Annotated in this window: 45 protein-coding genes and 1 pseudogene; 24 read left to right on the top strand and 22 right to left on the bottom strand. The window is 36.8% G+C overall.

Annotated elements, in window-relative coordinates; all coding sequences use genetic code 11:
- Positions 1–385: 385 nt before the first annotated feature.
- The 6 genes from H6G25_RS12680 to H6G25_RS12655 all read left to right on the top strand — a co-directional run bounded on the left by H6G25_RS12680 (position 386) and on the right by H6G25_RS12655 (position 4,739).
- Positions 386–760, top strand: a complete 375-nt coding sequence (locus tag H6G25_RS12680) for a VOC family protein (RefSeq protein ID WP_190392786.1) — start codon at positions 386–388, stop codon at positions 758–760.
- 57 nt (positions 761–817) lie between these two features.
- Positions 818–1,282, top strand: coding sequence for an NUDIX domain-containing protein (locus H6G25_RS12675; RefSeq protein ID WP_190392785.1), 465 nt, complete (start codon positions 818–820; stop codon positions 1,280–1,282).
- Positions 1,283–1,293: 11 nt separating this feature from the next.
- Positions 1,294–2,013 (top strand): bifunctional dihydropteridine reductase/dihydrofolate reductase TmpR, encoded by a 720-nt coding sequence (gene tmpR / locus H6G25_RS12670; RefSeq protein WP_190392784.1) that lies wholly within the window; start codon positions 1,294–1,296, stop codon positions 2,011–2,013.
- 89 nt (positions 2,014–2,102) lie between these two features.
- The gene (locus H6G25_RS12665) at positions 2,103–2,990 is read left to right on the top strand and encodes a dihydropteroate synthase (protein ID WP_190392783.1); all 888 of its coding nucleotides are present in this window, start codon (positions 2,103–2,105) and stop codon (positions 2,988–2,990) included.
- A 330-nt stretch (positions 2,991–3,320) separates the two neighbouring features.
- Positions 3,321–3,746: a 6-carboxytetrahydropterin synthase QueD gene (gene queD, locus H6G25_RS12660; RefSeq protein WP_190392782.1), complete on the top strand. Its 426-nt coding sequence runs from the start codon at positions 3,321–3,323 to the stop codon at positions 3,744–3,746.
- A gap of 6 nt (positions 3,747–3,752) precedes the next feature.
- Positions 3,753–4,739, top strand: a complete 987-nt coding sequence (locus H6G25_RS12655) for an NAD(P)/FAD-dependent oxidoreductase (protein ID WP_190392781.1) — start codon at positions 3,753–3,755, stop codon at positions 4,737–4,739.
- Here H6G25_RS12655 and folK read toward each other — a convergent pair.
- Entirely contained in the window at positions 4,734–5,258 is a 525-nt protein-coding gene (folK, locus tag H6G25_RS12650) for a 2-amino-4-hydroxy-6-hydroxymethyldihydropteridine diphosphokinase (protein WP_190392780.1), read from the bottom strand. The two genes, H6G25_RS12655 and folK, sit on opposite strands and share 6 nt — an antisense overlap.
- Positions 5,259–5,415: 157 nt before the next feature.
- Between folK and H6G25_RS12645 the strand changes: the two genes are divergently transcribed.
- Positions 5,416–6,414, top strand: a complete 999-nt coding sequence (locus tag H6G25_RS12645; protein ID WP_190392779.1) for an L-histidine N(alpha)-methyltransferase — start codon at positions 5,416–5,418, stop codon at positions 6,412–6,414.
- Positions 6,415–6,623: 209 nt separating this feature from the next.
- On the opposite strand, the gene folB is transcribed toward H6G25_RS12645, so the two are convergent.
- Together folB and larE are read right to left on the bottom strand one after the other, a co-directional pair.
- On the bottom strand, positions 6,624–6,992 hold the full coding sequence (gene folB, locus H6G25_RS12640; RefSeq protein ID WP_190392792.1) for a dihydroneopterin aldolase: 369 nt from the start codon (positions 6,990–6,992) through the stop codon (positions 6,624–6,626).
- Positions 6,993–7,159: 167 nt separating this feature from the next.
- Positions 7,160–7,984, bottom strand: a complete 825-nt coding sequence (gene larE / locus H6G25_RS12635; protein ID WP_190392778.1) for an ATP-dependent sacrificial sulfur transferase LarE — start codon at positions 7,982–7,984, stop codon at positions 7,160–7,162.
- A gap of 325 nt (positions 7,985–8,309) precedes the next feature.
- Here larE and H6G25_RS12630 point away from each other — a divergent pair, with 325 nt between their 5' ends.
- Positions 8,310–9,929: an RluA family pseudouridine synthase gene (locus H6G25_RS12630; RefSeq protein ID WP_190392777.1), complete on the top strand. Its 1,620-nt coding sequence runs from the start codon at positions 8,310–8,312 to the stop codon at positions 9,927–9,929.
- Between the two features lie 320 nt (positions 9,930–10,249).
- Here H6G25_RS12630 and H6G25_RS12625 read toward each other — a convergent pair whose 3' ends face one another.
- A complete protein-coding gene (locus H6G25_RS12625; protein ID WP_190392776.1) occupies positions 10,250–12,361 on the bottom strand; it encodes a TIGR00300 family protein in 2,112 nt (703 codons plus the stop codon).
- Positions 12,362–12,633: 272 nt separating this feature from the next.
- On the opposite strand from H6G25_RS12625, the gene H6G25_RS12620 reads away from it, so the two are divergent.
- From H6G25_RS12620 to H6G25_RS12605, 4 genes are all read left to right on the top strand, one after another.
- Entirely contained in the window at positions 12,634–12,876 is a 243-nt protein-coding gene (locus H6G25_RS12620) for an antitoxin family protein (protein WP_190392775.1), read from the top strand.
- Complete coding sequence (locus H6G25_RS12615; protein ID WP_190392774.1) at positions 12,863–13,270, top strand: PIN domain-containing protein; 408 nt, start codon at positions 12,863–12,865, stop codon at positions 13,268–13,270. The genes H6G25_RS12620 and H6G25_RS12615 overlap by 14 nt, the downstream gene beginning before the upstream one ends.
- Before the next feature lie 29 nt (positions 13,271–13,299).
- Positions 13,300–14,613, top strand: a complete 1,314-nt coding sequence (locus tag H6G25_RS12610) for a hypothetical protein (protein ID WP_190392773.1) — start codon at positions 13,300–13,302, stop codon at positions 14,611–14,613.
- Between the two features lie 108 nt (positions 14,614–14,721).
- The gene (locus H6G25_RS12605) at positions 14,722–15,051 is read left to right on the top strand and encodes a toxin-antitoxin system HicB family antitoxin (RefSeq protein WP_190392772.1); all 330 of its coding nucleotides are present in this window, start codon (positions 14,722–14,724) and stop codon (positions 15,049–15,051) included.
- A 74-nt stretch (positions 15,052–15,125) separates the two neighbouring features.
- Here the strand turns inward: H6G25_RS12605 and H6G25_RS12600 are convergent, their stop codons facing one another.
- Together H6G25_RS12600 and glmM are read right to left on the bottom strand one after the other, a co-directional pair.
- The gene (locus H6G25_RS12600; RefSeq protein ID WP_028084927.1) at positions 15,126–15,764 is read right to left on the bottom strand and encodes a peroxiredoxin; all 639 of its coding nucleotides are present in this window, start codon (positions 15,762–15,764) and stop codon (positions 15,126–15,128) included.
- Between the two features lie 125 nt (positions 15,765–15,889).
- Positions 15,890–17,338, bottom strand: coding sequence for a phosphoglucosamine mutase (glmM, locus tag H6G25_RS12595; RefSeq protein WP_190392771.1), 1,449 nt, complete (start codon positions 17,336–17,338; stop codon positions 15,890–15,892).
- 210 nt (positions 17,339–17,548) lie between these two features.
- On the opposite strand from glmM, the gene H6G25_RS12590 reads away from it, so the two are divergent.
- A complete protein-coding gene (locus H6G25_RS12590; protein WP_028084925.1) occupies positions 17,549–18,265 on the top strand; it encodes a heme oxygenase (biliverdin-producing) in 717 nt (238 codons plus the stop codon).
- A gap of 114 nt (positions 18,266–18,379) precedes the next feature.
- Here the strand turns inward: H6G25_RS12590 and H6G25_RS12585 are convergent.
- The 5 genes and pseudogenes from H6G25_RS12585 to H6G25_RS12565 all read right to left on the bottom strand — a co-directional run.
- Positions 18,380–18,538: pseudogene (locus H6G25_RS12585) on the bottom strand (type II toxin-antitoxin system YhaV family toxin); the annotation flags it as partial.
- A 75-nt stretch (positions 18,539–18,613) separates the two neighbouring features.
- The gene (locus H6G25_RS12580) at positions 18,614–18,934 is read right to left on the bottom strand and encodes a hypothetical protein (protein WP_168359807.1); all 321 of its coding nucleotides are present in this window, start codon (positions 18,932–18,934) and stop codon (positions 18,614–18,616) included.
- Between the two features lie 156 nt (positions 18,935–19,090).
- Positions 19,091–19,405 carry a type II toxin-antitoxin system HicB family antitoxin gene (locus tag H6G25_RS12575; protein ID WP_190392770.1) on the bottom strand — a complete coding sequence of 105 codons (315 nt, stop codon included), beginning with the start codon at positions 19,403–19,405 and terminating at the stop codon, positions 19,091–19,093.
- A gap of 23 nt (positions 19,406–19,428) precedes the next feature.
- Positions 19,429–20,190, bottom strand: a complete 762-nt coding sequence (locus H6G25_RS12570; protein ID WP_190392769.1) for a DUF1828 domain-containing protein — start codon at positions 20,188–20,190, stop codon at positions 19,429–19,431.
- On the bottom strand, positions 20,190–20,645 hold the full coding sequence (locus H6G25_RS12565) for a hypothetical protein (RefSeq protein ID WP_190392768.1): 456 nt from the start codon (positions 20,643–20,645) through the stop codon (positions 20,190–20,192). The genes H6G25_RS12570 and H6G25_RS12565 overlap by 1 nt, the downstream gene beginning before the upstream one ends.
- Positions 20,646–20,772: 127 nt before the next feature.
- Between H6G25_RS12565 and H6G25_RS21195 the strand changes: the two genes are divergently transcribed.
- The 4 genes from H6G25_RS21195 to H6G25_RS12540 all read left to right on the top strand — a co-directional run bounded on the left by H6G25_RS21195 (position 20,773) and on the right by H6G25_RS12540 (position 24,198).
- Positions 20,773–22,038 carry a pentapeptide repeat-containing protein gene (locus H6G25_RS21195; protein ID WP_242034947.1) on the top strand — a complete coding sequence of 422 codons (1,266 nt, stop codon included), beginning with the start codon at positions 20,773–20,775 and terminating at the stop codon, positions 22,036–22,038.
- A 254-nt stretch (positions 22,039–22,292) separates the two neighbouring features.
- Positions 22,293–22,544, top strand: coding sequence for a hypothetical protein (locus tag H6G25_RS12550; protein ID WP_190392767.1), 252 nt, complete (start codon positions 22,293–22,295; stop codon positions 22,542–22,544).
- Between the two features lie 130 nt (positions 22,545–22,674).
- Positions 22,675–23,727: a cobalamin biosynthesis protein CobW gene (cobW, locus tag H6G25_RS12545; protein ID WP_190371153.1), complete on the top strand. Its 1,053-nt coding sequence runs from the start codon at positions 22,675–22,677 to the stop codon at positions 23,725–23,727.
- A 9-nt stretch (positions 23,728–23,736) separates the two neighbouring features.
- Positions 23,737–24,198: an ABA4-like family protein gene (locus H6G25_RS12540; RefSeq protein ID WP_137906713.1), complete on the top strand. Its 462-nt coding sequence runs from the start codon at positions 23,737–23,739 to the stop codon at positions 24,196–24,198.
- Between the two features lie 269 nt (positions 24,199–24,467).
- Here the strand turns inward: H6G25_RS12540 and H6G25_RS12535 are convergent, their stop codons facing one another.
- The 4 genes from H6G25_RS12535 to H6G25_RS12520 all read right to left on the bottom strand — a co-directional run bounded on the left by H6G25_RS12535 (position 24,468) and on the right by H6G25_RS12520 (position 25,837).
- Positions 24,468–24,686 (bottom strand): acetyltransferase, encoded by a 219-nt coding sequence (locus H6G25_RS12535; RefSeq protein ID WP_190392766.1) that lies wholly within the window; start codon positions 24,684–24,686, stop codon positions 24,468–24,470.
- Between the two features lie 63 nt (positions 24,687–24,749).
- Complete coding sequence (locus H6G25_RS12530; RefSeq protein WP_028088851.1) at positions 24,750–25,058, bottom strand: DUF3181 family protein; 309 nt, start codon at positions 25,056–25,058, stop codon at positions 24,750–24,752.
- Positions 25,059–25,176: 118 nt separating this feature from the next.
- The gene (locus tag H6G25_RS12525) at positions 25,177–25,434 is read right to left on the bottom strand and encodes a hypothetical protein (protein WP_028083324.1); all 258 of its coding nucleotides are present in this window, start codon (positions 25,432–25,434) and stop codon (positions 25,177–25,179) included.
- Positions 25,435–25,573: 139 nt separating this feature from the next.
- The gene (locus H6G25_RS12520; protein WP_190392765.1) at positions 25,574–25,837 is read right to left on the bottom strand and encodes a hypothetical protein; all 264 of its coding nucleotides are present in this window, start codon (positions 25,835–25,837) and stop codon (positions 25,574–25,576) included.
- Between the two features lie 678 nt (positions 25,838–26,515).
- Here H6G25_RS12520 and H6G25_RS12515 point away from each other — a divergent pair.
- A complete protein-coding gene (locus H6G25_RS12515) occupies positions 26,516–26,932 on the top strand; it encodes a DNA polymerase (protein ID WP_028088849.1) in 417 nt (138 codons plus the stop codon).
- Between the two features lie 169 nt (positions 26,933–27,101).
- A complete protein-coding gene (locus tag H6G25_RS12510) occupies positions 27,102–28,496 on the top strand; it encodes a TldD/PmbA family protein (RefSeq protein ID WP_190392764.1) in 1,395 nt (464 codons plus the stop codon).
- Between the two features lie 220 nt (positions 28,497–28,716).
- Here H6G25_RS12510 and coaE read toward each other — a convergent pair whose 3' ends face one another.
- The 3 genes from coaE to cobA all read right to left on the bottom strand — a co-directional run bounded on the left by coaE (position 28,717) and on the right by cobA (position 30,959).
- Positions 28,717–29,307: a dephospho-CoA kinase gene (gene coaE, locus H6G25_RS12505; protein ID WP_190392763.1), complete on the bottom strand. Its 591-nt coding sequence runs from the start codon at positions 29,305–29,307 to the stop codon at positions 28,717–28,719.
- A gap of 47 nt (positions 29,308–29,354) precedes the next feature.
- Positions 29,355–30,152 (bottom strand): uroporphyrinogen-III synthase, encoded by a 798-nt coding sequence (locus H6G25_RS21650; RefSeq protein WP_190392762.1) that lies wholly within the window; start codon positions 30,150–30,152, stop codon positions 29,355–29,357.
- 87 nt (positions 30,153–30,239) lie between these two features.
- On the bottom strand, positions 30,240–30,959 hold the full coding sequence (gene cobA, locus H6G25_RS21645; protein WP_190392761.1) for a uroporphyrinogen-III C-methyltransferase: 720 nt from the start codon (positions 30,957–30,959) through the stop codon (positions 30,240–30,242).
- A 225-nt stretch (positions 30,960–31,184) separates the two neighbouring features.
- Here cobA and H6G25_RS12490 point away from each other — a divergent pair, with 225 nt between their 5' ends.
- The 3 genes from H6G25_RS12490 to H6G25_RS21530 all read left to right on the top strand — a co-directional run bounded on the left by H6G25_RS12490 (position 31,185) and on the right by H6G25_RS21530 (position 33,642).
- A complete protein-coding gene (locus tag H6G25_RS12490; protein WP_190392760.1) occupies positions 31,185–31,520 on the top strand; it encodes a XisI protein in 336 nt (111 codons plus the stop codon).
- Between the two features lie 68 nt (positions 31,521–31,588).
- Positions 31,589–33,286: an SUMF1/EgtB/PvdO family nonheme iron enzyme gene (locus H6G25_RS12485; RefSeq protein ID WP_190392759.1), complete on the top strand. Its 1,698-nt coding sequence runs from the start codon at positions 31,589–31,591 to the stop codon at positions 33,284–33,286.
- A 221-nt stretch (positions 33,287–33,507) separates the two neighbouring features.
- The gene (locus H6G25_RS21530; protein ID WP_255501492.1) at positions 33,508–33,642 is read left to right on the top strand and encodes a hypothetical protein; all 135 of its coding nucleotides are present in this window, start codon (positions 33,508–33,510) and stop codon (positions 33,640–33,642) included.
- Between the two features lie 41 nt (positions 33,643–33,683).
- Here the strand turns inward: H6G25_RS21530 and H6G25_RS12480 are convergent, their stop codons facing one another.
- The 4 genes from H6G25_RS12480 to H6G25_RS12465 all read right to left on the bottom strand — a co-directional run bounded on the left by H6G25_RS12480 (position 33,684) and on the right by H6G25_RS12465 (position 36,839).
- Positions 33,684–34,316 (bottom strand): type I restriction enzyme HsdR N-terminal domain-containing protein, encoded by a 633-nt coding sequence (locus H6G25_RS12480; RefSeq protein ID WP_190392758.1) that lies wholly within the window; start codon positions 34,314–34,316, stop codon positions 33,684–33,686.
- Positions 34,317–34,517: 201 nt separating this feature from the next.
- A complete protein-coding gene (locus H6G25_RS12475) occupies positions 34,518–34,997 on the bottom strand; it encodes a tetratricopeptide repeat protein (RefSeq protein WP_190392757.1) in 480 nt (159 codons plus the stop codon).
- 16 nt (positions 34,998–35,013) lie between these two features.
- Positions 35,014–35,955, bottom strand: a complete 942-nt coding sequence (locus tag H6G25_RS12470; protein WP_190392756.1) for a homogentisate phytyltransferase — start codon at positions 35,953–35,955, stop codon at positions 35,014–35,016.
- Between the two features lie 41 nt (positions 35,956–35,996).
- On the bottom strand, positions 35,997–36,839 hold the full coding sequence (locus H6G25_RS12465) for a methyltransferase domain-containing protein (RefSeq protein ID WP_190392755.1): 843 nt from the start codon (positions 36,837–36,839) through the stop codon (positions 35,997–35,999).
- Between the two features lie 175 nt (positions 36,840–37,014).
- On the opposite strand from H6G25_RS12465, the gene H6G25_RS12460 reads away from it, so the two are divergent.
- Entirely contained in the window at positions 37,015–38,370 is a 1,356-nt protein-coding gene (locus H6G25_RS12460; protein ID WP_190392754.1) for a TrkH family potassium uptake protein, read from the top strand.
- An 83-nt stretch (positions 38,371–38,453) separates the two neighbouring features.
- Positions 38,454–42,077 carry a tetratricopeptide repeat protein gene (locus tag H6G25_RS12455; RefSeq protein WP_190392753.1) on the top strand — a complete coding sequence of 1,208 codons (3,624 nt, stop codon included), beginning with the start codon at positions 38,454–38,456 and terminating at the stop codon, positions 42,075–42,077.
- Positions 42,078–42,080 lie beyond the last annotated feature (3 nt).

Raw genomic sequence — 42,080 nt, 5'->3', positions numbered from 1 at the left:
TTTGAGATAGATGATTTTTTGCTGGCATACTTCCCTAGCGATAGCGAAGCGCTCCGTAGGAATCGCTTATTTAGTTAACACCTTATTATACAATCAAGCTGCACAACAGCTTATCAGATTTAGCTGCGTAACAGCTTAGGCAATAAGTTTGTATAATTCCATCGGCAGGATGCCCGCACCACAAGATTTAGCCCGGGTATTTATTCTGCATTTATCGTCAAAACTTGCTCATTTTCGCGTATATATGTGTAATTTGGGTTAATAAACAAAACCCAACAAAATCTTAGAAATGTTGAGTTTCACTTTGTTCTACCCAACCTACAATTATCTTTAACTGAAATATATTGGTTTTAAGTCAATTTACTTATTTTAACAAAACAAAAAAATGCAAATTATCCAGAGTCTTCATACTGCTATTCTCATAACTGATTTAGACCGTTCTGATTATTTTTATACTCATATATTAGGACTTAAAAAAGTAGAACGTCCTTTAAAATATCCGGGTATCTGGTATCAAATTGGTAACTATCAACTGCATCTGATTGTTGCGCCTACTGTACCCACCGATAAGCAACAAGAAAAATGGGGACAAAATCCTCATATCGCTTTTGCTGTAATGGATTTAGAAATAATTAAAAGCGAATTAACAGCTAAAAACTATCCTTTTCAGGCTAGTGCTTCTGGCCGACCAGCGATTTTTATTCAAGATCCAGATCAAAATATAATTGAACTTAGTCAGGCATTTGCTGATAAAATCTGAACGGCAGTAATATTAAGTATCGCCAAAAGTCAGTCGTCGTGGGGTGCGGAATTAAATATGCAGTATCAGACCACTATTGAACCAACATCTGTACAAAAACAATTCCCTCTGACTACTGTAGGAGCGCTGGTTGTCAATTCTTTCGGACAGGTGTTAATTGTTAAATCTACGAAGTGGAGAGGTGCTTGGGGTGTACCAGGGGGAAAAGTAGATTGGGGTGAAACTCTAGAATCTGCACTTCTGAGGGAGTTTCAGGAAGAAGTCGGGTTAGACTTAACTAATGTGCGTTTTGCGTTGCTACAAGAAGCAGTGCTGGACTCACAATTTGTGCGACCTGCCCATTTTATTATGATCAACTATTACGCATTTTCACTGAGAAATACGATTACACCTAATCAAGAAATTGAGGAATGGGCTTGGGTGACTCCCGCACAAGCAAAGGAATATCCTCTCAATAGTTATACTCAAGTATTGATTGAGGATTTTGTAGAAAATAACATTGGTAATTTATATAGGAATTAGGTCTAACAATAATGCTGAAAAAAGCACTGGTGACTGGATCATCATCGGGAATTGGTAAGGCTATCGCTCTCGATTTAGCTGCTAAAGGATTTGATGTAGCATTTCATTATCATAGAAGTGTGGAAGCCTGTAATCAAGCCCGTCAGGAGGCTGATAAGTACGGCGTTAAAACTGTTACTTTACAAGCGGATCTAAGAAATCCTGAACAAGCGGAGTTTTTAGTCAAAAGTGCTGCTGAGGAATTGGGAGGTCTATCTGTTGTTGTCAATAATGTGGGTAACTACTTAGACAGACCAACGAGCCAATTATCAGTAGAAGAATGGCATGAAATTATTAACTCTAATCTCCATGCTACATTTTATGTCACTAAAGCTGCACTACCTTACCTGAAAGCTGCTAATGGGGGACGTATCGTCAATTTTGGTTGTGCTAGTGCGCAAAATCTCCTCGCGCGTTGTACTAACACACCTTACTTAATTGCTAAAACTGGCATTATCATCTACTCAAAATCTTTAGCAAGGGAACTAATTACAGATAAAATTACTGTTAATGTTGTCTCCCCAGGAATAGCAGAAAATTCCTTTGATTTGCAGGAATCTTTACCTGAACTACCTACTAAGCGACCTGCAACTTTACAAGAACTGGCTCATGCAGCGTGGTTTTTTATTAGTCCAGAATCTGATTATATCACAGGGCAGGTATTAGAAGTTTCGGGGGGATGGAGGTTGTAATCAGGTGTGGTGATGATTTGGTTATTTTTGCTCAATGCTTGTGAACAGCTAATAAAAAACTATTGTCTATCAAAAAAAGGATTGGAAATATGTTGAAGATTGAAGACATTTACGAAATATATGAAAAATATCATGATGCTCTGCAAGTAAAAGTAGAAGAATTTACAATTGGTGAGAAAAAATTTAATTTTAATTCCGAATCAGCAATTTTAGGAGTGATTAATCTTTCTAATGATTCTTGGTACAGAGAAAGCGTATGTTTAAGTTCAGAACAGGCTATTCGCAAGGGATTAGTATTAAAGGCTCAAGGTGCTGATATTATAGATATTGGCGCTGAATCTACTTTAGAAAAAGCAGAAAGAGTTGAGGATATTCGACAAAATTCCCAAATTTTACCAGTGCTAAAATCTCTGAGTCAACAGGGGGTTTTAACTTCCATTGAAACTTATTATCCTCAAGTTGCTAGAGAATGTTTACAAGCTGGTGCTAATGTGATTAATCTAACGGGTGCTTTTGATAGTGAGAAAATTTATCAAGCTGTATCTGAATTTGACGCTGGGGTGATTATCTGTTATGTTCAAGGTAAAAATGTCAGAGAAGTTGGTGATTTTGATTTTGGTGATGATCCAACAAAATTAATGTATGAATATTTTGCTAATGAAATAGAAATCGCAGCTAAATATGGGGTAAGAAAAATATTTGTTGATGCTGGTTTGGGGTTTTATTATAAAAATCTCCAGGATAGTTCTTTGCGAATTAGTTATCAAATGAAAACTTTTTTGACTACTTTTAGACTGAGAAAATTAGGTTTTCCTGTCTGTCATGCTCTCCCTCACGCTTTTGAATATTTTGGGGAAGAGGTAAGAAGTGCAGAATCATTTTTTGCGGTTTTAGCAGCATTAGGAAAAACAGATTTATTCAGAACTCATGAAGTTCCTAAAGTTAAAGCAGTTTTAGATACACTACATTCATTTTAATTATCTAAGTATTGGGGAATTTGGGATATAGAAATAATACAGGGGTTTCCGCTCTTATGAGGTACATCTTAAGCCCCCTCCTCGCACCCCCCTCAATCCCCCCGCAGCGGGGGGAAGAAAAGGATAAACTTTTGATATTGGAGGGGGTTGGGGGTGGGGTTCTTGTACCTCATAACATCGGGAAGTGCTGTATTTGATTTTTGATAGCTTGCGTGGCGTAGCCATACAAGAGTCAGTATGTATCAATTCTGTCTTCCCTGTTCCCTGTTCCCTGACCACACAAGTAAATTCAGGAATCAAACCGGATTCCTATATAATTGGGATATAATAATGACTTCAAAACCGGAATCTGAATCTTTTTTAGAAACTTGGATAATTGGTAAGGAATTCAGGTTTGAAGCTGCTCACCAATTACCGAATCATGATGGTAAATGTGCTAGATTACATGGTCATTCTTGGCGCGGTGTGGTCTATGTTACGGGGAATAAACTGATAAATTCAGGTGTTAAACAGGGGATGATTATGGATTATGGTGATATATCAAAATACATAAAACCCCTCTTGGAAAATTATCTGGATCATTACCATTTAAATGAATCCACGGGTTTAGCTAATCCTACCAGTGAAGCGATCGCTAAATGGATTTATGAACAGCTTGAACCCCAAATTCCCGGACTTGTTGCAGTGAGAATTGATGAAACTTGTACCAGTCAATGTATTTACTCCAAGGGAAAAGTTAATTTTTTGGGCTTTTAAATTAACATGAATAAAATTGTTGCTGTGGTTGGTGGTGGTCCATCTGGTATGTCTTGCGCTCTCTGGTTAAAACATCTCGGTTTTGTTCCCATTCTCATTGAAAAGAATGAAAAATTAGGAGGACTACAAACGTTAAGCCATTTTCAAAATGTCTGGTACTTGGGAATACCGGGAAAAACTGGATATGAACTTGCTGATCAATTTCACCGTCATGTTGAAGCAGAAATGCTTTCTACAGTTTTGGATTCTTCAATAAAGGAGATCACCAAGGTAGGAGATGATTTCAGAATTGTTACTGACAAAACTGAAATTACAGCACGATATATGGTTATTGCCACAGGTCAGCGAGTTACAGGATTTGAAGCTATAGAATCAGTTCCCGGAAGTAAATATCTCCTTTCTTCCCAGCGTGTTTGCTTTAACCCTGGTGCCACTCCCTTATTGGGATCTAAGGTATCAGGAGGGGTAGTTGCTGTAGTCGGAGGTGGTGATAATGGATTAGTAACAGCCAGAATTTTAGGTAATACATCCCAACATATTCACCTGTTTATTCGCTCTGAAATCCGAGCATTTGAGGTGAACAAAAGAGCCATATTTGAACTTGGAACCGGTCGAGTCACTGTACATCAACCCGCAAAAATTCAGAGATTTGAGATGCGCGAAGAGAAGATTTATATGCTTTTCCAAGATGAAAACAACCAAGAAAAAGCGTTACTTTTTGACTATCTCTGTTTTCGTTTGGGTTTTACACCGAATGTTGAGAAGTTAGTGCGACTTTTTGAGCAAGGAGGAGTGGGTTCTGTGAAACTGACCGAAAAAGGATATATTGCCACTGATCAATTTCTCAGAACATCAATCCCCAATATTTACGCGGCTGGAGATGTGACAAATCCTAGAGATCCCTGTGTAGCAACTGCGGTTGCTCATGGTGCAATTGCAGCACGCAGTATAGAAGAAGATTTAAGACTTAGTTGTTATGAGAAAAGCTTATAAATTGATAGATAAACTCACATCAGAACAGTCTACTTTTTGCAGGAGTTGTGAAATAGGTTCTCTAGAAACTGGTTCTATCCAATCTGGTGCAATTTCCGCTAATGGAACTAAAACAAAGGCTCTTTGGGTCATTCGAGGATGGGGAATTTGTAAATCTGGTGTTTCTAAAATCAAGTCATCAAATAGTAGTACATCTAAATCTAGGGTTCTAGGTCCCCAATGTTCTTGACGAACTCGACCAAATTCTTGTTCAATATTGAGCAGAGTTTCTAGCAATTTATGGGGACTGAGTTGCACTTCTAAAATAGCCGCACCGTTTAAATAATCTGGTTGTGATGGTCCGCCTACGGGAGCGGTTCTGTACCAACTAGATTTGGCTTTTATGGTAATACCCGGAGTTTTTTCCAGGCTGTTAATTGCACCTTCTAAAATAGCTAAAGATTCCCCTATATTACTACCAAGAGCGATCGCACTTAATGAAGGTTTTATCGTTGTTCTCAGGTCAGATTTATCAATCATAAATTTGTAGATGTCAGGAAATTATTAATATAATATCAGATAATATCAGATATTTTCACAAAATTGCTTGATCTAAAAAACTGAATTTAGAGTATCATATAACTAATAACTACTAATTTAACTAACCAGGTTCATCAGCACCAAGGAATTTACTATTATGTCTACAATGTCCAACGGCTTTGAAAAAGTATATGTCCATCCTAGTCAATTTCCCAACAAGATTTATCAAGATTATTTAGATTGCTTTTCTGTAGGTAAAATCAATCATAAATTTCATTATGACACTGTTAAACAAAGTCAGAAATGGTTAAAAATTCATGAATATTATTCTCCAGCTAGAACTAATGATGATTGTATTAATGCCTATGCAGTATGTTTTCAAAAAACTGCGGAATTTCTGGACATTAATACCAATATACAAGTAATTGGATTAGGTTGTGGCGGTGGTGCAAAAGATCATCTTTTAGTATCTTATCTCTTCAATACAGAAAGAGAAATCATTTATTATCCTATTGATGTTAGTTTATCCCTGGCTTTAATTTCTGGTCAAAAAATTAGGGAATCTTATCCTCAAGTCTCTATACAGCCAATTGTTTGTGATTTACCTTGTGCTGATGATTTAATACTCCATCTTCATGATCAAGGAAAAGGACACAGAAAGATCATCACATTTTTTGGCATGATTCCTAATTTTACTCCTGATGAAATTTTGCCTATTTTAAGTAATTTTCTACAACCAGGAGATATTTTACTCATGAGTGCAAACTTAGCACCGGGAGACGATTATCTAACAGGAATTAACAAGATTTTGCCACAGTATGATAATGAATTAACCAAAGATTGGTTAATGACAGTGTTAGTTGACGCGGGGATAAATCCAGATCACGGGACTATTAAATTTTCCCTAAAAGATGATCCAAACCATCAAGAATTAACAAGAATTAATGCTCAGTTTGAAGTAGAAACTAATATAGATTTGAAATTAGATGATCAAATCATGCACTGGAAAAATGGTGATCAAATTCAATTATTTTTCTCCTATCGTTATACAACTGCTAAACTGCAAAACATTCTCAAACAATATGATATTATCATCCTAGATTATTGGGAAGGTGCAAATCAAGAAGAGGGAGTTTATTTTTGTCAAAAGATATAAAACAAAAACATCCTTGAGAAATTGCAAAACCCCTCTTCTACAAGTTTTTCTATCATTTCCTTGTAGGTAGGTTTTGCAAAAATATATTAGGATCAGCTGTTGTGTATTAATTTGTATCAGTCTGGCGGGCAGGATGCCCACCCCACAAGATTTAACAGTGGTAAAAATTCATACTTTCATTCAGCAAGTTCAAAAAATAGACATTTGCTTCACAAATTTGATTTGCTTCTAGTCAATTCAATGCGAATATTACCATCAAAATCAGGAATTGGTGCTGCAGGTTTAATGAGAGTAACTTGTACTTGGGTAGTCAGACTACTTTCTTCAAGAATAGCATCAGCGATCGCACCTGCCAACCTTTCCAATAAATCAAATTTAGATGTTTTCAGCAAGTTTTGGACTAAACTAATAACACTACGATAATCTACTGTATCTTTAATAGCATCAGTTTTTGCAGCCTCCGCCAGATCTACCCATAACTTCAAATCCACCTCAAACCATTGTCCTAATACCTTTTCTTCTGGTAAATACCCAACATAGCCATAACCGCGAATCCCCGTCAAATGAATACAGTCCATAAAACCCTGATTATAAATCATTACCTGACTATTTTGGATATTAACTCGAATAGCCCACACAAAAATAACACAAAAATAAAATCAATAGGATTTAACCAAGACGTAGCTAAAAAACGAATCTTAAAAACAAACCCTGCCCATCTAGACAAGGTTCTGTTTTAGATTTATTATTTTTGTAAAGCAACTGGAGGTAAAACCTGATTTAGTTTACCACTACGATAACCTTCTAAATCCAAAGTTACATAAATAAATCCCCAGGTTTGAAATACAGATACTAGACTTGGTAAATCTGTCATGGTAACAAAATCTTTAATTTTATCTGGTGATAATTCGATTTTAGCTGTATCACCCTGGGAACGAACTCGTAAATTTTGCCACCCTAGACTTCGTAAATAAATTTCGGCTCTACCTACCCGCTGTAATTTGGCTATGGTAATTTCTTCACCGTAGGGAAAGCGCGAACTTAAACAAGGTTGAGCGGGTTTATCCCACCAAGGTAAACCTAGTTTTTGGGAAATTTGCCTCACTTCGGCTTTAGTCACACCAATTTCTGCTAAAGGTGATCTTGCACCTCTTTCTTTTGCAGCTTGGATTCCTGGACGATAATCATGCAAATCATCTGCATTTACACCATCTAGCACATAGGGATAACCTAGTTCTAAAGCCAAGGGTTTGAGGGTATCATGTAATTCACTTTTACAAAAATAACAACGATTTACTGGGTTAGATGTGTAATTAGGATTGTCCATTTCCTGTGTTTGGACAATTTTATGAGATATTCCGATAGTTGCAGCTTGGATTTTCGCGTCTTCTAATTCTTCTGGTAATAGAGAAGGAGAAACCGCAGTTACAGCCAATGCGCGATCGCCTAAAACATCATAAGCGATCTTAGCCACTAATGTACTATCAACCCCCCCAGAATAGGCTATCAAAGCCTGGTCAACTTCATTAAATAAAGCTTGTAATTGCTCTAGTTTTTCTGTCCAACTCATGTTTATAAAACCCCATAACGCCTAACCACTTATATTGTAGTATATTGTAGCTATTATTATTTTCTTAACACTAGTAGGGTGTGTTAGCGACAGCATAACGTACCTTTGAAGAGTTTATTTTTTAATTAATATTTTAATTAATAATGGTGCGTTACGTCGCGTATATAATTTGAATATACAGCGGATTTCATCTAAGTGAGGTACACTTTTATTGGGCAAGATTGCCCGCACTACAAGATTTTTATGATTAAAGTCTGTAGCTCATAACGTCGTTTTAAACCCTGCTAGAGACATTTCATGGAACGTTTTTGCAATCTTATATTTTATGACTATTCTTCATCCAATTTCCGATTTTATCAACCCTCATTCTATAATTTCCCCCTCACAACCAAACTATTACTATGAAGGGAAATGTCCCCAAAGTGGTGAAATACTAAGATTACCCCGTACCCCTTTAGCTGAAGCTATAGCCCATAGTCTCATGCAACAAATTGAGCAAAATCATCTTTATTCCCGTGAAGGAAAAATGTATGGTATTTTATTAGTTGAATTAGCCAATGGTGAACAAAGAGTTATTAAGGCATTTTCCGGTTTATTAAATGGTAATGGTATGGTTGCAGGTTGGGTTTCACCTATTCCTGGTAGAAAGGAAGTGGCTGTATTAGAAACTCAGACTTTAGCAGAATTAGAAACTATTAAACAACAGATAATTAATCTACAAAAAATTCCTGAAAGACAAACATATCAAACTCTTTCTCATGAATATATTCAAGAATTACAAGCTATTAGTTCACATCATCATCATAGCAAACTAGAACGACAGGAACAACGGCAAAAATTAGAGCAAATTCTTACCGGTGAATCTCTAAAAATTGCCTTAGAAAAACTAGCAGCAGAAAGCCGTCAACAAGGAATTGAACGACGAAATATCAAACGTCGTCAAAATGAAGTTTTACAGCCTTTGCAGGAGATTATAACCGCCGCAGATAGGAGAATTACGGAATTAAGACAACAGCGTAAACAAATATCTCGGCAATTACAAACAGAAATGCACGCTGCATATAGCTTAACTAATTTTTCTGGACAATCTTTATCTTTACAGCAATTATTACCAGGAGGGACACCAACCGGAACGGGGGAATGTTGCGCTCCTAAATTATTACATTATGCTGCAACCCATGGATTAAAACCTTTAGCAATGGCTGAATTTTGGTGGGGTAATTCTTCTATAGAAAATAAAATTTCTGGAGAATTTTATGGTGCTTGCTTAGAAAGATGTCAGCCATTAATGGGATTTTTATTATCAGGATTAAGGCTAAATAAACCAGAAATAATTTATGAAGATGACTGGTTAATTGCGGTCAATAAATCATCAGGATTATTGTCTGTTCCGGGTCGTTATTCTCATAATCAAGATAGTGTAATTAGTCGTTTAAGTTATTTATATAATCAGGAAATAATAGCTGTACATCGTTTAGATCAAGATACTTCTGGGATTTTATTAATAGCTAAAGATTTAGTTACTTATTCCCAATTAAGTCAACAATTTGAACAAAGAAAAATTCATAAAGTTTATGAGGCTATAATTACAGGTTCTCTAACTATTAATGAAGGGGAAATTAATTTACCTTTATGGGGAAATCCAGATCATCGTCCCTATCAACAAGTGGATTTAGAACGGGGTAAGCCTAGTTTAACGCGCTTTCGCGTAATCGGCAGAGAAGGAGAAAATACTAGAATAGAATTTATACCTCTGACTGGACGTACCCATCAATTACGGGTTCATGCTGCTGATAAGAGAGGACTGGGAATGAGGATTTTAGGGGATAAACTCTATGGTTGTCTCAAGAGTGTCAGTAGATTATATTTACACGCAAGGGAGTTGAGTTTTTACCATCCCCAGCTAGGAAAAATATTACATTTACAGGTAAAAACACCGTTTTAATGTTCATATTAATAAAAATGTACAAGTTTTAAACATATCGTCATATAACAGTTACAATAGTTTTTGCTTATGTACAGAATATAAAATTCAGGACTTACGCAACTGGTACAAAATAACAACCAGTGACATTTATTTCTGAGCATCGCCGCGCTTCATATATCAAATAAATTCCACTTAGTGTGGCTTTTCATCAATGATTTTTTCCTCTTGCGAGAAAAATCCCGGTCTCTGCGCCTCTGCGTCAAAAAACTTCCAAACCAAAGACACAAAAACGCCCAGAAAAACCCTTTGCGTCTTTGCGCCTTTGCGTGAGACCTTCCTTAGCCTACATTAGCAACATAAGGACTGGTCAACTTATCCAATTGCTGAAGTAGCAGACTGAGGAATAAACCCACATCTGTTACTACCCCTACAGATTCTATTGAACCACGATCGCTCAATTTCGTCACTACAGCGGGGTTAATATCCACACAAACCATCCTCACACCTGCGGGGGTCATATTTCCTACCCCGATGGAATGTAACATGGAAGATAGCATCAAAATCATATCTGCACCTTGGATGATTTGCGAATATTCCTGTTGTGCTAATATCAAGTTCATTTGGGTATCGGGTAAAGGTCCATCATCACGAATTGAACCAGCGAGGGAGAAGGGAATATTATTTTTCACACATTCATACATCACCCCACCTCTAACCGCTCCTGCTTCTACAGCTTTAGCAATACTACCAAACCTGCGGACAGTATTAATTACTTTTAAATGATGTCTATGTCCACCGCGTACCGCTACACCGCGCTTCATATCCACACCCAGGGAAGTACCCAAGATATTTTGTTCCATATCATGAACAGCGATCGCATTTCCGCCCAAAAGACCTTGAACGTAACCTTCTCTAATCAGTCGTGACAGATGTTCACCACCACCAGTGTGAATGACAACAGGACCAGCAGTGACAACTACCTTACCACCACTATCCTTAATTTTACGTAATTCCCAAGCCACTTGTTCCACAACTAATTCTACTCGTCTTTCGCTGGAAACACCGGAGGACATGAAGCTAAATTCTTGAGAATTGCGTTGTTCTCGTGATTCCGCTTTCCTGATAGTGCGGATACCCAAGACATCAACTACTACCTGTTCACCAATTTCTAAATCCCGCAATAGTTTACATTTTGCTACTATACCATTACTAGTTTGAGAAATAGCGATCGCTCCATCCATGCGTTGATTTTCCACTTTCAGCCATTGTCCATTTACCCGAACTTCAGTAGGATAAATCGTGCTGACATAGAAATCATCAGGGGCTACACCCGCTTGTAAAACTGGTTCTAATTTAGAATCTCGTTCATCTTGGGGTAAATCAACTGCGCCTAAATCAATCAACTGAGATATAATCTCTTCCATGACATCATGGGATGGTGCAGATACCCTGACCTCAGCAGCGGAAGTGCTTTGACGTTGTTCTCCCAAGTTGAATTTCAGAACTTGGAAACTTCCCCCCATTTCCACGATTAAATCTAAAGCGCGGTTAATTAACCCCGCATCTAGTAAATGCCCTTCCATGCGAACCACACGACTTTCTACAGATACATTAGCGTGTAGTTCTTCTCTCACAGGTTCTGTAACCCGCAAAGTCAAGCATTTAGCAGCACCACCAGCTTTGAGAAATTCCGTCAAAGGAGTTTCAATAACTTGAAAACCAACCTCTGCTAACCGTGATTTTAAACCATCACTGGCTTTGTTCATAATCACGATACTATCAACATTCACCGCATTACAAGCAAAGTTAACAGCATCAGCTTCCATAATAGCGATGCGCTTTTCTGGTGCGACGCGCATTTCAATAACGCGGTTAGAATAGGAATCAAAAGCACCGGGATAATACAGCAAATAACCATTTGCTAAAGGACAAAAACAGGTATCAAGGTGGTAAAAACGCTCATCCATTAAGCGCAGAGAAATCACCTCAATATCCAACCATTTAGCCAGGAAGGGGTGAGAATCCAATTCTGACCGAAAACCATATCCAGCCCATAACCAACGCCCTTCCCGGTCTAAAAGCGCGTCTCCAGCGCCTTCAAAGGGGAGATCCTTGGGTAAAGTGTAAACCTTAAAACCATTTTCTGCAAACCACTGTTGAAAATACGGTTCTTCCCCTTGACGTTCCTTATGTAAAAAGCGGCTGAGAACGACATTTTCACCCAAGACCAAACCCGCATTGGCACTGAATACCATATCAGGCCAGCCTTTTTCGGGAGCGACCAAATCAACAATGGCATGATCTTTAATGACATTGTATAATTTATTCCATTGTTCTACAGCGCGATCGCGTGAAGACTTATGAATATTACCTTCCATCCAAGGATTAATCACATAATCCACATCATAATGGTCAGGAGCGCACATCAAAAAACGAATTTGGGAAACCATAAAAATTTTACGAACTTCTAAAATGCTACTAATGTCTTCTGGATACAGAGGTTTGGTGTTACAATTCTGTCAAATCTGCTACTTAATCGCTACCTTGTCTTCTTGGTAGGCTTTACAAGGATATCGTTATTATTCTATAACTGCCAGAGACAATGTGAGAGGTAAAGTCACAAAGGTTGTGTTGTAATGTAATATTAACTTGTTAATTGATGGGTGATTCTGATTATTGGCTTAACTTGCTCTACAATAATTAAATTATGGAGTTTTTTATTATGCCCCCTACCCTAAAAGCAGTCTATCGTAACGGCACATTCATTTTGGAAACAGCCTGTAATTTACCTGAAGGTTCTGAGGTGGAATTACTCATCCAATCAAGTTCTGTGGTTTCACCTCCTATTTCCGATGTAGAAAGTAAACAACGGTTTCTCAAATCTCTAATTTCACGAATGCAGCAAAATCCGATTCCATTAAATGCACCTCATTTTACACGGGAGATGCTGCATGAACGCCGTTGATACTAATATCTTAATTTATGTCAACGATCCCCGTGATCCTATCAAACAAGCAAAAGCATCATCTCTAGTATTGTCTCTAACAGATGGTGTTTTACTTTGGCAAGTTGCGTGTGAATATTTAGCAGCAAGCCGAAAATTAGAAAAATTAGGATATGACAAAACCCAAGCTTATCAATATATTCGTGATTTACAGCAGGTTTGGTACACTGTTATTCCTACCTGGAGTATTATAGATCGTGCTGAAAATCTGATGAATCGTTTCAGTCTTTCCCACTGGGACTCCATGATTGTTGCTGCTTGCTTAGAAGCTAATATTCAAACACTTTATACAGAGGATTTTGGTTATTCAAATATTGACGGGTTGCAGATAATTAATCCTTTCACTGTCTCATAATATCATGCCAAAATTTTGCAGGTTTTTTTATGAAACGCTATAGTCAACTCGCTGATCTTGAATCTCTTTTGTTAGATATTGATGATGAAAATATTAGAGGATATGCAGCAGAGGCTATAGTTTCCTATTCTGGGGGAGCTTATAGATCTGCTATTGTCTCTATTTGGATCGCTGTAGTATATGACCTTTATCAAAAGTTTCGCTATCTTGCTGAAACATTTGGTGATCCAGCCGCTAAAAAATGCCTTGAGGGAATTGACACAATTCGCACTGGTAAAGATAAAACGCAAGTTGCTAGTTGGGAGAGAACTATTTTATCTAAAGCTTTCAACGCTGTGAAGATGTTGACAGAAACAGAGTATGAGCATCTAGAGAGAATTCAAAAAGATAGACACCGTTGCGCTCATCCTGTTTTAAATGTTGAAGGTTTTTTATTTCAACCAACGCCTGAATTAGTTCGTACCCATATTAGAACAGCTATTGAAGTATTACTTAGTCAACCTCCTGTTATTGGAAAAGCCTTATCAAATGCTTTAGAACGTGATGTAGAAGGTAAATATTTTCCAGATAATTTAGAAGGTGTCAGTCATTTTTTAATAGGTCGTCATTTACCAGCTTCGGAAAAATACATAACTAACCTTTTTATATTTTGTCTGAAAAAGATTTTATTTGATGAGCCAGATGACAAAAACATTATTAAACGATATATGTTAGTGTTCGAGTGTATTTTAGAAGAACATGAAGATTTTTTTAAATCAATAGATAGAAAAAAGATAGGAGAAATCATTGATAAAACGAAAGAAGATAGATATATATTCTTGTCAGAACTCTTCTTTATAGAACAGGAAATAATTTTTGAGGCAACATCTGGGTTCTTAATGGAAAAATTAAAGTCATTTGCAATAGAAAATCATCTAAAATTGGATTTAGTTCAGTATTTAATTATCACATCAAATGAAGTATCAGAGTATTTTATTAATTCTTATTCAAATATGAATTTGAACGAAAAAATAAATTTCATATCTGAATTAATTAAATTACCTAATATTTTGAACAATGATCATGATTTTACTACGAAAATTTTCAAAATAAATATAAATATATTTTGTGATTCATCTAATCTAGATGATGCAGAAAAAAATAGTCAATTAATTTATCCTTTTCTACCGTTTTTAGATGTTTTTTTATCATTGGAAGATTATTCATTTCTTATAGACGAAATAAAACAATTAGAACATAAAAATTATATGAATGATGTCAACAAACCAATATTTGAATGTTTTAAGTTAAACCTTATTAAGTCATGTAATAGGCTTAATCTTAAGATCCTAGATACTGAATAATCTTAATCTTTTATATAAAACTATTCAAAATGCAAAACAATCTTTAGGTTTACCAGTTCTGACACCCACACAGTTAGTAATCAAATTAGCCTCTGGAGAAATTTAGTTATGAGTCAATTAACACTGAGATTACCAGAAACACTACACCAACATTTAATTAAGTTAGCTGAAACTGAAGGTGTTTCTTTGAATCAATATATAGTTTATGCTTTAACTCGCCAAGCCGTATCCACAGAGTTTATTCAAGCAACACCAGAAAAAGAAATAATTGAACAAGAACAGAGTTTTAAAACACTGTTACAAGGTTTAGGAACAGCTTCGGAAAGTCAAATTAAATCAGTTTTAGCTGAACGGGAAGTAGTACAACCAGAAGCAGAATTAACTCCTGAAATTATTACTTCTCTTCAACAAAAAATAAGTAATGCAACGAGAGTGTAAGACAACAAACAAGTAATGGTGGGTTACACCGTTGCTAACCCACCCTACAATGAAATATTTGCTGTTATGAAAACTTACTTGTTAGGTTGAGGAGTCATCCGCAAATAAGGTTTAATTTCTTGATAGCCTTTGGGAAACTTTTCCTTGAGGACTTCAGGATCTTTCAAAGATGGTACAATCACTACATCTTCACCGTCTTTCCAGTCTGCGGGGGTAGCAACACTGTAATTATCAGTTAATTGCAAAGAATCAATGACGCGCAAAATTTCATCAAAATTGCGTCCCGTGCTGGGAGGATAGGTAAAAGAAAGACGGAGTTTTTTATTGTTATCAATCACAAACACAGAACGGACTGTAACAGTAGCCGCTGCGTTAGGGTGAATCATATCATAAAGTTCGGAAACTTTACGATCTGGGTCTGCCAAAATTGGGTAATTCAGGGTGGTGCTTTGGGTTTCTTCAATATCTCCCACCCAACCCTTGTGAGATTCTACATCATCAACGCTCAACGCGATCGCTTTCACATTGCGTTTGTCAAATTCTGGTTTGAGTTTCGCAACAGTTCCTAGTTCGGTGGTGCAAACTGGTGTAAAATCAGCAGGATGAGAAAATAGCACTACCCAACTATCACCAGCCCAAGCGTAAAAGTCAATTTCCCCATGGGTAGAGGCTTGAGTAAAGTTAGGTACTGTATCACCAAGACGAAGAGTCATAGAAGATTCCCTGTGTTCTCAAAAGATATCTAAATTATACCGTGACAGTATAGCACAAAAGACCGATTAACCTATCGGTATGTCGTGGTTTGTAACAAAATTTTAAGTTTGTTGTTTCTGAACTTTTAAGCCAGGTGTTGTTGGACTTGGGAAACTAATTCATTTGTCCAATGGTTAACAAGTTCAGCATTAGCGGCTTCTACCATGACTCTAATTACGGGTTCGGTCCCAGAGGCACGGACGAGGACTCTACCATTATCACCCATGGCGGCTTCGGCTTTTGCGATCGCTTGTTGTACGGGTTGACAATTTTCCCATCCTAGTCGCCGTTCACGATCTAATACTCGCACATTTCGTAATATTTGGGGATAGGTTTGGAAACTTTGATCTACCATTTCTGCTAAGGACTTATTCGCTTCTTTCACCACCGCTGCAATATGTAGCGCTGTTAATAAGCCATCTCCAGTCATAGCATAATGACTACAAACAATGTGACCTGATTGTTCTCCTCCTAACATTCCTCCAGTTTTCCGCATTTCCGCTTGAACGTATTGATCACCTACTGCGGTGCGAATTAATTTACCCCCTATCTGTTGCCAAGCTCTTTCAAAGCCCAAATTGGCCATGACCGTGGAAATTATCAGGTTATCTGGTAGTTGTTGCTTTTGTTGTAAATGACGACCCCAAAGGTAAAGAATATAATCACCATTCACTGATCTGCCCGTATTATCCACAGCTAGAACCCGATCTGCATCGCCGTCAAAAGCAAAGCCTAAATCCGCTTGATGGGCTTTAACAGCGGCTTGGAGAATATCTAGGTGAGTAGAACCACAATTAACATTAATGCGATCGCCATTTGCTTCATTATGTAAACAAATTACCTCCGCACCCATTTCCGTAAATACCGCTGGTGCTAAACCTACCGCCGCCCCCCAAGCTAAATCTAAAACAATCTTCATCCCTTGCAGATTCGGTCCAGACTGTAAAGGTGCTTGTATAGCTTGACTATAATCTTTGATTAACTCCGCACGGTAATAATGTCTACCGCAATTATTTATACTAAAATCCAGGGATAATTTACCACGTAATCCCGCCTCAATTTCCATTTGTAGGGCTTGGGGTAACTTACCACCATCTGCATTAAATATTTTAATTCCATTGTCTTCTGGTGGATTGTGGCTGGCGGAAATCATGATTCCACCAATGGCGTTAGTGGTGCTGGCCAGATAGGCTACACAAGGGGTAGGACATAATCCCAAATACCACACTTCTAACCCCGCTGCGGTTAAGCCAGCACTCAAGGCCATGGCTAACATATCACTGGAATTACGAGAGTCTTGTCCCAGAATAATTGGTCCTGGACAGGTAGCATGACTACCTAAAACCATACCTGCCCAAAAACCCACTTGTAAAGCTAAAGGCGCGTTTAGCAGTTCTCCCACCTGACCACGAATACCATCTGTACCGAATAAAGCATTGGTTGGTAAAGGTATGGAATTTAACATCCAACTATTTTCCACCTTTGTCACCAATTCGGAAATACAGCCTTGAGTCTGAACCATTGATGAAACCATAAGTTTAAGAACCCCAGATAATTACACAGGAGAATAGCATTTTTTTTGATCATTCTCGACCCTGGTGAAACAAGATGTCGTTTTCTTGCTTAATAATTTTTAATATAAATTTTCATAAAACAGTTCTAATCTAACCTTTTAGTGGGATTTTTTGACCAATGTGTTCAGAAAAGTCCAGAAGTTAATTTTTTTACAGTTGAGAATTTTAATATGAGCAGCAATTTAGCAAGCAAATTACGTGTAGGGACAAAGAAAGCACATACCATGGCAGAAAATGTGGGTTTTGTCAAGTGTTTTTTAAAAGGAGTTGTAGAAAAAAACTCCTACCGCAAGTTGGTTGCTAACTTTTACTTTATTTACTCAGCCATGGAAGAGGAGATGGAAAAACACAAACATCACCCAGTGTTGAGTAAAATTTACTTTCCCCAACTTAACCGTAAGCACACCTTAGAACAGGATTTAACTTACTACTATGGCAAACTTTGGCGGGAACAAATTAAATTGTCCCCTGCGGGTGCGGCCTATGTCAACCGTATTCGGGAAATTTCTGCTACCGAACCAGAATTATTAATTGCTCATTCCTATACCCGTTATCTAGGTGATTTATCGGGGGGACAAATTCTCAAGGGTATTGCTCAAACTGCGATGAAATTGGGTGAAGGGGAAGGGACAGCCTTTTATGAATTTGCAGATATTAGCGACGAGAAGGCATTTAAAGCCGAATATCGGCGAAATTTGGATGCTATGCCCATTGATGATACCACAGGCGATCGCATTGTAGAAGAAGCAAATGCCGCCTTTGGTGTGAACATGAAGATGTTCCAAGAATTGGAAGGTAATTTAATTAAAGCCATTGGGATCATGGTTTACAACACCTTAACCCGAAAACGGACAAAAGGTAGCACTGAATTGGTAACTGCTGAGTAATGAGTTAAGAAATATTAACTTTTCTTAACTCATCTCAACTCATCTCAACTTAAAATATCTGGGGGTAATTTCCCTGTGATTGTTTTTATGTGCATGAAAGCAACCAGAGGGAGATTACCCCAATTTAGAATCATCTAAATTACATTCAGCCATAAATTGCTCAATACTTTCAGGAAAATCACCATTTTCAACCTTTTTTGTAAATACTTGATAACAATCTTTTTTATCACCTTCCTTGCGGGGAAAACCTAACCAGAGAATAATAATTATTTTTAATTATTTTTAATTATTTTTAATTATTTTTTGTTCTTTAAATGCTTTAAAAAACAATACAACTGAATACAGCCATTAATCTAAAACTACATCAGCTAATAAATCATCTATTTCTGCACTCATTTCTTGAGTATATGCAACTAATTGAGAAGGATTTTGGATAGCATCCTTCATGAGAAAATCTAAAAAGAGGCTTAACATTATGCTTTCATCCTCGTTATTTTCTGCAACATCTTTTGTGTCTAATTTCACTAAAAATGTGTTATCAGATAACACTTCTATATAGCCTGAAGTATTAGCTAAATGGGGATAGTCTTTAAAAAAAGAACGAGGGAGACGAAAACCATCTTGATTACCGATTTTTGCAGAGTTGATGACATAGATTTTATCAGCCATAAGATAATTCTTTAGCTAGGTTATAATTTGTATTATAACATATATCTGATGACAACAGAAGAGATTTGTGAAATTGTGCGAGAAGTTCGCAGGGAAAATAACGAATGAGGACAGCAAAAGATTTTTTGCACGAATATCAAATTTAGTAAATTAATCTCATAATTCTTGATCTATATTTTGCGCTAAACTCCCATTTTCTACCAAACCAATAAACTCAGCTAGTGGATCATTTATGATATCTTTTTCACTGGGTAAAGGAATATTATCACCCGCTTCATAAGCTGTTTCTATCCACAATTCCCGCGCTTCATTGATATTTGTTATTATCTCTTCTAGGGTTTCTCCTTGAGTGAAACATCCAGGTAAATCTTTTATTTCTGCTACATATCCACCTTGTTCTGCGTCAGGGTAAAGAGTGACGGGATATTGAAGGTTTAAATAGTATTCTAGGGATGGTTTTACAAATTTCATTAATATACTTATGAAAAATGATATTATATAAGGAGCATTTCTTGAAATTCAGCTTTGCGCGACCAGTATGCTACATTAGACACTTGTTCTAGAAGAGTAATATTTTCAAGTTTCCAAATGTCTATGGTATCGTCAAATAATGAAATAAATTTGTAATTTCTTTCTTGAAGGTAGCTAAGGTCTGACCAAACAGTAAAAACATTGTCAGCCCTACTATTACCTGCTGCCACACTTGCTGTACTTAGTACATCAATTAATGATGTTTGTTGGCGATATTCGGTGCAAAAATCTACTTTTCGAGAACGCCCAGAACGCCCTGCAAATTTCTTATTTTGTTCAAAAGGTATTTGTTTCTCTGTTAAAAATTCTGCTACTTCTTCTATAATTGACTCAAAAGCTCTAGTTCTAAATGTAAACCAAATATCAGAAACTCTAAATGCTGCTTGCGATAAAGTTGTGACAGCAGAAGCTAAGTTTTCATTTTCTTGAATTTTAATTATTAACATTCCTTTATATCTTTCAACACCATGAGTTAATAGCGTATCTTGAATTAGCGTTTCTTGCTTTTCTGACCTTTTCTCAGATATAGTTTGCATCCGTAGCCAGCGTAAAGTTTCACCTAAATCTGTCAAGATATATTGTCCCTCTTTTTCCTTTAGATATATATCAATAACGTCACCGTCAGGATAAAGAAATGGGGTACGTATACGGATATAGTCGTTGACCGTTGAACAGGTAAACAACTCTCCAATCGTTTTGGCAATTTCTTCACAAGGGCTTAACATTAGATGAATAAATCTAGCTGTAATGGCGGTGGATCTTGCATAATTCCATTATGCTTTATTTTTGACTCTAGACAAAACTGTTGCCATACTTTGACTGGATCGGTGACAGGAGCAGTTATATCTGGTGGAACATAAGCTTCTTTATCTCGATACGGCTCTCTCCAGCGATGCTTGTGTTTTTCTCCCACTAGGTTTCCATCAGGATTTTTATGATCTTGTCCTAAATCCAAAGCATATATTCTACCAGCAGCCCTATGGATGAGTGCGTAAGTCAGTTTTTCTGTTAGCGAGTTATAACTACCTTTAACAAAAATGGGATAACCAGGATTTGAGGTAAGTTCAACACGAAATTCTACAGCAGGAGAATGGTCTTCATCTTCAATCCATAAAATATCACCATCAATTTGTTTTGTTGTATCATTTATAAATTCCTCAAATTCTGCCTGAGTTAACATCAATAGCTAAAAAACACAACATAAACTATTGTGTCATATAAAACACTAAAAAACCTAGTTAACGCCAAATGCGATCGCTATTTTGATTACATTCTCAGCTTAATAAAATTAGGTTACAATTCCAATATTGGCAATTTTAGGTATAAAAATAATGTTTCACCCAGATGAGGAGCATTTAGCAATACTGAAGCAAGGGGTAGAGGTTTGGAATAAGTGGAGAGATGAAAATCCAGATATAATACCTGACCTTTCAAACGTATATCTTAAAGATACTGATTTGACAGGTGCTAATCTTAAAAAAGCTTTTCTTATGAATGCTAATTTATGGACAGTTAATTTGAGTCAAGCTGATCTTAGCCATGCTTACCTTGCAGGTGCTTGTCTTTATGAAACTAAATTGAGCAAAGCTAACATAAGTAAAGCTGATCTTAGTCATGTTGATATGATAGCTATAGACCTGACTGGGGCGAATCTTAGTAATGCTAATCTTAGCGGGAGTACCGCTAACTTTGAACATCCTGACCCTGTAAATTTTAATAAAGCAAACTTAAACCATGCAAACTTCAGTTATGCAGAACTTTCCTGGACTAACTTTAGTGACGCTGATCTTAGTGATTCAAATTTTGAAGAAACTGACCTCAGTTGCGCTAATTTTAGTAATGCTAATCTCTCTAACGCTAATTTGCACTTAGCTAAATTAATCCGTACAAATTTTCACAATGCAATTCTAACAGGGGCTTGTATAAAAGATTCGCATATTAACTGTGAAACAAACTTGGATGGAGTAATTTCTGAATATGTCTATATTGGACTTGAGGGTGGTTATTTTAATTATTCTAAAACAGAAAGACGACCTATAAACGGTAACTTTGAGCCTGGAGAATTTGCCAGTTTATATAAAAAGATTATAGAAACTACAGATTTAATTTTAAGCAAAACTTTTGAAAGAAATAATAATTTCAATAAGCCAGAAAAGAATATTGATGTAGATAATACTTTTAATAACCAAGGATTTCCATTTCGTTCAGATCGGAAAATTCACACTTGGGAAAGACTACGTTTTCGATCAAAAACAGAAATCAAAATTGCTGAAGCATTAGACAGAACTGGAGTTTTATTTGTACCCAACTCTTTAGCACGACTTACCACAGCCAAAGGGAGAGAAAACAAAGAAGCTGATTTTCTCATTTGTTATAACGGTAAATGGGGAGTTTTAGAAGTTGATGGACCATTTCACATCCCAAAACGCAGAGTAGAGGAACAAGAAAGAGAACGCATTTTCAAGAAAAACGGTATCAAAGTTGTAGAAAGATTTGATTCTGAAAGATGTTATAACAATCCAGATGAAGTAGTCCAGGAATTTTTCAAAATGATAGATATTGGATATTCTTAAAATAATCTGACCTCACCCCAACCCCTCTCCGACACGGAGAGGGGCTTTTAAACTAATAATTAGTAAAATCAGCCTTTGTTGGGTTGAACAAAGTGAAACCCAACAAAGCCTGATAAATGTTGGGTTTCGTTCCTCAACCCAACCTACGTAATTTGATTTTTTTGAGCTTAACTGATAAGTATTGGGTTAAATAGAGTAACTTAGGTTATAATCAAATAAATATCAACAATTATTCCTTACCAATAACCACAACTATGAACAGGGAATTAGTCAAAAAATTAGTCGAAATCATTCATTGTTTATCCCCAGAAGAGAAACAATTATTAGAAACAGAATTACAAATTAAACCTGATTGGCATATTATCAAAAAAAGCATTATTCACAGAGGAGAAATACTTAATCAAAGACTTAACAATCAATTTTTACAAGATACAATTACTAATATTATCTCAGAAATGAGAGAAGAAAGATGTGAGGAATTAATTAATTCATTGAAGTTTATATAATAGTATTAAAATTAAATTATCTTTAAACTGGGTACAGTTTATCTCTCACTAGATCCTTTACTTCTTGAATAATTTGGGTATCTGGGGTGACAATATATGGTAAAATTGATTTCAAAACTACACACAAAACATGGCTACAAAGATCCCCGTTACCGTTATCACTGGCTTCTTAGGAAGCGGTAAAACCAGCATTATCCGTCACTTACTCCAAAACAACCAAGGACGACGCATAGCAGTATTAGTCAACGAATTTGGTGAACTGGGAATAGATGGAGAATTATTAAAATCCTGTCAAATTTGCCCAGAAGATGAAGTACAAGAAACTCCAGAAAATACTAACATATTTGAACTGACAAACGGCTGTTTATGTTGCACCGTGCAAGAGGAATTTTATCCCACCATGCGGGAATTAATTAAACGCCGCGATAGTATTGATTATATTATCATTGAAACCTCTGGGTTGGCTTTACCGAAACCTTTAATTAAAGCCTTTCGTTGGCAAGAAATTCGCAATGCTGCTACAGTAGATGCAGTAATTACAGTAGTAGATTGTGCTGCGGTTGCTGCGGGAACTTTTGCTAGTGATTTAGATGCTATAGCCGCCCAAAGGCAAGAAGATGATAGTCTAGAACATGAAACACCATTACAAGAATTGTTTGAAGATCAACTTGCTTGTGCTGATTTAGTGATTTTGAATAAAACTGATTTAGTTGATAGTGAAACTCAAGGACAAGTTTTAGAATTAGTCAAAAAAGAATTACCGAGAGTTGTGAAAATTGTCGCTAGTGATTATGGTAAATTAGACCCATCTATCTTATTAGGATTTGCAGCCGCAGTTGAAGATAATTTAGATAATCGTCCTAGTCACCATGACACGGAAGAAGACCATGATCATGATGATGAAATTAACTCAACTCACGTGATTTTAAACCGGACTTTTGACCCGGAAAAGCTACAAGCAAGATTAGAAAAACTAGCACAGGAACAAGAAATTTACCGTATTAAAGGATTTGTAGCTGTTGCTAATAAACCCATGCGGTTAGTTATGCAAGGTGTAGGGAATAGATTTGATAAATTTTATGATCGTCCTTGGAAACTAGAAGAAGCAAAACAAACCAGTTTAGTTTTTATCGGTCGTAATTTACAATCTTCAGCAATAGAATCTCAATTAGTAACTTTGTAATTTTGTAATATGAATACCACAGATTTGTTTAATGTTGCGAATGTTTTTGTTTTGCCTTTTTGGGCTTTGATGATTCTTTTACCTAACTGGAATGTCACCCGCAAGGTCATGGAATCTTATCTACCTTTTGTGGTTTTAGCTGCTGGGTATTTGTATTTATTTGTCACTAGCATTACCCCAGAAAATGCTGCTGCTTTATCAAATCCTCAATTAGCAGATATAGCCAAGTTTTTTAGTAATGAAACTGCTGCTGCTACAGGTTGGATTCATTTTTTAGTCATGGATCTATTTGTGGGAAGATGGATTTATTGGCAAGGACAAAAAACCGGCATTTGGACAATTCACTCAATAGCTTTGTGTTTATTTGCAGGTCCTTTAGGTGTACTTTCTCATATTTTCACCTATTGGATTTCTAAAGCCTTTTCTCAAGGTGCTGAGGGTGTAACAGAAGAAGAAAAAGTAGGGGTTTAGTTAAGTTGACTACTGGACAATGAATTTATTTAGATCCGCGACTGCTTAGAGAAGTCGGGGATCTATTTTTGTTTTTAACTCACAGCATATTCTGTATAAGGACGAATTTCTAAGGGATGAAAACCTAAAACAATCAGTTAATACTTCCTGGATAATTTGTTGATATTCATTTAGTCTATCCATTAGACATCTCCGGTAAAGATTGTAGAGACGTTCCATGGAACGTCTCTACACCTAAATTCATACCTGGTTTCAGCAACGCCTTAAAATCAAGTTAAGCAAGCCTCTCTATAATGGGCATCTAACCAACAACGTGGTAATTTTTCCCCAGAGGGAAATATTAATTCTTCCTTTTTATAAATATCTGTTTCCTGTTCTTCTTGTCCTTCTTGATCTTGGGCATGGACGATTTTAATAGTGGGGTCAAATAGTTCTTGAATATCTACTATTTTCACCAAATCGCGGCTATCTTTGATTTGTAAAAACATTTTGATCAACCTCCATTATTCAAATGTGTAAATCTGCCAATGGGAATGGTAAGAAAGTAAAGATTATATTTCCCGTTGATATTTTTCTAAGATATCCACTAAGGTAACTTGAGATTGTAATGGTAATAAATCAACTAAAGGTAGTTCCCTTCTCCCACCACCAATTTTTACAGGAATAGATTCTAAAACTTCAATTACTCTATCTTCAGTAACTTCATTAGAAGTAATTAAAGGATACAACTTTTCAGCCACAATAGTATGCAATTTGGCATCGGATAAATAAAGATGCCATTTAGCAATATCTATATAAACACTTTCACCAATTTCTGCGGCTAGGGTTTCTAGTAATTCTGTGGTATTGATTTGAGCCATAAATACAATCTCATTGTTAGTAACATTGGGATATCTTAGCTTATTTCACATTATTACTCAAGTAGCTAGACTTGAGCTACTACCACAGGTGAGAATACCCTAGCTTAATTTTCATTCTTTAGGTAGATTTTGGTGGAGTTTGGTCGTAATTAGCGATCGCACCAATGTAAATTAGATGCAGTAGTAATACGCCTATCCAACCAATTGTTAACCCTGGTAGCCATTCCCAGGGAGTATTTTTCAAAATGTGGAAAAACCACAATCCCGAAGTCACAGTTGCACAAATACCGACATGAACAGCGAAATTCATGCGATCATCTAGTTTACGAAACTCTGGATCTTTGCGGTCTGGTTTGCGAGGCCAACGAGGGGGCATAAATATAAATGTTCTCTAAATGTTCTTGACAGCAGTTAACACACCTTATCCATTGTAAGGTCTTAGGGGTTTAACTGATGAATTTATTTCCCTCCAGGAGGCAAAGGCGCGAAAAATCTAGAGATGATAGTATGATCGGTTATGAAGCTTGCACTGTTGACTCTGTATAAAAACTTTCGCCAAATTCGCTGCCTCTAGCGCTAGGTACTAATGTCCAACCTGCTTTTAAGAGTTTTTGATAAGTGGCCCAACCCTTAGAACCGCGAGGAACGCGATGATCTGGAACTGAAAATTGCGGAAAAGCTGTATAAGGCCGCCAAGGTTGTCCAGATGCAGTTTGCAAGTACAAAATCTTTTCATCATCACCGTTAGACTTAGATAACCAGCACATTTGTCGAACCATGGTTAACTCCTTGATTGTTTAGCTGAAATATCACCAGGAGGTTAACTGCGGATATTCAATAATTTGGGAAATTACAGGGGTTTCCGCTCTTATGAGGTACTTCATTTGCCCCCTCCTCGCACCCCTCTCAATCCCCCCGCAGCGGGGGGAAGAAAAGGATAAACTTTTGATATTGGAGGGGGTTGGGGGTGGGGTTCTTGTACCTCATAACATCGGGAAGTGCTGTATCACAAAAGTGTTTTTGATTCCCCATCTAAATCCTCAGTTATACCAAATTATGATTAAGTGTTATTGAGCCTTGTGTTTAAGGCAGTAAAGATTATTTTGTCAAGTAAATTATTTAAGAAGGTAAACTCCTGTTAGCTGGTATTTATTAAAGGGGAAAGATGAACAAGAACAATGGTTTTTTGATTATTGATGTTTCCTGTTAATCAAATATTTTGAGCAAATATTTTTATCATGTTAGCCACGCTTGTTATAATTGTGTGTATCTATAGTTACGATTTGGTAAAAATGAGCAAAAATTTATTGACAACGCAATTCACGGGTTAAGTGACAAGCTAGAATGCTTATTCTACAGGCATTTAAAGGATTTGAGCTTTTTGAACATGATCGAGCTTCACCATTATGATTTAAGATAGGTATATATTTTTTTATTGACATAGATAAGCGTAGATGATGACTAAACCAATTGTTTGGGTAAATGGAGACTGTCTGAGTCCCTACAACCCCGCACTTCAAGAATATCCCCAAGCCCCAGCCCTTTGGGTTTGGGATGATGCTTTAATTGCTAAATGGCATATTGGATTAAAACGCCTCACGTTTATTTACGAATGTTTGCTAGAATTACCTGTAGAAATTCGCAGGGGGAATGTAGCAGCAGAAGTTTTAGCGTTTGCTCAAGAACATAATACTAATCATGTGGTGACTACAGATAGCCCCAGTCCCCTGTTTAGTGATATTTGTGATCAAATTGAAAAGTCTGCAAAATTGGAAGTTTTTGCTGTAGAACCGTTTTTTGAATATGATGGATATATTGATTTAAAGCGGTTTTCTCGGTATTGGAAAGTAGCAGAAAAATATGTTTTTGAGTAAAAATAAATGTAGTTTAAGTAGGTGAACGGAAAAAAACGACATAAGTAACGAAAAGTAAAGTTGCCCAAAACCGTTCGGCTGACGCTCACTGCGAAGCCTGTTCCCTGTTCCCTGTTCCCTTGTCATAACGACAATTTTTAACGCCAACCTACTGATAGTGAATTTTGCAATGACAACTAAACTTACTGATGTTCAAAATCTCCTCTCAGATTTAATTTCCCGTTACTCTTCCCGTGTGGATTATTTAATGATTCGCTTAGAAGAAGCCGAGGGAACAGATATTGTCTTACGTGGTGAGCAAGTGGAAACTCTCAGTGAGGGTATTTCTATTGGTGGCCAGATTCGTACTTGTTATAAAGGTGGCTGGGGATTAAGTAGTTTTAATAAATTAGCAACCATTGAAGAGCGCATACAAGAAGCCATCGCCGCAGCCCGGATAATTGGTGATGAAGAAACTATACTCGCACCTATTGATCCTGTCCAAGCAGTATGTCAATTACCGATCTTGGGTACTGATCCCCGTCAAGTTTCGCTGAAGCAGAAAAAACAATTATGCGATCGCTATACGGAACTAATGAAAACATTAGACAGCCGTATTACTACTACCTCCGTCCGTTATAGTGACAGCAGCCAGAGAGTGATTATTATCACATCAGAAGGGACTTTCATTGACCAATCTTGGGTAGATATGGAAATGCGCTTTGCAGCCACAGCCAGGAATGGAGACACAGTACAAACCGGCAGAGAAACCACTGGTTCTCGCAAAGCCTACGAAGACCTAACTAATTTAGACAAACAAGTTAAAGGTGCGGCAGAAAGAGCCGTTACGTCTTTATCATTACCTTCAATCAAAGGCAACACTTACACCGTAGTTATTGATCCCATTCTCACTGGTTTATTTGTTCATGAAGCTTTCGGACATCTTTCCGAAGCGGACATGGCCTATGAAAACCCGGATATTCTCGAAGTTATGACTTTAGGAAGACGTTTTGGACCAGAAGAACTGCAAATATTTGATGGTGCTGTACCCCAAGGACATCGCGGTAGTTATTTTTACGACGATGAAGGTACACCCGCAACGACTACCCAGTTAATTCAGGATGGTGTATTAGTTGGTAGATTGCATTCCCGTGAAACTGCTGGTAAATTAGAGGAGAAACCCACGGGTAATGCTCGTTGTCTTAATTATCACTTTTCACCCATTGTCAGAATGACAAATACCTGGATTGAACGCGGGAAAACCCCAGTTCCCGACTTATTTACTGATATCAAAGAAGGAGTTTATGCCCAAAATTGGTTAGGTGGAATGACGAATGGGGAAATGTTCACTTTCACTGCTGGGGAAGCCTGGATGATTAGAAACGGGAAAATTGCTGAACCCGTAAAAGATGTTACCCTTTCCGGTAACGTCTTCCAAACCCTCGCAGATATAGAAGCCATTGGTGATGATTTTTACTGGGATGAATCCGGGGGTTGTGGTAAAGGTGGACAAAATGGTTTACCGGTGGGTTGCGGTGGTCCGAGTTTGCGAATTAAGGATGTTGTAGTGGGGGGAGAAAGTTAAATTTTGTTTCGCGCAATCTCTGAGGGTAGGGAACAGGGAACAGGGAACAGTTTTAACTGTCTGGATATCCTCAATTTTCCAAATCCGACAAAGAAAAATGCAATTCATTTTGAAACACCATTAGCCAAAACCTGGCACTTTTTGTGGTAAAAATCCACGATACCCTTTGTTAATAAATGGTTTTAGGTTTATATGGCTAACGCCACGCTATCAGCAAGCCCTAAATACCCTTTTTTATCACTCTATCTATTTGTTGTAAAAGCGATTCTAAATTAGAGGAATTATCTAAATTTACATCAGCACGGGCGATTTTTTCAGCAATAGGTAATTGACTATTAATTCTTGCTGCTGCTTGTTCTGCTGTTAAATTATTTCTTGCCATTAATCTTTCTAGTTGTTGTTGTTCCGAACAAGATACAACCCAAATTTGATTAACTAGACCTTCTAAATTCGCTTCAAATAATAGAGGAATTACTAAAATTAAAGTATTTGCAGATGATTCCTGAATAGCCTTATCAAAGCAACTTCTAACATAAGGATGAATTAAACTTTCTACCCAATGACGTTCCTCTGGAACATTAAAGATAACTTCTCCTAATTTTCCTCGATTTAAACTACCATCATTAAATATGATATCTTCACCATATTTTCCTACAATTTTTGATAGAATAGGAGAACCAAAAGACACAGCATTTCTCGCATAAATATCTGCATCTAAAATCGGTAAATTGTAACCTGTAGCCAAATAATTAGCAACTGTACTTTTACCCGTCGCAATACCACCAGTTAAACCAATTAAATTTTTATTCATTAGTGATTAAATAAATCTCTCTGTGATCTCTGTGCCTCTGTGGTTCGTTATTCTTTGATTACATATTTAATAATAGCATTTGTTAAACCTTCTAAAGTATATTCTTCCGCTTCAATATCCACTCTTCCCAAGATAGAACGACAAGTTTTTGAAGTTTGGGGACCAATGGAAGCTATAGAAACCCTGGCCAAAATTTCCGGGTTGTAGGTAAAAATAGGTGCTGTTAATTGGCAGAAAAACAGAACAGTTTTAGAACTCGCAAAAGTAATGATATCTATGGTATTATTAACCAGCGCATATTCAGCCGCAGTTGGGATATTTTGAGGACAGCAAGATTCATAAGCGGGAACTTCAATTACTTCCGCACCTTTTGCGGTTAATTCTTTAACCAACACCTCTCTTCCACCACTTTCAACTCTAGGAAATAATATCCTTTTACCTGTTAGCAATTCAGGAAAGTTTTCCACTAAAGAATCAGCAACAAAGTTAGGAGGAATAAAATCCGCTTGTATATTTTCTTTTTGCAAACTTTGGGCTGTTTTTTCACCGACAACAGCAATTTTTACCCCAGATAAAGCATCTTGATTTTGACCAGATTTTGCTAATCTTTGAAAAAAGTATTCTACCCCATTACTAGAAGTGAGAATTAGCCATTGGAAAGTTGATAAATGTAAAATTGCCTGATCTAAAGCTGCCCAACTAGTAGGAGGTCCAATTTCCAAAGTTGGCATTTCTATTACTTTAGCACCTGCGGAGGTTAAGCGATCGCTAAATTGATTTGATTGACCGACGGAACGGGTAACTAAGATGGTTTTACCAGCAAGGGGGGAAAGATTGTAATTCACGGTTGTTGCATTAATAATTTTTGGTTTCGCGCAAAGACGCAAAGGAGTAAAGACGCAAAGAGGAGATTTTTTTAGATTATAGTTAGATTACAAGTAATCGCGTAATCGGACAACTTCACCAATAACTATAACTGCGGGAGAGAGAGATAAACCAGCGGTTTGCTGGAGGATATTTTCCAGTTCTCCCGTCCAGATTTGTTGGTTTGGTGTCCCAGCCCAACGGATAATAGCAATGGGTGTAGAATAGGATTTTCCATATTTTATCATTTGATGGATTATTTCTGGTAAATTTTTTCCTCCCATCAAAATTACTAAGGTTTCCAAGCTTGCTAATGCTTCCCAGTTTAAAGTATCTGGTTCATGGGCTGTACAGACTGCAAAACAACGACTAAGAACGTTATCTGTGAGGGGAATTCCCGCTAATAATGGCGCTGCTAATGCCGAAGAGATTCCGGGAATGAGTTCAAAATCACAACCGGCTGTTTTTAAAGCTGTAATTTCTAAAAGACAGCGACCAAATATAAAAGGATCTCCTGATTTTAGTCTAATAACTTGTTTACCTTCTAAACAATATTTTACCAGTAAATCGTTAATTTCAGTTTGGGAAGTGCTAGGTTGACCACCGCGTTTACCAACATCTATTTTTAGACAATTACCAGGGACACAATCTAATAATTGACTATCAACTAAAGCATCATAGACTAATACTTGAGCAGTTTGTAAAAGACGATAGGCTTTAACTGTTAAATAGGACACATCTCCAGGTCCAGCACCAACAAGATAGACTTTACCCATTTTTATAATCATGTTTAGTAATTACTCCTAAGTAGGTTGGCGTTAAAAATTAAGGGAACAGGGAACAGGGAACAGGGAACAGAGAAGAGGTTTTGGCAACTTTACTTTTCGTTACTTATGTCGGTTTTTTCCGTTCATCTACTTAAATAAAGGTTATTTTATTATAATTCAGATAGCTATGATTGATTATCATTTAAAAATTATTGTTTATAATATTGACAAGGAGGTAATATCTCAATGGATAAATTAGAAAAGTATGGGCATTATATTGAAAGTATTATCAAAGAATATAGTCAATATAAACCATCCTATGGAGATGTAGAATTACAGGTAATTATTGATAAAGAACATAATCATTATCAATTAATGACTGTGGGATGGAATGGAGAAAAACGCATTCATGGAATCATGCTACATATTGATATTAAAGATGGTAAAATTTGGATACAACACAATGGAACTGAAAGAAGAATTGCTCAAGATTTATTAGAATTAGGAGTACCAAAACAAGATATTGTTTTAGCATTTCATTCACCAACCAGAAGAAAATATAGTGATTTTGCGGTGAATTAATTAGGTTTGGGGTAAAAATGGAAAATATTGTATAATTATACTGAAACGATTAGCCCTAACGAGTATCTATGAGTCAATGTCTTAACCCCGACTGTCTACAGCAAAATCCACCGGACACGATATTTTGTCAACATTGTGGAAGTAAATTAATATTGCAAGAACGGTATCGTAGTGTGCGGGTAATTGGTGAAGGTGGCTTTGGGAGAACCTTTTTAGCAGTAGACAAACAAAGATTAGATACTCCCTGTGTAATTAAGCAATTTTTACCCCAACAGTCGGGAAGTGCGGCTTTAGAAAAAGCGACGGAGTTATTTAAACAAGAAGCTTTTCGACTGCGAGATTTAGGGAAACATTCACATATTCCTGATTTACTGGCTTTCTTTCCCCAAGAAGGAAGATTATATTTAATTCAGGAATTTATCGAAGGTAAAAATCTGTTAGATGAATTACAACAAAAAGGAAAATTCAGCGAGTCGGAAGTTAAACAGATATTAGTTGAATTATTACCTATTTTACAATTTGTCCATGATAATAAAGTCATTCATAGAGATATTAAACCAGAAAATATTATTAAAAGTTCTCAAACTGGTGCTTTATTCCTAATTGATTTTGGAGTTTCTAAGGAAGTTGGGGGAAGTGTTCTGAGTAGAGTGGGGACGATTACGGGAACGCCGGGATATGCACCACCGGAACAAATGCGCGGGATGGTTTTTCCGAATAGTGATCTTTATAGTTTAGCTGTAACTTGTATTCGTTTATTAACGGGACATTTTCAAAAAGATGATGGTGATGATTTAATATTTGATTCCATGAGAATGCAGTGGACATGGAAACAATATGTTTCTGTCAGTCAGGACTTGGAAATAGTTTTAGATAAAATGTTGCAGGATTTACCGATTAATCGTTTTCAGTCAGCATACGAGGTTTTATCATCATTAGAAAAACAGATAGTTTCAACATCAGCACAAATACAAAATTCTTCTATTTCTTTGCAGGGGTTTATCCCCAATACTATTTCTTCAAGATTTAACCCAGCAATTTCTTCTACACAAAACGAAAATCTAGGAAAAGGAGTAGTTTTAGAAATGGTAGCAATACCTGGGGGAAAATTCCTCATGGGTTCACCAGAAGGACAAGGAGATGATTCTGAAAAACCTCAACATCAAGTTACAGTTCCACCTTTTTTTATGGGTAAATATCCTGTTACTCAAGCCCAATGGGAAAGGGTAGCAGATTTACCCAAGGTGAAGATTGATTTAAGGTCTAAACCCTCACACTTCCAAGGTGCAAATCTTCCAGTTGAAAATGTATCATGGCATGACGCACAGGAATTTTGTGCCAGACTAAGTAAAGCTACAGGTACATTATATCGCTTACCCAGTGAAGCAGAATGGGAGTATGCTTGTAGGGCTAATACCACAACTCCCTACTACTTCGGTGATACCATTACCACCGATTTAGTCAATCATGGTAATAAGTATGGACAAACCACAGAAGTAGGAAAATTCCCCCCTAATGCTTTTGGTTTGTATGATATGCACGGTAATGTATGGGAGTGGTGTGAAGATGGTTGGCATGAAAATTATATAAACGCGCCTATCTGGCCTAATGATAGTATTGCTTGGATTAGTAGCAATAACAAACAGATATTACGCGGGGGTTCCTGGATCGACCTTCGTGGACTTTGCCGTTCAGCTTGTCGCAACGGCAACAACGCATACTACAGATGCTATGACTACGGTTTTCGAGTTGCTTGTAGCTATTAGTTTGGGTTCACGCCAGGAAACCCAACATTTCCTATAATTACAGCAGTTCCCGGTATTCTGAAGTACAGATATTAATGATAAAACTCTTGTGGTGCGGGCATACTTCGACCAATCTCAGTACAAGTCTTGCCCGCACAAAGTGTACTTCACTCAAAGCTACTTGCTGTATTATATTTTGAGGTTATGTTATTTTAAATTTATATCCATAATTGAAAAAGACAATGCGTAAACAAACTATTCAATACACATCACCATTAGATGCTTTAGTTGCGGTTGCAAAACGGTTGAGTATCTATGAAAACCAACAAAAAATGGATTCTGAAGAATTTTTTTACCAATATAATCCCGGAAGATAGGATATAAAGATGCAATAAATATTCTTAACCATTAGCGATTCCTATGTCTCACTGAAGGCGATCGCCTCCGTTCCCAAACGTTTTAATACCTGTAACACACTATAAAGCTCATTATCAGGATTTACCAAAGAAAACAGCCGTGAATTAGCATATTTATGTTCCAATACCTTTAAAAATAAAAACTCATTACCATTGGTAATCATACCAAAGGTTGGTAGCACAGTTTCCTCATTACCCAACATATAAGCCAAAGCTTGAGGAATTGCGCGTGTCACCGCAAAATCACTCCGTTTTGATTCAATTACCAACAACCAAAACCGATTTTTTAACACCAAAACATCAATCCGCCCCCGAATAATCGTTCCTTCATCCTCCATTTCTAAGGCTACACCCGTTTCTGTTTCAATCCTAAACGGTTTATGATAAAAACCAGCTAAATCTAACAAGGGCGCAAGTACGACCATCTTCACTGTATTTTCTAGCATTGGGGGATCATCCATCAATTCTAAAAAATTAGCTTTCACCCGATCTAATAAATGTTGGTCTTCTTTGTTCAAAGCCTCAAGCCCATCTAACCACTCAGGAAAAAAAGTAGTATCTTCAACGATTTGAATGCCAAAATTTTGCTTTAATTCCCGTAGCGTCACATCCTTGGCCGCAATAGACTGAAGCATTTTGATATTTCTCCTGACGAAATTTCAAGCTCAAATCATAGTATAATAGGACTTACGCAAGATTCATGGAATAACGAACCACAGAGGCACAGAGGTCACGGAGAAATGAGGATTTGAGAGATATTTTGCGTAAGTCCTGTATAAATCAAATCAACTGTAATAATCCTAAAAATCATAGTATGGCTACGCCACGCTTTGCTATCAGATATTTTTAGCCATCATTTTATCTAACAAAACACTAACCTTTTTCGCTCTTTCTGGTTGACGTTGTTTTTGCAATAACTCTTTTGCTGTGACTAAATTAGCTTTTGCTTCTGCTTCCTGTTGTTCCTGCATGAGAATATTTGCTAAACGTAAATAAGCATCAGGATTTTTAGGACTGCTATCAATTACTTCACAAAATAACGCTTTGGCTGCGGCAATTTGTCCCTTTTGATTTAAAATATCTCCTAACAACAAACGTACCATGTCATTGGTAGAATTGATAGCAATAACTTTTCTCAAAGCTATTTCGGCATTTTCAAAATCTTTGGCTTGATAAAAATTGATACCTTGCTGAAATAAATTAGAGGTAATCAATGTTTTGATACTCAAATAACCAAGAATAGCCAGACCAACAATGACTACAAAAATTGCAAAAATATTAGATGAATTAGATGAAATAGAAAATGTTTCTAACATGATTTTAAGCTAAATTTTAAGCTAATAAACAAGAGACGGGAAAAAGTATATATTCAATGAAAAACAATTTCCAGATAAATTGATAGAAATTAGTAATGGCTTTTTTGTCTTGTAAATCAACTCCTGCACCTTTCCACCATAAGACAATTAAAGTTATTGTATGGGTAATTACAACAAAAATAGTATTAACTTCCGCAAGCTGAAATAATCCTACTAAAATCATGCCTCCATAACAGATAGTTAATACCCAAAGAGCCAGATTAAATACTTTTTGTTGTCCGAGTTGGAGGGTAAAAGTTGTGATATTATAAACCCTATCTCCTTCCATATCAGGAATATCTTTAAAAATTGCGATCGCAAATGTAAATACTAAGATAAAAATCGTTAAAGCCCAAACTGCACTAGGAATACCTTGGCTTCTTTGCAATACCCAGCTAAAATGCAAAAACAAACCTAAATTAACAATCGTTCCCCGCACGGAAAAAATACATAAAGCAGCCCAAAAAGGAAACTGTTTTAACCGAATTGGTGGTAAAGAATAAGCTGTACCAATTGCTAAACTTATTGTTACCATTCCCATTAAAAATGGTCCAGTTAGCCATGCCACAGCCAAAGCCAAAATACCAGTAATAATAACAATTAATTGTCCTTGTCCTTTCGTAAATTCTCCCGCAGCTAAAGGTAAATCAGGTTTATTGATTTTATCAATATCAATATCCTCCAATTGATTCAAACCAACAATATAAATATTACCACTTATACAAGCAATCCATGTTGCTAAAATTTGCCCAATATGCAAACTAGAAAAACTTGTAGAAGTAACACCCAGGGTAATTAAATATAAACCCAAAACACTCAAACTTGTTCCCATAATTGTATGAGGACGGGAAAATTTCCAAAAAGAATAAAACCAACTTTTTGGAGAAACAGCAGAACTTTGTTGATAAAATTGATTCATTTTTTGCTCTTTTTTATTTGCACCATCTTAAAGAATTGGACTTACTTTGTCCCGCGTAATAAACCAAAGCGAACTAACCCAGTTTCATAACCTCGACGCATTAACCCTAAAGATAATGCTCCTTGAATTGTACTCCAACCCGCCATTAATAAACCTATAAATGCTTGGGGTGTGAAGGCCGAATCAATTACTACATTCCAAAAAGGTGCAACTGCGGTTGACCAATCAGCAGTGCGAATATTAGTTAATGGTAATTGCCAAGCGATCGCCTCATACTCCGCTAAAGACATTACATAAGGTAAACAATAGACCCTATAAATGTCCTCTAGGTGCTTTTGTTCATCCGCTGTCAGTGCTGACTTATCCGTATTCCGATGACACCATGTCACCATAATCAAAGTCCCACCGGGTTTTAACACGCGATAGCACTCTTGCAAAAACTTAGTTTTATCTGGCATATGTTCACCGCTTTCCAGTGACCAGACCAAATCAAAAGAATCGTCATCAAAGGGCATTTCCTGGGCATTGGCCACCATGAATCTAGTCTTTTGACTCAAATTCATTGCCAAAGACCTTTCCATGGCTCTAGCGGCTTGTACAGGACTCAATGTAATTCCCGTGGCATTTGCCCCAAATTTATCTGCTAAGTATAAAGAACTACCACCAATTCCACAACCCACATCAAGGATATTTTTAGCACTGTGAACATCTGCCCATTTTAGCAGTTCTTCAATTAAATCAATTTGTGCTTGACGGCGTTCTTTCACCTGTTTACCATCTACACCATAATAACCGTGGTGCATATGTTCCCCCCAAATCTGCTCCCACAAGCCGGAGGAAGCGTCGTAAAATTCCTGAATTTGTTTGTAAAGTATTTGACTCATTATTTGATAAATAAAGATAACATAAGAAACTGAAAAGAAAAAACTTATTGATATGCTACCATCTATGTTTTTAATTAGATAGGCTATTATTTCGCTTGGGAATAACTGATCAATTCTACCTTGCGAATCTTAAAAATAACCTAAATACACAAATTTTCTTGATTTTTAATTATTTATGACCGTTGCTCGGACAATTTGTTTGGGGTTTATCGCTGTCATTCTCTTGGGAACAATTCTCTTAACCTTGCCTTTTTCTACTGGTAACGGGAATTGGAATGATCCCATTGTTGCATTATTTACTTCAACTTCCGCAGTTTGTGTGACAGGTTTAGCTGTGGTAGACACTGGGACTGATTTTTCCTTTTTAGGTCAATTGTTTATTGCTCTTTTAGCCCAAATTGGGGGTTTGGGTTATATGACAACTACCACATTTTTGATGTTATTAATAGGCAGAAAATTTGATTTGCGACAAAAAGTAGCAATTCAACAAGCTTTAGATCGTCCAGGTATGAGTGGAAGCGCTCAAATTATCCGTTCCATTATTGCAACTACCCTATTATTTGAAATCACGGGAGTATTGCTACTAATGATAGCTTTTGTCCCGGAAAAAGGTTGGCAAGAAGGAACTTGGTTAGCAATTTTTCATAGTGTTAGTGCTTGGAATAATGCTGGCTTTAGTTTATTTAAAGACAATTTAATCAGTTATCAATCTTCTCCTGTAGTGATTTTAACAATTGGCACATTAATTATTTTTGGAGGTATTGGTTATCAGGTAATTTTGGATATGTATTTGTGGTTAAGAGATAGCTTTACTTATCAAAGTAATCGTATTATCAGAAAAAATGGTCGTTTAATATTTTCCCTAGATTTTAAAGTGGCTACTAGCACAACCTTAATATTATTAGTGTTAGGAACAATTGCTCTTTTAATGATAGAAATTAGAAATGATAGCACCTTTGGAAAATTAGATTTAACCGGAAAAATATTAGTCGCTTGGTTTCAGTCAGTTACCACCAGAACCGCTGGTTTTAATAGTATTGATATTGGCAAAATGACTAATGCTGGATTGTTCATTATGATTGCGCTGATGTTTATTGGTGCAAGTCCTGGAGGTACAGGAGGAGGAATCAAAACCACAACTTTACGAGTGATTACCAGTTGTACAAAGGCAATTTTGCAAGGTAAAGAGGAGGTATTATTATATAATCGCAAAATTGCCATATCATTAATTTTAAAAGCCGTGGGTGTGGTGTTTGGTTCATTAGCAACTGTGATTGTTTCCACGGTTTTAATTAGTATTACTGACCCTGAATTTCCGTTTATTCAGATTCTTTTTGAAGTAGTATCGGCCTTTGGTACAGTGGGACTTTCTACAGGTATTACAGCTACTGTTTCTACCACAGCAAAATTAATTTTAATTCTCACCATGTACATTGGTCGAGTTGGTATTTTACTATTAATGTCATCCATACTAGGTGATCCTCGTCCTAGTAGAATTCATTATCCTGAAGAAAATCTCCTGGTTGGATAATTACCAATTGATACCGAACTCAGATAGAATTGATTAACGTCATCACAAAACCCTTAAAAACCCAATTCAGAAATATCATTTTTATGTCAGTGATTACCATTCGGGAACAACAGCAAACAGCAACAGGATTTGCAGCCAGTCTCAGTTTTGGTGACGGTGAATATGACATTATTATCACTGACCCCTTCACTCCCCAGGAGGAACGGGAACTAGAATGGTATTTTGAAGAGTGGCTGGTTTATCCCATGGTGGATAAAATCAAAGCCGAAAGGGCAAAAAATAGCGTTAAAACCTACGGTGAAAGGCTGTTTGACCAAGTTTTTCACGATAATAAAGCATACAGCAAATATCAACAACTCAAAAATAATCTCAGTCACTTACAAATAGAAATAGTTAGTAAAACGCCGGAATTTCAAGCATTGCATTGGGAAGCATTGCAAGAACCTAATCTTCCCCGACCTTTAGCTGTAGATTGTGTAATGCTGCGGAAAAGCGTTAACCCTGCTGTTGGGTCTGTAAATTTGCCAACTTCTCCAGTTATTAACTTGCTGGTAGTGGTAGCGCGTCCTGACGAAGAAAAGGACGTAGGTTATCGGACAATTTCCCGACCTTTGGTAGAATTAATCGAAAATGGTCAATTACGGGTAAATGTAGAGTTGCTGCGTCCGGGAACATATCAGGCATTATCCCAGCATTTGGAGGAAAAGGGCGCGAATTTTTATCACATCATCCATTTGGATATGCACGGGGCGTTATTGACTCATGAACAGGTGCAGGTGCAAGAACCCAGTGCAGTTAATCGTTATTTGTTCAAAGGACGCTATGGACGGGATGATTTGCAGCCTTTTGAGGGTGTGAAGGCGTTTTTGGCGTTTGAGGGGGAGAGTCAGGGGAAGGTTGATTTGGTGGAAGCGTCGGAATTAGCCGCTTTGTTGACTGGTAAGGGTATTCCTGTATGTATTCTCAATGCTTGTCAGTCAGGTAAGCAGGTGAAATCACCTCTCCCTCAAAATAATGTAGAGACGTTCCATGGAACGTCTCTACAAAACACAACAACATCTCTACAAAATACAGAAGAAGAGGTCAGAGAAACCAGTTTAGGTAGTCGGTTGATGAGTGCGGGAATGCAGATGGTGGTAGCAATGGGTTATTCTGTCACTGTGACTGCGGCTAAGTTGATGATGGAACATTTATATAAACATTTATTTGCTGATAAACCTATCACGGAAGCAATTAGATTAAGTCGGCGAGAATTGTTTAATGATAAGGAACGGAAAGCCTATTATCAAAATATTAAATTAGAAGATTGGTTATTACCTGTGGTTTATTATAACCAGTCGGTGAATTTTAATTTACGTCAGTTTACACCAGAAGAAGAAGAGAAATATTTTGAAAGTGTTAGTAGTGAATATCGCTTTACTTTACCGACTTATGGCTTTGTCGGGCGAGATTTGGAAATTCTCAAAATTGAGAAGGCATTGTTAAAACACAATGTTTTGCTGTTGCAGGGCATGGGAGGAACGGGAAAAACAACACTGTTAAATTATCTGCGGGAATGGTGGCAAAAAACCAACTTTGTGAAAAATACCTTTTATTTTGGCTACGATGAAAAAGCCTGGACACTCGAACAAATTTTATTTTTTATCGGGCAGCAAGTATATAAAAAGTTTGAATTAGCTAATTTTCAAGCAATGAGTCAAAGGGCGCAAATAGAGAAATTAGTTGCCAAATTGCGGTCTGAAAAATACGCTGTGATTTTAGATAATTTAGAATCAGTTACAGGACAACAATTAGCGATACAAAATACATTACCACAAACAGAACGGCATCAAATCCGCGATTTTATTGGGCGGTTGGTTGGTGGTAAAACTTTAGTAGTTTTGGGTTCACGCAGTCGGGAAGAATGGTTACAGCAGCAAACTTTTAAATTCAATCTTTATGAATTGCAAGGATTAGATCAAGAAGCGCGGACGGAGTTGGCTGAGAAGATTTTAGAAATAAATATACCTCCAGACAAAATTGAGAAAATTCGCCAAGATGGGGATTTTCAGAAGTTAATGAAATTGTTAGCTGGTTATCCCTTAGCAATGGAAGTTGTGTTAGCAAATTTGCAAAAGCAAACTCCACAGAAAATTTTACAGGGTTTGCAAGCAGCGGATGTAAATTTAGATGTTGCTAGTGAGGATAAGACTAAGAGTATTTTAAAATGTGTGGAATATTCCCACAGTAATTTATCACCAGAAGCGCAAAAATTGCTGATTTGTTTAGCTCCTTTTAGTGGGTTTATATTTCGTGATATTATTCGTAATTATATCAATGAATTGCAGAAATTAGAACCTTTTCAAAATTACCAGTTTGATAAATTTGATGATGCTATAAAAGAAGCAATTAACTGGGGTTTATTATCCCCAATGGATAATGATTCACCTCTATTAACAATTCAGCCTGTCTTTCCCTACTTTTTGAAGACTAAATTAGCAACTGTTGACGCTGCAACTTGTGAAGCTTTGCAAACAGGATTTAAAAACCATTATTTAGGTTTAGCTAGTTATTATAATCAGTTAATGGAATCTAAAGATCCCCAAGAGCAAAAATTGGGGATATTTGCCTGTAAGCTGGAATATGAAAATTTATATAATGGGTTGCAAATTTGTTTAGATAAACAAGAAAGTATTAGTATTTATTTCTGTTTGGATAAATATTTTAGGTTGATTAATGATAATCCTAGCAATCTAAAATTAGCAGAAGCAGTTTGTCAACGTTTGGATAATTCAACTGCATTTATCAAGAGTGAGTTAGGTTATCAAATAGCATTGGCAATTGACAGACTTGGTAACTGTCAACTTCAAGCCCAGCAGTACAAGGAATCTCAAAAATCTTATGAAAAGATCTTACAAATTTATGATGCCCTAGAGAGTGGAGAAGAAAGACAAAAACAACTTTGGAAAGCTAATACCTACCACCAGTTGGGATATGTAGCCCAAAAAATGCGGGAATATGCCCAAGCACGGGACTATTATCAACAAGCTTTATCTATCTTTATCGAATTTGGGGCTAGATATGAACAAGCTAGTACCTACCACCAGTTGGGATATGTAGCCCAAGAAATGCAGGAATATGCCCAAGCACGGGACTTTTATCAACTAGCTTTATCTATCTTTATCGAATTTGGGGATAGATATGAACAAGCTAGTACCTACCACCAGTTGGGAAGAGTAGCCCACGAAATGCGGGAATATGCCCAAGCACGGGACTTTTATCAACAAGCTTTATCTATCTATATCGAATTTGGGGATAGATATACACAAGCTAGTACCTACCACAATTTGGGAATAGTAGCCGAAGAAATGCAGGAATATGCCCAAGCACGGGACTATTATCAACAAGCTTTATCTATCTATATCGAATTTGGGGATAGATATGAACAAGCTGGTACCTACCACCAGTTGGGAATAGTAGCCCAACAAATGCGGGAATATGCCCAAGCACGGGACTATTATCAACAAGCTTTATCTATCAAAATCGAATTTGGGGATAGATATACACAAGCCTCAACCTATGGACAATTAGGGTTACTTGCAGAAGCACAAGAAGATTATACAGAAGCTAGAACAAATTTACAAAAAGCCTTAGAGATATATATTGAATATAAAGATGAATATAGGGCGAATATTGCGAGGGAGATTTTAGAAAGATTACCAGAGTGATAA

Origin of the sequence: Dolichospermum sp. FACHB-1091 (assembly GCF_014697585.1) — a bacterium.
GTDB lineage: Bacteria > Cyanobacteriota > Cyanobacteriia > Cyanobacteriales > Nostocaceae > Dolichospermum.
The sequence above is the reverse complement of the archived record's forward strand: the minus strand, read 5'-3'. Positions and strand labels throughout refer to the sequence as shown.

What these genes read in the sequence shown, in the direction of transcription:
- H6G25_RS12540 (WP_137906713.1), top strand. Translation starts at nt 23,737, where the DNA reads ATGAATACCACAGATTTGTTTAATGTTGCGAATGTTTTTGTTTTGCCT.
- tmpR (WP_190392784.1), top strand. Translation starts at nt 1,294, where the DNA reads ATGCTGAAAAAAGCACTGGTGACTGGATCATCATCGGGAATTGGTAAG.
- H6G25_RS12680 (WP_190392786.1), top strand. Translation starts at nt 386, where the DNA reads ATGCAAATTATCCAGAGTCTTCATACTGCTATTCTCATAACTGATTTA.
- H6G25_RS12655 (WP_190392781.1), top strand. Translation starts at nt 3,753, where the DNA reads ATGAATAAAATTGTTGCTGTGGTTGGTGGTGGTCCATCTGGTATGTCT.
- H6G25_RS12550 (WP_190392767.1), top strand. Translation starts at nt 22,293, where the DNA reads ATGAACAGGGAATTAGTCAAAAAATTAGTCGAAATCATTCATTGTTTA.
- folB (WP_190392792.1), bottom strand. Translation starts at nt 6,992, where the DNA reads ATGGACTGTATTCATTTGACGGGGATTCGCGGTTATGGCTATGTTGGG.
- H6G25_RS12615 (WP_190392774.1), top strand. Translation starts at nt 12,863, where the DNA reads ATGAACGCCGTTGATACTAATATCTTAATTTATGTCAACGATCCCCGT.
- H6G25_RS12630 (WP_190392777.1), top strand. Translation starts at nt 8,310, where the DNA reads ATGACTATTCTTCATCCAATTTCCGATTTTATCAACCCTCATTCTATA.
- H6G25_RS12530 (WP_028088851.1), bottom strand. Translation starts at nt 25,058, where the DNA reads ATGGCTCAAATCAATACCACAGAATTACTAGAAACCCTAGCCGCAGAA.
- H6G25_RS21530 (WP_255501492.1), top strand. Translation starts at nt 33,508, where the DNA reads ATGCGTAAACAAACTATTCAATACACATCACCATTAGATGCTTTAGTT.
- H6G25_RS12625 (WP_190392776.1), bottom strand. Translation starts at nt 12,361, where the DNA reads ATGGTTTCCCAAATTCGTTTTTTGATGTGCGCTCCTGACCATTATGAT.
- H6G25_RS12565 (WP_190392768.1), bottom strand. Translation starts at nt 20,645, where the DNA reads ATGTTAACTCAGGCAGAATTTGAGGAATTTATAAATGATACAACAAAA.
- cobA (WP_190392761.1), bottom strand. Translation starts at nt 30,959, where the DNA reads ATGATTATAAAAATGGGTAAAGTCTATCTTGTTGGTGCTGGACCTGGA.
- H6G25_RS12485 (WP_190392759.1), top strand. Translation starts at nt 31,589, where the DNA reads ATGAGTCAATGTCTTAACCCCGACTGTCTACAGCAAAATCCACCGGAC.
- H6G25_RS12465 (WP_190392755.1), bottom strand. Translation starts at nt 36,839, where the DNA reads ATGAGTCAAATACTTTACAAACAAATTCAGGAATTTTACGACGCTTCC.
- H6G25_RS12460 (WP_190392754.1), top strand. Translation starts at nt 37,015, where the DNA reads ATGACCGTTGCTCGGACAATTTGTTTGGGGTTTATCGCTGTCATTCTC.
- H6G25_RS12600 (WP_028084927.1), bottom strand. Translation starts at nt 15,764, where the DNA reads ATGACTCTTCGTCTTGGTGATACAGTACCTAACTTTACTCAAGCCTCT.
- H6G25_RS12455 (WP_190392753.1), top strand. Translation starts at nt 38,454, where the DNA reads ATGTCAGTGATTACCATTCGGGAACAACAGCAAACAGCAACAGGATTT.
- H6G25_RS12675 (WP_190392785.1), top strand. Translation starts at nt 818, where the DNA reads ATGCAGTATCAGACCACTATTGAACCAACATCTGTACAAAAACAATTC.
- H6G25_RS12665 (WP_190392783.1), top strand. Translation starts at nt 2,103, where the DNA reads ATGTTGAAGATTGAAGACATTTACGAAATATATGAAAAATATCATGAT.
- folK (WP_190392780.1), bottom strand. Translation starts at nt 5,258, where the DNA reads ATGATTGATAAATCTGACCTGAGAACAACGATAAAACCTTCATTAAGT.
- larE (WP_190392778.1), bottom strand. Translation starts at nt 7,984, where the DNA reads ATGAGTTGGACAGAAAAACTAGAGCAATTACAAGCTTTATTTAATGAA.
- cobW (WP_190371153.1), top strand. Translation starts at nt 22,675, where the DNA reads ATGGCTACAAAGATCCCCGTTACCGTTATCACTGGCTTCTTAGGAAGC.
- H6G25_RS12490 (WP_190392760.1), top strand. Translation starts at nt 31,185, where the DNA reads ATGGATAAATTAGAAAAGTATGGGCATTATATTGAAAGTATTATCAAA.
- H6G25_RS12645 (WP_190392779.1), top strand. Translation starts at nt 5,416, where the DNA reads ATGTCTACAATGTCCAACGGCTTTGAAAAAGTATATGTCCATCCTAGT.
- queD (WP_190392782.1), top strand. Translation starts at nt 3,321, where the DNA reads ATGACTTCAAAACCGGAATCTGAATCTTTTTTAGAAACTTGGATAATT.
- H6G25_RS12610 (WP_190392773.1), top strand. Translation starts at nt 13,300, where the DNA reads ATGAAACGCTATAGTCAACTCGCTGATCTTGAATCTCTTTTGTTAGAT.
- H6G25_RS12570 (WP_190392769.1), bottom strand. Translation starts at nt 20,190, where the DNA reads ATGTTAAGCCCTTGTGAAGAAATTGCCAAAACGATTGGAGAGTTGTTT.
- H6G25_RS12470 (WP_190392756.1), bottom strand. Translation starts at nt 35,955, where the DNA reads ATGAATCAATTTTATCAACAAAGTTCTGCTGTTTCTCCAAAAAGTTGG.
- coaE (WP_190392763.1), bottom strand. Translation starts at nt 29,307, where the DNA reads ATGAATAAAAATTTAATTGGTTTAACTGGTGGTATTGCGACGGGTAAA.
- H6G25_RS12605 (WP_190392772.1), top strand. Translation starts at nt 14,722, where the DNA reads ATGAGTCAATTAACACTGAGATTACCAGAAACACTACACCAACATTTA.
- H6G25_RS12535 (WP_190392766.1), bottom strand. Translation starts at nt 24,686, where the DNA reads ATGTTTTTACAAATCAAAGATAGCCGCGATTTGGTGAAAATAGTAGAT.
- H6G25_RS12575 (WP_190392770.1), bottom strand. Translation starts at nt 19,405, where the DNA reads ATGAAATTTGTAAAACCATCCCTAGAATACTATTTAAACCTTCAATAT.
- H6G25_RS12520 (WP_190392765.1), bottom strand. Translation starts at nt 25,837, where the DNA reads ATGGTTCGACAAATGTGCTGGTTATCTAAGTCTAACGGTGATGATGAA.
- glmM (WP_190392771.1), bottom strand. Translation starts at nt 17,338, where the DNA reads ATGGTTTCATCAATGGTTCAGACTCAAGGCTGTATTTCCGAATTGGTG.
- H6G25_RS12480 (WP_190392758.1), bottom strand. Translation starts at nt 34,316, where the DNA reads ATGCTTCAGTCTATTGCGGCCAAGGATGTGACGCTACGGGAATTAAAG.
- H6G25_RS12525 (WP_028083324.1), bottom strand. Translation starts at nt 25,434, where the DNA reads ATGCCCCCTCGTTGGCCTCGCAAACCAGACCGCAAAGATCCAGAGTTT.
- H6G25_RS12510 (WP_190392764.1), top strand. Translation starts at nt 27,102, where the DNA reads ATGACAACTAAACTTACTGATGTTCAAAATCTCCTCTCAGATTTAATT.
- H6G25_RS12475 (WP_190392757.1), bottom strand. Translation starts at nt 34,997, where the DNA reads ATGTTAGAAACATTTTCTATTTCATCTAATTCATCTAATATTTTTGCA.
- H6G25_RS12590 (WP_028084925.1), top strand. Translation starts at nt 17,549, where the DNA reads ATGAGCAGCAATTTAGCAAGCAAATTACGTGTAGGGACAAAGAAAGCA.
- H6G25_RS12580 (WP_168359807.1), bottom strand. Translation starts at nt 18,934, where the DNA reads ATGGCTGATAAAATCTATGTCATCAACTCTGCAAAAATCGGTAATCAA.
- H6G25_RS12515 (WP_028088849.1), top strand. Translation starts at nt 26,516, where the DNA reads ATGACTAAACCAATTGTTTGGGTAAATGGAGACTGTCTGAGTCCCTAC.
- H6G25_RS12620 (WP_190392775.1), top strand. Translation starts at nt 12,634, where the DNA reads ATGCCCCCTACCCTAAAAGCAGTCTATCGTAACGGCACATTCATTTTG.